This window comes from Phenylobacterium sp. (assembly GCF_041691455.1).
Taxonomy (GTDB): Bacteria; Pseudomonadota; Alphaproteobacteria; order Caulobacterales; family Caulobacteraceae; genus Phenylobacterium.
On sequence record NZ_JBEPUO010000001.1, the window covers coordinates 435,586 to 490,354 of the forward strand.

57 protein-coding genes (2 of these 57 running past the window's edge) are annotated in these 54,769 nt (G+C 69.6%); 38 read left to right on the forward strand and 19 right to left on the reverse strand.

The features are described 5' to 3' along the window. From aroA to ACESMY_RS02365, 12 genes are all read left to right on the forward strand, one after another. Positions 1-173 carry the end of a 3-phosphoshikimate 1-carboxyvinyltransferase gene (aroA, locus tag ACESMY_RS02310; RefSeq protein WP_372782290.1) on the forward strand. Its footprint begins 1,150 nt before the window's first position, so 173 of the gene's 1,323 nt are visible here — the last part of the coding sequence; its start codon lies off the left edge, out of view; its stop codon occupies positions 171-173. Positions 174-243: 70 nt separating this feature from the next. Further along, the gene (gene cmk, locus ACESMY_RS02315; RefSeq protein ID WP_372781750.1) at positions 244-918 is read left to right on the forward strand and encodes a (d)CMP kinase; all 675 of its coding nucleotides are present in this window, start codon (positions 244-246) and stop codon (positions 916-918) included. 159 nt (positions 919-1,077) lie between these two features. After that, positions 1,078-2,784, forward strand: a complete 1,707-nt coding sequence (gene rpsA, locus ACESMY_RS02320; RefSeq protein ID WP_372781752.1) for a 30S ribosomal protein S1 — start codon at positions 1,078-1,080, stop codon at positions 2,782-2,784. 128 nt (positions 2,785-2,912) lie between these two features. Further along, positions 2,913-4,862, forward strand: a complete 1,950-nt coding sequence (locus ACESMY_RS02325) for a DUF3857 domain-containing protein (RefSeq protein WP_372781754.1) — start codon at positions 2,913-2,915, stop codon at positions 4,860-4,862. A 152-nt stretch (positions 4,863-5,014) separates the two neighbouring features. Continuing rightward, positions 5,015-5,302: an integration host factor subunit beta gene (locus ACESMY_RS02330; RefSeq protein WP_372781756.1), complete on the forward strand. Its 288-nt coding sequence runs from the start codon at positions 5,015-5,017 to the stop codon at positions 5,300-5,302. 24 nt (positions 5,303-5,326) lie between these two features. Then, entirely contained in the window at positions 5,327-5,746 is a 420-nt protein-coding gene (gene mscL / locus ACESMY_RS02335) for a large-conductance mechanosensitive channel protein MscL (protein ID WP_372781758.1), read from the forward strand. A gap of 42 nt (positions 5,747-5,788) precedes the next feature. Continuing rightward, positions 5,789-6,430, forward strand: coding sequence for a phosphoribosylanthranilate isomerase (locus ACESMY_RS02340; protein ID WP_372781760.1), 642 nt, complete (start codon positions 5,789-5,791; stop codon positions 6,428-6,430). Between the two features lie 21 nt (positions 6,431-6,451). Beyond that, positions 6,452-7,687, forward strand: coding sequence for a tryptophan synthase subunit beta (gene trpB, locus ACESMY_RS02345; protein WP_372781762.1), 1,236 nt, complete (start codon positions 6,452-6,454; stop codon positions 7,685-7,687). Further along, on the forward strand, positions 7,684-7,821 hold the full coding sequence (locus ACESMY_RS02350) for a hypothetical protein (RefSeq protein ID WP_372781764.1): 138 nt from the start codon (positions 7,684-7,686) through the stop codon (positions 7,819-7,821). The genes trpB and ACESMY_RS02350 overlap by 4 nt, the downstream gene beginning before the upstream one ends. Next, positions 7,818-8,648: a tryptophan synthase subunit alpha gene (gene trpA, locus ACESMY_RS02355; protein ID WP_372781766.1), complete on the forward strand. Its 831-nt coding sequence runs from the start codon at positions 7,818-7,820 to the stop codon at positions 8,646-8,648. The genes ACESMY_RS02350 and trpA overlap by 4 nt, the downstream gene beginning before the upstream one ends. Positions 8,649-8,652: 4 nt before the next feature. Further along, positions 8,653-9,579, forward strand: a complete 927-nt coding sequence (gene accD / locus ACESMY_RS02360; RefSeq protein ID WP_372781768.1) for an acetyl-CoA carboxylase, carboxyltransferase subunit beta — start codon at positions 8,653-8,655, stop codon at positions 9,577-9,579. 1 nt (position 9,580) lies between these two features. Continuing rightward, positions 9,581-10,912, forward strand: coding sequence for a folylpolyglutamate synthase/dihydrofolate synthase family protein (locus tag ACESMY_RS02365; RefSeq protein ID WP_372781770.1), 1,332 nt, complete (start codon positions 9,581-9,583; stop codon positions 10,910-10,912). A gap of 9 nt (positions 10,913-10,921) precedes the next feature. Here ACESMY_RS02365 and ACESMY_RS02370 read toward each other — a convergent pair whose 3' ends face one another. Next, complete coding sequence (locus ACESMY_RS02370; protein WP_372781772.1) at positions 10,922-11,284, reverse strand: UrcA family protein; 363 nt, start codon at positions 11,282-11,284, stop codon at positions 10,922-10,924. A 225-nt stretch (positions 11,285-11,509) separates the two neighbouring features. Between ACESMY_RS02370 and ACESMY_RS02375 the strand changes: the two genes are divergently transcribed. Beyond that, on the forward strand, positions 11,510-13,363 hold the full coding sequence (locus tag ACESMY_RS02375; protein ID WP_372781774.1) for a winged helix-turn-helix domain-containing protein: 1,854 nt from the start codon (positions 11,510-11,512) through the stop codon (positions 13,361-13,363). Here the strand turns inward: ACESMY_RS02375 and trxA are convergent. The 8 genes from trxA to ACESMY_RS02415 all read right to left on the reverse strand — a co-directional run bounded on the left by trxA (position 13,360) and on the right by ACESMY_RS02415 (position 23,559). Next, a complete protein-coding gene (gene trxA / locus ACESMY_RS02380; protein ID WP_372781776.1) occupies positions 13,360-13,695 on the reverse strand; it encodes a thioredoxin in 336 nt (111 codons plus the stop codon). The two genes, ACESMY_RS02375 and trxA, sit on opposite strands and share 4 nt — an antisense overlap. 84 nt (positions 13,696-13,779) lie before the next feature. Beyond that, positions 13,780-17,223: a double-strand break repair helicase AddA gene (addA, locus tag ACESMY_RS02385; RefSeq protein WP_372781778.1), complete on the reverse strand. Its 3,444-nt coding sequence runs from the start codon at positions 17,221-17,223 to the stop codon at positions 13,780-13,782. Then, positions 17,220-20,213: a double-strand break repair protein AddB gene (addB, locus tag ACESMY_RS02390; protein WP_372781780.1), complete on the reverse strand. Its 2,994-nt coding sequence runs from the start codon at positions 20,211-20,213 to the stop codon at positions 17,220-17,222. The genes addA and addB overlap by 4 nt, the downstream gene beginning before the upstream one ends. Next, complete coding sequence (locus ACESMY_RS02395) at positions 20,210-20,932, reverse strand: nucleotidyltransferase family protein (RefSeq protein WP_372781782.1); 723 nt, start codon at positions 20,930-20,932, stop codon at positions 20,210-20,212. The genes addB and ACESMY_RS02395 overlap by 4 nt, the downstream gene beginning before the upstream one ends. Further along, positions 20,929-22,020 carry an N-acetylmuramate/N-acetylglucosamine kinase AmgK gene (gene amgK, locus ACESMY_RS02400; protein ID WP_372781784.1) on the reverse strand — a complete coding sequence of 364 codons (1,092 nt, stop codon included), beginning with the start codon at positions 22,018-22,020 and terminating at the stop codon, positions 20,929-20,931. The genes ACESMY_RS02395 and amgK overlap by 4 nt, the downstream gene beginning before the upstream one ends. Next, positions 22,010-22,462 carry a tRNA (adenosine(37)-N6)-threonylcarbamoyltransferase complex ATPase subunit type 1 TsaE gene (gene tsaE / locus ACESMY_RS02405; protein WP_372781786.1) on the reverse strand — a complete coding sequence of 151 codons (453 nt, stop codon included), beginning with the start codon at positions 22,460-22,462 and terminating at the stop codon, positions 22,010-22,012. The genes amgK and tsaE overlap by 11 nt, the downstream gene beginning before the upstream one ends. Continuing rightward, the gene (locus ACESMY_RS02410; protein ID WP_372781788.1) at positions 22,459-23,331 is read right to left on the reverse strand and encodes a GNAT family N-acetyltransferase; all 873 of its coding nucleotides are present in this window, start codon (positions 23,329-23,331) and stop codon (positions 22,459-22,461) included. Before ACESMY_RS02410 ends, tsaE begins: the two co-directional genes overlap by 4 nt. Before the next feature lie 48 nt (positions 23,332-23,379). Next, positions 23,380-23,559, reverse strand: a complete 180-nt coding sequence (locus tag ACESMY_RS02415; protein WP_372781790.1) for a hypothetical protein — start codon at positions 23,557-23,559, stop codon at positions 23,380-23,382. A gap of 103 nt (positions 23,560-23,662) precedes the next feature. On the opposite strand from ACESMY_RS02415, the gene ACESMY_RS02420 reads away from it, so the two are divergent. Continuing rightward, positions 23,663-25,159: a CoA-acylating methylmalonate-semialdehyde dehydrogenase gene (locus ACESMY_RS02420; RefSeq protein ID WP_372781793.1), complete on the forward strand. Its 1,497-nt coding sequence runs from the start codon at positions 23,663-23,665 to the stop codon at positions 25,157-25,159. Here ACESMY_RS02420 and ACESMY_RS02425 read toward each other — a convergent pair whose 3' ends face one another. Continuing rightward, positions 25,160-25,450 carry a hypothetical protein gene (locus ACESMY_RS02425; RefSeq protein WP_372781797.1) on the reverse strand — a complete coding sequence of 97 codons (291 nt, stop codon included), beginning with the start codon at positions 25,448-25,450 and terminating at the stop codon, positions 25,160-25,162. A gap of 87 nt (positions 25,451-25,537) precedes the next feature. On the opposite strand from ACESMY_RS02425, the gene zapE reads away from it, so the two are divergent. Beyond that, on the forward strand, positions 25,538-26,659 hold the full coding sequence (gene zapE / locus ACESMY_RS02430; protein ID WP_372781799.1) for a cell division protein ZapE: 1,122 nt from the start codon (positions 25,538-25,540) through the stop codon (positions 26,657-26,659). A 95-nt stretch (positions 26,660-26,754) separates the two neighbouring features. Then, a complete protein-coding gene (locus ACESMY_RS02435; protein WP_372781801.1) occupies positions 26,755-27,534 on the forward strand; it encodes a hypothetical protein in 780 nt (259 codons plus the stop codon). Here the strand turns inward: ACESMY_RS02435 and ACESMY_RS02440 are convergent. Beyond that, complete coding sequence (locus ACESMY_RS02440) at positions 27,531-28,412, reverse strand: LysR substrate-binding domain-containing protein (protein ID WP_372781803.1); 882 nt, start codon at positions 28,410-28,412, stop codon at positions 27,531-27,533. The two genes, ACESMY_RS02435 and ACESMY_RS02440, sit on opposite strands and share 4 nt — an antisense overlap. A gap of 90 nt (positions 28,413-28,502) precedes the next feature. Here ACESMY_RS02440 and ACESMY_RS02445 point away from each other — a divergent pair, with 90 nt between their 5' ends. The 11 genes from ACESMY_RS02445 (at position 28,503) to ACESMY_RS02495 (ending at position 37,969) form a co-directional block, all read left to right on the forward strand. After that, positions 28,503-28,820: a hypothetical protein gene (locus ACESMY_RS02445; protein ID WP_372781805.1), complete on the forward strand. Its 318-nt coding sequence runs from the start codon at positions 28,503-28,505 to the stop codon at positions 28,818-28,820. 63 nt (positions 28,821-28,883) lie between these two features. Continuing rightward, positions 28,884-29,291 carry a succinate dehydrogenase, cytochrome b556 subunit gene (gene sdhC / locus ACESMY_RS02450; RefSeq protein ID WP_372781807.1) on the forward strand — a complete coding sequence of 136 codons (408 nt, stop codon included), beginning with the start codon at positions 28,884-28,886 and terminating at the stop codon, positions 29,289-29,291. Further along, complete coding sequence (sdhD, locus tag ACESMY_RS02455) at positions 29,291-29,683, forward strand: succinate dehydrogenase, hydrophobic membrane anchor protein (RefSeq protein WP_372781809.1); 393 nt, start codon at positions 29,291-29,293, stop codon at positions 29,681-29,683. The genes sdhC and sdhD overlap by 1 nt, the downstream gene beginning before the upstream one ends. A gap of 3 nt (positions 29,684-29,686) precedes the next feature. Then, entirely contained in the window at positions 29,687-31,474 is a 1,788-nt protein-coding gene (gene sdhA, locus ACESMY_RS02460; RefSeq protein ID WP_372781811.1) for a succinate dehydrogenase flavoprotein subunit, read from the forward strand. Positions 31,475-31,481: 7 nt separating this feature from the next. Then, on the forward strand, positions 31,482-32,189 hold the full coding sequence (locus ACESMY_RS02465; protein ID WP_372781813.1) for a class I SAM-dependent methyltransferase: 708 nt from the start codon (positions 31,482-31,484) through the stop codon (positions 32,187-32,189). Then, positions 32,176-32,934 (forward strand): class I SAM-dependent methyltransferase, encoded by a 759-nt coding sequence (locus ACESMY_RS02470; protein ID WP_372781815.1) that lies wholly within the window; start codon positions 32,176-32,178, stop codon positions 32,932-32,934. The genes ACESMY_RS02465 and ACESMY_RS02470 overlap by 14 nt, the downstream gene beginning before the upstream one ends. Positions 32,935-32,945: 11 nt before the next feature. Next, positions 32,946-33,728: a succinate dehydrogenase iron-sulfur subunit gene (locus tag ACESMY_RS02475; RefSeq protein ID WP_372781817.1), complete on the forward strand. Its 783-nt coding sequence runs from the start codon at positions 32,946-32,948 to the stop codon at positions 33,726-33,728. Between the two features lie 91 nt (positions 33,729-33,819). Continuing rightward, positions 33,820-35,649 carry a DUF885 family protein gene (locus tag ACESMY_RS02480; protein WP_372781819.1) on the forward strand — a complete coding sequence of 610 codons (1,830 nt, stop codon included), beginning with the start codon at positions 33,820-33,822 and terminating at the stop codon, positions 35,647-35,649. A gap of 190 nt (positions 35,650-35,839) precedes the next feature. Beyond that, positions 35,840-36,175, forward strand: coding sequence for a cupin domain-containing protein (locus tag ACESMY_RS02485; protein ID WP_372781821.1), 336 nt, complete (start codon positions 35,840-35,842; stop codon positions 36,173-36,175). Positions 36,176-36,392: 217 nt separating this feature from the next. Then, positions 36,393-37,622 (forward strand): NAD(P)/FAD-dependent oxidoreductase, encoded by a 1,230-nt coding sequence (locus ACESMY_RS02490; RefSeq protein WP_372781823.1) that lies wholly within the window; start codon positions 36,393-36,395, stop codon positions 37,620-37,622. 26 nt (positions 37,623-37,648) lie between these two features. Continuing rightward, positions 37,649-37,969, forward strand: a complete 321-nt coding sequence (locus ACESMY_RS02495) for a 2Fe-2S iron-sulfur cluster-binding protein (RefSeq protein ID WP_372781825.1) — start codon at positions 37,649-37,651, stop codon at positions 37,967-37,969. Positions 37,970-37,985: 16 nt separating this feature from the next. Here ACESMY_RS02495 and ACESMY_RS02500 read toward each other — a convergent pair whose 3' ends face one another. Then, positions 37,986-38,195, reverse strand: a complete 210-nt coding sequence (locus tag ACESMY_RS02500) for a dodecin family protein (RefSeq protein ID WP_372781827.1) — start codon at positions 38,193-38,195, stop codon at positions 37,986-37,988. A 177-nt stretch (positions 38,196-38,372) separates the two neighbouring features. On the opposite strand from ACESMY_RS02500, the gene ACESMY_RS02505 reads away from it, so the two are divergent. Next, positions 38,373-38,726 carry a hypothetical protein gene (locus tag ACESMY_RS02505; RefSeq protein ID WP_372781829.1) on the forward strand — a complete coding sequence of 118 codons (354 nt, stop codon included), beginning with the start codon at positions 38,373-38,375 and terminating at the stop codon, positions 38,724-38,726. Positions 38,727-38,738: 12 nt separating this feature from the next. Here ACESMY_RS02505 and ACESMY_RS02510 read toward each other — a convergent pair whose 3' ends face one another. The 3 genes from ACESMY_RS02510 to ACESMY_RS02520 form a co-directional block, all read right to left on the reverse strand. Further along, complete coding sequence (locus ACESMY_RS02510) at positions 38,739-39,716, reverse strand: alpha/beta fold hydrolase (protein WP_372781831.1); 978 nt, start codon at positions 39,714-39,716, stop codon at positions 38,739-38,741. A gap of 116 nt (positions 39,717-39,832) precedes the next feature. After that, positions 39,833-41,989: a PQQ-dependent dehydrogenase, methanol/ethanol family gene (locus tag ACESMY_RS02515; protein ID WP_372781833.1), complete on the reverse strand. Its 2,157-nt coding sequence runs from the start codon at positions 41,987-41,989 to the stop codon at positions 39,833-39,835. Positions 41,990-42,016: 27 nt separating this feature from the next. Then, positions 42,017-44,341 (reverse strand): PAS-domain containing protein, encoded by a 2,325-nt coding sequence (locus tag ACESMY_RS02520; protein WP_372781835.1) that lies wholly within the window; start codon positions 44,339-44,341, stop codon positions 42,017-42,019. A 132-nt stretch (positions 44,342-44,473) separates the two neighbouring features. Between ACESMY_RS02520 and ACESMY_RS02525 the strand changes: the two genes are divergently transcribed. Both ACESMY_RS02525 and ACESMY_RS02530 read left to right on the forward strand, forming a co-directional pair. After that, on the forward strand, positions 44,474-45,007 hold the full coding sequence (locus ACESMY_RS02525) for a hypothetical protein (protein ID WP_372781837.1): 534 nt from the start codon (positions 44,474-44,476) through the stop codon (positions 45,005-45,007). Beyond that, on the forward strand, positions 45,000-45,410 hold the full coding sequence (locus tag ACESMY_RS02530) for a metallopeptidase family protein (protein WP_372781839.1): 411 nt from the start codon (positions 45,000-45,002) through the stop codon (positions 45,408-45,410). Before ACESMY_RS02525 ends, ACESMY_RS02530 begins: the two co-directional genes overlap by 8 nt. A gap of 1 nt (position 45,411) precedes the next feature. Here the strand turns inward: ACESMY_RS02530 and ACESMY_RS02535 are convergent, their stop codons facing one another. Further along, entirely contained in the window at positions 45,412-45,777 is a 366-nt protein-coding gene (locus ACESMY_RS02535; protein WP_372781841.1) for a YciI family protein, read from the reverse strand. Between the two features lie 211 nt (positions 45,778-45,988). On the opposite strand from ACESMY_RS02535, the gene ACESMY_RS02540 reads away from it, so the two are divergent. The 6 genes from ACESMY_RS02540 (at position 45,989) to mmcB (ending at position 51,539) form a co-directional block, all read left to right on the forward strand. Then, a complete protein-coding gene (locus ACESMY_RS02540; protein WP_372781842.1) occupies positions 45,989-47,116 on the forward strand; it encodes a ferritin-like domain-containing protein in 1,128 nt (375 codons plus the stop codon). Between the two features lie 293 nt (positions 47,117-47,409). Beyond that, positions 47,410-48,291 (forward strand): alpha/beta fold hydrolase, encoded by an 882-nt coding sequence (locus tag ACESMY_RS02545; protein ID WP_372781844.1) that lies wholly within the window; start codon positions 47,410-47,412, stop codon positions 48,289-48,291. Positions 48,292-48,343: 52 nt separating this feature from the next. Next, entirely contained in the window at positions 48,344-49,111 is a 768-nt protein-coding gene (locus ACESMY_RS02550) for an SDR family oxidoreductase (protein WP_372781845.1), read from the forward strand. A gap of 166 nt (positions 49,112-49,277) precedes the next feature. Then, positions 49,278-50,402 (forward strand): ferritin-like domain-containing protein, encoded by a 1,125-nt coding sequence (locus tag ACESMY_RS02555; RefSeq protein ID WP_372781847.1) that lies wholly within the window; start codon positions 49,278-49,280, stop codon positions 50,400-50,402. A 104-nt stretch (positions 50,403-50,506) separates the two neighbouring features. After that, positions 50,507-51,040: a lipocalin family protein gene (locus tag ACESMY_RS02560; RefSeq protein WP_372781849.1), complete on the forward strand. Its 534-nt coding sequence runs from the start codon at positions 50,507-50,509 to the stop codon at positions 51,038-51,040. A 58-nt stretch (positions 51,041-51,098) separates the two neighbouring features. Then, a complete protein-coding gene (gene mmcB / locus ACESMY_RS02565) occupies positions 51,099-51,539 on the forward strand; it encodes a DNA repair putative endonuclease MmcB (protein ID WP_372782292.1) in 441 nt (146 codons plus the stop codon). On the opposite strand, the gene ACESMY_RS02570 is transcribed toward mmcB, so the two are convergent. Together ACESMY_RS02570 and ACESMY_RS02575 are read right to left on the reverse strand one after the other, a co-directional pair. Beyond that, positions 51,518-52,336: a LytR/AlgR family response regulator transcription factor gene (locus ACESMY_RS02570; protein ID WP_372781851.1), complete on the reverse strand. Its 819-nt coding sequence runs from the start codon at positions 52,334-52,336 to the stop codon at positions 51,518-51,520. The genes mmcB and ACESMY_RS02570 overlap by 22 nt on opposite strands. Beyond that, positions 52,336-53,433, reverse strand: coding sequence for a sensor histidine kinase (locus ACESMY_RS02575; RefSeq protein ID WP_372782294.1), 1,098 nt, complete (start codon positions 53,431-53,433; stop codon positions 52,336-52,338). Before ACESMY_RS02575 ends, ACESMY_RS02570 begins: the two co-directional genes overlap by 1 nt. A 185-nt stretch (positions 53,434-53,618) precedes the next feature. Between ACESMY_RS02575 and ACESMY_RS02580 the strand changes: the two genes are divergently transcribed. Together ACESMY_RS02580 and ACESMY_RS02585 are read left to right on the forward strand one after the other, a co-directional pair. After that, a complete protein-coding gene (locus ACESMY_RS02580) occupies positions 53,619-53,930 on the forward strand; it encodes a hypothetical protein (protein ID WP_372781853.1) in 312 nt (103 codons plus the stop codon). Between the two features lie 5 nt (positions 53,931-53,935). Beyond that, positions 53,936-54,307, forward strand: a complete 372-nt coding sequence (locus ACESMY_RS02585) for a MarR family winged helix-turn-helix transcriptional regulator (RefSeq protein ID WP_372781855.1) — start codon at positions 53,936-53,938, stop codon at positions 54,305-54,307. Here ACESMY_RS02585 and ACESMY_RS02590 read toward each other — a convergent pair. Then, positions 54,304-54,769 carry the 3' portion of an ActR/PrrA/RegA family redox response regulator transcription factor gene (locus tag ACESMY_RS02590; protein WP_372781857.1) on the reverse strand. Its footprint extends 92 nt past the window's final position, so only the last 466 of its 558 coding nucleotides appear in the window; its start codon lies beyond the right edge, outside the window; it ends in the stop codon at positions 54,304-54,306. The genes ACESMY_RS02585 and ACESMY_RS02590 overlap by 4 nt on opposite strands.

The following is a 54,769-nucleotide window of genomic DNA, read 5'->3' on the forward strand; positions in this document are numbered from 1 at the left end:
CCGGCGGCGCCCGCGTCGCCACCCACGGCGACCACCGCATCGCCATGAGCCACCTGATCCTCGGCCTCGCGTCGGATCAGCCCGTCGCCGTCGACGAACCCGGCATGATCGCCACCAGCTTCCCCGGCTTCCTGACCCTCATGCGCGCCCTCGGCGCGGAGATCGAGGCGTGACTCCTCTCCCCCCGCCCAGCGGAGAGGGAGAGGGCAGGGAGAGGGCGGCGCGCAGCGCCGGGGGCCGCATATGAGCGAGTACGCCAGCGACCGGCCGCGATTCTTCGTGATCGCCGTCGACGGGCCGGCGGCCTCGGGCAAGGGGACCATCGCGACCGGGCTCGCCAAGGCCTACAAGCTGCCGGTGCTGGACACCGGCCTGCTCTACCGCTGCGTCGGCGTGCTGATGAAGAAGGCGCGCGGGAACCTCGACGACGAGGCCGCCGCCTGCGCGGCCGCGGCCCTCCTCACCGCCGACCAGCTCGACGATCCGGCGCTCAGGACCCGCGCCGCCGGCGAACTGGCCAGCCGGGTGGCGGTGCATCCCCGCGTGCGCAACGCCCTGATGGAGTTCCAGCGCACCTTCGCCCGGCAGGAGGGCGGCGCCGTGCTCGACGGGCGCGACATCGGCACCGTCATCGCGCCGGACGCCCCGGCCAAGCTCTATGTCACCGCCTCGCCGAAGGTCCGCGCCCACCGGCGCTGGACCCAGCTGAAGGCGCAGGGCGAGCGGGTCAGCCAGAAGGATGTGCTCGCCGACATCCGCCGCCGCGACGCCCGCGACGGGGGCCGCGACGCCGCGCCGATGAAGCCCGCGCCCGACGCCGTCTTGCTGGACACCTCCGAAATGACTATAGAGCAGGCCGCCGATGCGGCCCGCCGCATCGTCGAGGTCGCGCGAGCCCGCTGGAATACGACCAGCTAGCAATCCCAACGCGCTTTCACCTCGTACGGCTGCGGGCAGATTCACTAAAGCGCGGGGTATGCCCCACGCCTTCGGTTCAACCCTTAACCCGACGTGGGGATTGCGTCCGGCGCCTGTTGGCGTGCGGGCCCTCAAGTCATTCGAAAGACAAGAGATTCTATGGCTGACGATATGAGCATGAACCCGACGCGCGACGATTTCTCGGCGCTGTTGGACGAGTCCCTTGGCGGCCGCGACTTCATGGAAGGTCAGGTTGTCCAGGGCAAGGTCGTGGCGATCGAGAAGGACATCGCCATCATCGACGTGGGCCTCAAGACCGAGGGCCGCGTCTCGCTGAAGGAATTCGGCGACGAAGAAGGCAAGGACCCGATCAAGGTCGGCGACACCGTCGAGGTGTTCCTCGAACGCGTCGAGAACGCCATGGGCGAAGCCGTCCTCTCCCGCGACAAGGCCCGCCGCGAGGAAGCCTGGACCCGCCTCGAGGCCGTCTACGAGCGCAACGAGCCGGTCATGGGCTCCATCGTCGGCCGCGTGAAGGGCGGCTTCACCGTCGACCTCGGCGGCGCCTCAGCCTTCCTGCCCGGCTCGCAAGTCGACATCCGCCCCGTCCGCGACGTCGGCCCCCTGATGGGCCGCGAACAACCGTTTGCGATCCTTAAGATGGATCGTCCGCGCGGCAACATCGTCGTTTCCCGCCGCGCCATCCTCGAGGAAGCCCGCGCCGAACAGCGCACCGAGCTGGTCTCCCAGCTGCAAGAGGGCGAAGTCCGCGAAGGTGTGGTCAAGAACATCACCGACTACGGTGCGTTCGTGGACCTCGGCGGCATCGACGGCCTGCTGCACGTCACCGACATGAGCTGGAAGCGCGTCAACCATCCCAGCCAGGTGCTGGCGGTGGGCGACACGGTCAAGGTGCAGATCGTCAAGATCAACCCCGATACCCAGCGCATCTCGCTCGGCATGAAGCAGCTGCAGTCCGACCCCTGGGACGGCGTGGAAGCCAAGTACCCGGTGGGCGCGAAGTTCACCGGCCGCATCACCAACATCACCGACTACGGCGCCTTCGTGGAGCTGGAGCCCGGCGTCGAAGGCCTGGTGCACGTCTCCGAAATGTCCTGGACCAAGAAAAACGTCCATCCGGGCAAGATCGTCTCGACCTCGCAGGAAGTCGAAGTGGTCGTGCTCGACGTCGATCCGTCCAAGCGCCGCGTGTCGCTCGGCCTCAAGCAGGCCATGGCCAATCCGTGGGACGCCTTCGTGGCGGCTCACCCGGTCGGTTCGACCGTCGAGGGCGAGGTCAAGAACGCCACCGAGTTCGGCCTGTTCATCGGCCTCGACAACGACATCGACGGCATGGTGCACCTCTCCGACCTCGACTGGGCCGTGCCCGGCGAGGAAGCCATCGCCAAGTACAACAAGGGCGACATGGTCAAGGCCAAGGTGCTCGACGTCGACGTCGAGAAGGAACGCATCTCGCTGGGCATCAAGCAGCTGGCCGGCGACCCGATGACCGGCGACACCTACCGCAAGGGCCAGACCGTCACGGTCACCGTCACCGAGATCACCTCGGGCGGCATCGAGGTGAAGTTCGGCGAGGATGAAGCCCCGATGACGGCCTTCATCCGCAAGTCGGACCTCAGCCGCGACCGCGCGGACCAGCGGCCGGAACGGTTCGCCGTCGGCGACCGCCTGGACGCCCAGATCGCCAATGTCGACAAGGCCGCGCGCCGCGTGTCCCTGTCGGTGAAGGCCCTGGAGATGGCCGAGGAAAAGGAAGCCATCGAGAAGTTCGGCGCGTCGGATTCCGGCGCTTCGCTCGGCGACATCCTGGGCGCGGCCCTCCGCGAGAAGGCTCAGAAGGACTAGGTTTCGCGAAAGGCCCGCGGGCTTCGAACGAAACAGCGGCGGATCGAGCAATCGGTCCGCCGTTTTCTTTTTACGCTTCCGCCCTATCGTGTAGGCCAGCGCCGCTTCGGCGCCCCGGGAGCGTCCTCTTGTCGTTACGTCTGGTTCTCTGTTCCGCCCTGGCCGCCGCGGCCTGCGCGTTCCCCGCCTTCGCCGCCGACAAGCCCGCCTTCGGCGCGCCGCCGGCCTGGGTCGATGTCGCCGCCATTCCGCCGCCGCCGTCGGGCGACGGCGCGCCCGCGCTCCAGGTGCTGCTCGACGACCATCAGAGCCGCCTCGATCCCTCCGGCGACAGCTATTACAACCGCCGCGTCATCAAGATCCTGAAGCCCGAGGGCCTCTCAGGCGTGAAGTCGATCAATGTGGTCTGGAGCCCGGACACCGAGACGATCACCTTCCACACCCTGAAGATCATCCGCGACGGCAAGGCGATCGACCTGCTGGAAGATCCCAAAGCGATGCTGGTCCTGCGGCGCGAGGCCAATCTCGAACAGGCGAGCCTCGATGGCCGGATCACCGCCTCGCGGCAGATCGACGGCCTGCAGACCGGCGACATCCTCGACTTGGCCATCACCCGCACCCATGCCGACCCGGTGGTGCAGGGCCACTCCTTCGACGCCGAGCGCCTCGCCTTCTCGGGCGTCGTGGGCCGCTATCGTGCGATCGTCTCCTGGCCGAAGGGTGAGACCGTCCAGTGGAAGACCACGCCCGGCTTCGGCGATCCGAGCGTCAGCGCCAAGGACGGCCGCACGGTCCTGGCGATCGACCTGACCGGGGCCCTGGCGCCCAAGGCCCCGCTGGGCGCGCCGCTTCGGTTCCGCCGGGTCGGGCAGCTCGAGGCCACCAGCTTCCAGAGCTGGAACGACATCTCCAAGCTGATGGCCCCGCTCTACGACAAGGCCTCGCAGATCGGCCCGACCTCGCCGATCAAGGCCGAGGCGGACGCCATCGCCGCGCGCACCAGCGATCCCAAGGAACGCGCCTTCCAGGCCCTGCAGCTCGTCGAGGATAAAACCCGTTACTTCTTCATCGGCATGGGCGAGGGCGGCTATGTGCCGGCCAACGCCGACGACACCTGGACCCGGCGCTTCGGCGACTGCAAGGCCAAGACAGCGCTCCTGCTGGCGCTGCTGAAGAACCTCGGTGTCGAGGCCGAGCCGGTGTTGGTGAACCTCGGCGCTGGCGACGGGATCAATGAGCTGCCGCCTTCGCTCGCCGCCTTCAACCACGTGATCGTGCGCGTGAAGATCAAGGGCGAGTCCTTCTGGCTGGACGGCACACGTACCGGCGATCGCAACGCCCAGGCCATGCAGCCGCCGCCGCACCGCTGGGGCCTGCCAGTGCGTCCGCAGGGCGCGGCGCTGGAGGCCATTGTCGAGCACCAGATCAATGTGCCGACCATCGAGACAGTCGTGCGGCTCGATGCGTCCAAGGGTCTCGACGCCAAGGCTCCGGTGCACATCACGCTGACCGCCAGCGGCATCCTCGCCAACTCCATGCGCGCCAGCCTGGCGAAAGCCCCGAAGGCGGACTTCGAGCGCGCCTTCCGCCAGCAGTTCTCCAATGCGGCCAACGGCCTGGACATCCAGGACGTCACCTGGCGCGACGACCCGGCCAAGGGCCTGTTCGTCATCGAGCTGACCGGCACGGCGGACATGGACTGGCGCAAGAACCAGGACCTGAACCTGCGGGAATACAAGGTGTCGTCGACGGCCTCTCCCCGCCCGTTCCCCAAGCGTGAGCCGGGGCCCAACAGCGACGCCCCGTTCGCCGTGCCCTATCCCGTATTCACCCGCTCGCGCACCGAGATCGTCCTGCCGGGAGACGGCAAGGGCTATACGGTCCGCGGGCCGACCGGCACAGAGCATGTGGGCGGCTACGAGATCGTCAGCCTCTCGGCGGTCGTGGGCAATGTCGCCAGCTTCACGGTGGACCAACGCTCGGTGACGCCGGAGATCAGCGCCGCCGACGCCGAGACGGCCAACGCCGCCATCCGCAAGCTGCGCGATGTCGACAGCTTGGTGCGCGCCCCGGCCTAGGCCTGCCGGCGGATGTATTCGAACGGCCATGCCCGTACCGGTTGTGGCGTCGCGTCGATGAACAAGCTCCACCGCTCGTGCGCACAAAGCCTTTTTACGCCTTGAATACAAAGGCGGACTCGCCCATGGTCACGGCGGTTCGAGGGGGCCGCATGATCAAATCGGAACTGATCGCCAAACTCGCTGAAGAGAATCCGCACCTGACTCAACGTGACATAGAGCGCGTGGTCGGGGTGGTTCTGGAGCGGATGATCCAGGCGTTGGAGACTGGCGGTCGGGTGGAGCTGCGCGGGTTCGGGGCGCTCTCGGTCCGTTCGCGCGAGGCCCGCGCCGGACGCAACCCGCGCACCGGCGAGCCGGTTGACGTGAGAGCCAAGCACGTGCCGTTCTTCAAAAGCGGCAAGGAGCTGCGCGAGCGGCTGAACCTGACCGACGACTAGGCGTCAATCGGACGGGAGAACGCGATGAGCATCTTCTCGGAATTCCGCGAGTTCATCGCCCGCGGCAACGTTATCGACCTGGCCGTCGGCGTCATCGTCGGGGCCGCCTTCAACGACATCGTCAAGAGCCTGGTCGACAATGTGGTCATGCCGCCGATCGGGATGGTGCTCAGCGGAATCGACTTCGCCCACCTGCAATGGGTGCTGCGCGCCGACGATCCGCTGACCAAGGCCAACGAACTGGTGGCCATCCAGTACGGCCTGTTCTTCAACACCCTGATCAAGTTCCTGATCGTCGCCTGGGTGGTCTTCCTGCTGGTCAAGGGCGTCAACGCCATCCGGCGCAAGGACGCCGCGACGCCGCCCGATGAGAAGCCCGCGCCGCCGCCCCAGGAGCAACTTCTGATCGAGATCCGCGACCTCCTGAAAGGCCGCCAAGCCTAGCGTCCCTTGCGGCGACGCCGCCAAGCGCCTTAATCCCCGCCCATGGGCGTTCAAGCCAAGATTTGCGGGATCAGCACCGCCGAGGCCGTCACGGCCGCCCTGGACGGCGGCGCGGCGTTCCTGGGGTTCATGTTCTTCGACAAGAGCCCGCGCAACATCGCGCCCGACGCGGCCTGGCGACTGGCGCAGCCGGTGCGCGGCAAGGCCAAGGTCGTGGCCGTGCTGGTCGACCCCAGCGATGCCGAGGTCGACCGCATCGCGCAGGTCCTGCAGCCCGACTTCATCCAGTTGCATGGCGCCGAGACCCCCGCCCGCGCCCGGGCGGTCGGCGAGCGCGCCGGCGCGGGGATCATCAAGGTCCTGCCCGTGTCGGAGGCCTCTGACCTCGCCGCGGCCGCGGACTTCGAGACCGTCGCCGACCACCTGATGTTCGACACCAAGCCCGCCAAGGACGCCGATCGTCCCGGCGGCAGCGGGCAGGCCTTCGACTGGACCCTGCTCGCCGGACGCCGATTTCCGCGACCGTGGCTCCTGGCCGGCGGTCTCAACCCCTGGAATCTCGCCGAAGCGGTGCAGCAGTCTGGCGCACCCCTGCTGGACGTTTCCTCTGGCGTGGAGCGCGGACCCGGACTAAAGGACCCCGCCTTGATCCGGGCGTTCCTCGACGCCGCCAAACGCGTCTGAAGAAACCCCCGAGGCAGTCTCGTGAACGCGCCGACCAAAACCTCGCCCAGCCGGCCCAACGACTACGCGGCCTATCCGGACGCCGATGGCCGGTTCGGCGACTATGGCGGCCGCTATGTGCCCGAGACCCTGATGCCGCTGGTCCACGAGCTGGATGCGGCCTATGCGGCAGCCAAGGCCGATCCGGCCTTCAAGGCCGAGCTCGATGGCTTCCTGAAGCACTATGTGGGCCGGCCCTCGCCGCTCTATTTCGCCGAACGGCTGACCGCCCACTATGGTGGTGCGAAGATCTATCTGAAGCGCGAGGAGCTGAACCACACCGGCTCGCACAAGATCAACAACTGCATGGGCCAGATCCTGCTGGCCATGCGCATGGGCAAGACGCGGATCATCGCCGAGACCGGCGCCGGCCAGCACGGGGTCGCCACCGCCACCGTCTGCGCCCGCTTTGGCCTGCCCTGCGTGGTCTACATGGGCGCCGTCGACGTCGAGCGGCAAAAGCCCAACGTCTTCCGCATGAATCTCCTGGGCGCGGAGGTGCGGCCGGTGACTTCGGGCTCGGCGACCCTGAAGGACGCCATGAACGAGGCTCTGCGCGACTGGGTCACCAACGTCGAGGACACCTACTACCTGATCGGCACAGCGGCCGGCATGCATCCCTATCCGGCGATGGTCCGCGACTTCCAGTCGGTGATCGGCCGTGAGGTGCGCGAGCAGGTGATCGAAGCCGAGGGACGCCTGCCCGACGCCGTCGTGGCTTGCGTCGGCGGCGGGTCGAACGCCATCGGCATCTTCCATCCGTTCCTGAACGACGACGCCGTGCGCCTCTATGGCGTCGAGGCGGCCGGCGAGGGCATGGACACCGGCCGCCACGCCGCGGCGATCAACGGCGGACGCCCAGGCGTCCTGCACGGCAACATGACCTACCTGCTCCAGAACCGCGAAGGCCAGATCACCGAGGCCCATTCGATTTCCGCGGGTCTCGACTATCCGGGCATCGGGCCGGAGCACTCGTGGCTGCACGACGTGGGCCGGGCCACCTACCTCACCGCCACCGACCAGGAGTCGCTCGACGCCTTCAAGCTCTGCGCCGAGCTGGAGGGCATCCTGCCGGCCATCGAGTCGGCCCATGCGCTTGCCCGCCTGGGCGATGTGGTCAGGGACGTCGGCAAGGATGGGGTCGTGGTGCTCAACCTCTCGGGCCGGGGCGACAAGGACGTCGCCACCGTCGCGGCCCACCTGGGGCGCACGATTTGAGCGACCATCAGATCGGCATGCTGAGCGTCACCGCATTCATCGTGATCGCGGTGCTGGGCACGTTCGTGGCGCTTCGGACCGGATATGTGAAGGTCAGGCTCGAGCTCCCGCCGGTCGCGGAGACCCATCGATGAAGGCCCGTATCGAGGCGCGTTTCGCCGACCTGAAGCGCCAGGGCCGCGCGGCCTTCGTGCCCTATGTCATGGCCGGCGACCCGGACGCGGCCACGGCGCTTGCGATCCTGAAGGGCCTGCCGGGGGCAGGCGCCGACCTGATCGAGCTCGGCTTCCCGTTCTCCGATCCCATGGCCGAGGGGCCGCCGATCCAGCGGTCCGCCCTGCGCGCGCTCGACAAGGGCATGACGCTGGCCGGCACGCTGGAGCTGGTGCGCGGCTTCCGCGCCGGCGACCAGACCACGCCGATCGTGCTGATGGGCTACACCAATCCGCTGCTGACCTGGGGCTATCAGGCCTTCGCGGTCGACGCGGCGGAGGCGGGCATCGACGGCCTGATCGTCGTCGACCTGCCGCCGGAAGAGGCCACGCCCCTGGCCGACGCCCTGGACGCCGCCGGCGTCTCGCTGATCCGGCTCGCCACTCCAACTACCGATGACGCTCGGCTGAAGGTCGTGGTCCGGCGCACTTCCGGTTTCGTCTACTATGTATCGGTGGCCGGCGTGACCGGGGTGAAGGACGCCGACGCCGCCGCGGTCGCGCCGCACGTCGAACGGGTCCGCAAGGCCTCGGGCCTGCCGGTGGCCGTGGGCTTCGGCATCAAGACTCCGGAAACAGCCTCGGCTATAGCTCGGGTCGCCGACGCCGTTGTGGTAGGTTCGGCCCTGGTGGACGAAGTCGCCGAAGCGATCCGGATGAACGAAGACGTGACCGCGCGGGTTCTTTCCAAAGTGAATTCGTTGGCTAAGGCTGTGCGCTCCGCGCGAGTCGGCCAAACGACGGTCTAGAACCATGGCGATGGCTGAACAGAGAAACGATAAACCCGGGCGACCTCCCGCCGCCCCCCGAGAACGCACCGGCTGGCTGTCGCGGATCGCGCCGGGCGTGCGCAACGCGTTTTCCAAGCGCGAGACGCCTGAAAACCTGTGGGTGAAGTGCCCCGACACCGGGGAGATGATCTATCGCCCGGACCTCGAGGCCGCGCTCTGGGTCACGCCGTCTGGCCATCACATGCGCATCGGCGCCCAGGCCCGCCTGCGCTACACCTTCGACGACGGCAAGTTCGAGCGCATCGCCTCGCCGGGCGTGGCCGACGATCCGCTGAAGTTCCCGGACGTAAAACCCTATCCCGATCGCCTGAAGGCCGCCCGCAAGGCGAGCGGCGAGCAGGACGCGCTGGCCATCGCCTACGGCCACATCATGGGCCAGCCGGCAGTGGTGGCGGTGCAGGACTTCGCCTTCATGGGCGGGTCGCTCAGCATGGCGGTGGGCGAAGCCTTCATCACGGCCGCGAAGGAGGCCGTGAAGCGCGAGGTGCCCTTCGTGATCTTCACCGCCAGCGGCGGCGCGCGAATGCAGGAGGGCACGCTCAGCCTGATGCAGCTTGCCCGCACCACGCTCGCCGTCAACGAGGTGAAAGCCGCCGGCCTGCCCTACGTCGTCGTGCTCACCGACCCCACGACCGGGGGCGTGATGGCCTCCTACGCCATGCTGGGCGACGTGCACCTGGCCGAACCCAATGCACTGATCGGCTTCGCCGGCCGCCGGGTGATCGAGCAGACCATCCGCGAGACGCTGCCGCCGGGCTTCCAGCGCGCCGAGTTCCAGGTGGAGCGCGGCATGGTCGACCGTGTGGTCAGCCGCGGCGAACTGCGCGCCGTGCTGAGCTCGATCCTGAAGACCTTGATGATGGGACGGAACCGCCTTTCCGCCGCCTGACTTGACCCCCGTTCAAGACCACGACCCGATCCGCGCCTCGGACGCGGTGATCCAGCGCCTGCGCGCCAACCATCCGAGCCTGATCGACCTCACCACGGGCCGCGTCGAACGCCTGCTGGCCGTGCTCGGCCATCCCGAGGGGCGCCTGCCGCCGGTGATCCATGTGGCGGGCACCAACGGCAAGGGCTCGACCGTCGCCTACCTGCGCGCCATCGCCGAGGCGCAAGGGTTGAAGGTCCACGCCATCACCTCGCCGCACCTGGTGCGCTTCGCCGAACGGATCCGGGTCGCCGGCCAGCTGATCAGCGACGAGCGGCTGAACGAACTCACCGACCGGCTGGAGGCCGTCAACGCCGGCGAGCCGATCAGCTTCTTCGAGATCACCACGGTCCTGGCCATCCAGGCCTTCGCCGAGACGCCCGCCGACCTCTGCATCGTCGAGGTGGGTCTGGGCGGCCGGTTCGACGCCACCAATATCTTCGATGCCCCCGCCGTCAGCGTGATCACACCCATCGACTACGACCATCTGGAGATGCTGGGACCGGAGCTGTCGAAGATCGCCTGGGAGAAGGCCGGGATCATCAAGCGCGGCCGGCCAGTGGTTTCGGCCCGCCAGCCGGAGGAGGCGCTCGAGGCCGTAGAGCGCGAGGCGGACGACCGCATGGCGCCCCTGTTCCTGATGGGCCGCGACTTCGACGCCTGGGAAGAGCGAGGCCGGCTGATGGTGCAGATGCCCGACCGCCTGCTCGACCTGCCGCCGCCCAGCCTCTTCGGGGGCTATCAGTTCGAAAACGCCGGTCTGGCGGTGGCCGCGGCCCTGACCCTCAACCACGACCTGGGCGAGGACGAGCTGGGCCGCGGCGTCGCCTCCACAATCTGGCCGGCGCGCTTCCAGCGCCTGACCCGGGGCCCGCTGGCCGCCCTGGCCAAGGCCCGGGGCTCCGATCTCTGGCTCGACGGAGGCCACAATCCGCACGCCGGCCGGGCGCTGGCCGAGGCGGCCTCGCGCCTGGTCGACCGCGACCCGCGGCCCCTGGTGCTGGTCACCGGCATGTTCGCCCGCAAGGACGCCGAGGGCTATTTCCGCCCCTTCGCCGAGATGCACCCGAAGGTCTTCACCACCACCTTCGACTCGCCCAACGCCGCGACGCCGGGCGACCTCGCCGAGGCCGCGCGCCTGGCGGGCCTGGCCGCCGAGCCGGTGACCGACGTGACGGAGGGCCTGCGCAAGGCGCTGGGTGGGTCGGGCCCCGCGCCCCACGTGCTGATCTGCGGCGGCCTGCACTTCGCCGGGGAAGTCCTGGCCATGAGCCCGGAGACCTGGCCGAGCTAGCGAGCGGTCTCATCGTTCGGCGAGCAGCACGATCCGCGCCTCCGGCCTGGCGGCGAACCGGCGGGGGACCAGCGGCCACCGCGAACGGGCCGCCGCGCCGGCCAGCGCAACGGCCCGACAGTGGCGAAGGTCTCGACGCGCGTCCTTCATCAGCGGGGAGAAGTCCGGCGCGCCACAGGCCAGGATCGCCGCCTTCGACAGGCGATCGAGGAAGTGGTCGGCCCCGGCCGCGGTTGTCAGGTCGAGTCCCTCGGAGCTGACCCGGATGCTCACGGTCTCGGAGCGGGGATCCGCACGGGCGGCGCTCGCCGGACAGCTCAGGGCGGCCATGACGGCGGCGGCGGCGGCGAAAAGGGCGAGGTGTCGAGTCATCAGGGCGCTCCGACGGCGTTGCAGCGCGAGTGACGGATCATTGCGACTACGGGAGAAGGCCTGCCGCGACTCTTGCGAGTGCGGGGACCGTCTTCGAATGCCATCTGATCGAACGCCATCATCGCGCCTGGGTTCTGCGGGCAGGATTGCCCCGCGACGCCAGGGAACCGCATCGTGGCCGGCGACGCCCGGCCGCGGACCTTGCGGATTGCCGGTCGTTTGCCGATGAACGCCGATATCCCGCCCGCGGCCGTCGATCTCTCCCGGGAGCCAGACTTCCGCCTGGGGGACGTCGAGGCCCGCCCGTCGCGCCGCGAGCTCGTCACGACGAGCGAGCGGACGTTCCTTGAGCCCCGGGTCATGCAGGTGCTCGTGGCGCTGGTCCGCCAAGGTGGCGAGGTGCTCTCGCGCGACGCGCTGATCTCCAGCTGCTGGGACGGGCGCGTCGTCGGTGACGACGCCATCAACGCCTGCGTGGCCAAGGTCCGCCGCGTCGGCGAAGCGACGGGCGCCTATGCGATCGAGACGATCCCGCGGGTCGGCTACCGGCTCATGGCCTCCGGCAGGGCGGCCGCCGCCCCGGCCTGCGACGAGGTGCTGCTCGCGGTGCTGCCGTTCGAGAACCTCTCCGACGACCTGCAACTCAGCTATTTCTCGGATGGCGTCTCCGAGGAGATCCTTCAGACCCTGGCGCAGCGGGCCGGACTGAAAGTCATCGGGCGGTCGTCCAGCTTCCAGTTCCGCGGCGCCGACAAGGCGATCCCCAACGTGGCCGCACGCCTCAAGGCCACCCATGTCCTGGACGGCGCCGTGCGGCGCAGCGGGCAGGTCACCCGCATCTCGGCCCAGCTGATCGAGTGCGCGACCCAGACGACGGTCTGGGCGGACCGGTTCGAGCGGGAGCTCTCCGACATCTTCGCCCTGCAGGACGAGGTCGCCGCCGCGGTCGCCCACGCCATGCGCTGCGCGCTCTCGCCGGCGGTCCGCAGCGGCGCTGTCGACCCGATCGCCTACGATCTCTACCTTCGGGGCAACACGCCGCCCCGGGACATGGACACTGCCTTTCGCGTCCAGGTCGCCCAGCTCGATGAGGCGGTGCAGCGCGCGCCGGAGTTCGCCGACGCCTGGGCCAGCCTTGGCTATGCCCGGGCGAGCCGCGCCTACTACCTGGCAGGATCCGAGGCCGGACCGCTGCGCGAGCAGGCGCGGTCGGCGGCTCTGCACGCGCTGGGTCTGGATCCCCGATGCGGCCTGGCCGCCGCGGCCATGGCCCATTCGATCCCGGCCTATGACGCGGTGACCGAGCACGGGGTCTGGATCACCAGGGCGATCCGCTGGGCGCCGGACAACGCCATCGTCAGCCGGCTCTATTCGCGGACACTCTCGGCGGTGGGTCGAGGCCGGGAGGCGCTGGCGCTCGTCCGCCGTGCAAACCGCCTCGATCCGCTTGACCTCCATGCCTTGGCGATGCTCGGGCGCGCGCTCTTCGAGAGCGGCGAACTGGCTGAAGCTGTGGCGGTTCTGGAAGGCGCGCGGGAGTCCTGGGACAGGCTACAGCTCTTGCCGCTGTGGGCGGCCCTCGCCCTGGGCCTGAAGGGCGACCTGGACCGCATGCGCCAGGTGCAGGCGCAGCATGACCTCGGCCCCTACGCGGGCATCCTGGCCGAGATGATCGACATCCATTTCGATCCCACGCCAGAGTCGGGCGAGCGGATCATCGCCAGGCTGCGCGATCAGGCGCGGGACGGGCGGGTGACCATCGACATTCTGGCGTCGGCGGCCCAGCGCGGCCATGTCGATGAGGTGTTCGAAATCGCCGCGCGTTCGGAGCTCGGGCCGTCATCGGACGAGGCGGCCAGCGCCGACCAGAGCACCTCGAACCTGTCGCTGCTTTTCATGCGGCCCCTGGACGCGATCCGCAGCGATCGGCGGTTCGCCGACCTTTGCGCCAGGCTGGGGCTGGTCGACTACTGGCTGGCGACGGACGTCTGGCCCGACTGCGTCGAGCAGACGGCGCCGCGCTACGATTTCAAGGCGGAATGCCGTCGGGCCGCCGAAGCGGCCCGAAAAGCGTCCTAGGCCGCGGCCGCGACGCCGGCTTCGGAGAGCCAGTCCAGGATCTTCTGCTTGGGCATGGCGCCGACCTTCATCGAGGCCATCTGGCCGTCCTTGAACAGCATCATGGTGGGGATGCCGCGCACGCCGTAGCGCGAGGGCGTGGTCGGGCTTTCTTCGATGTTCAGCTTGGCCACGGTGACGCTGTTGCCCAACTGGGTGGCGATCTCTTCGAGGGCCGGGGCGATCTGCTTGCAGGGGCCGCACCACTCGGCCCAGAAGTCGACCAGAACCGGTCCGGAGGCCTGCAGGACGTCCTTTTCGAAGGATTCGTCGGTGACCTTCACAGTGCTCATGGAAATCTCCTTATGCGTCAGCGGGTTCCAAAACGATGGGCCGACGCAACTCACCTGCCGATGTAGGCGGGCGCGGGCTCGGTATCAACTCCCGCGTCCCAGGTCGGCCAGGCTGGCGGCCAGCAGGTTTTCTGGGATCGGCATCAGCTTGGGGCCATCCGTCCAGACCAGCGCCGCCTCGATGGCGCGACCCTCGAAGACGTCGGCCAGCACAGCGGCGTAGATCGCCATCTGCCGCAGGTAGGCCGGATCGGCGTCCTCGATGCGCGCCGGCGAGGGCCGGTTGGTCTTGAAATCGGCCACCAGGACGCGGTCGGGCAGCACCACCAGCCGGTCGATGCGCCCGGAAATCCTCAGGCCCGGCGGCAGGGCGGCGGCCGATCCGGCGATGGCCACCTCCGCGCGGCTGCCGGGCCCGAACACCTCGGCGAACCGCGGATCCTCGAGCACCGACAGGGCCGCGGCGGTCATCTCGGCGCGCTGGGCCTCGGTCAGGTCGCGTTCCCGGGCGAGCAGCGATCGCGCGCCCGCGTCCCAGGCGGCCGGCGCCAGGTCGGGCAGGATCTGCAGCAGCCGGTGGATCAGATCGCCGCGCCGGAACCGTCCGAGCCCGCCCATCGCCGACAATGGCGAGGGCGCCGCCACCTTGGCCCCTTCGCCGAGGTCCGACGGGGAGGCGTAGCGCGCGAACGCCTCCGCCCTGGCTTCCTGGCCAGCCCAGGCCGGGACCGCCTCGACGCCGGGCGCGGTGGCGCCGTCACGCGGCCGTCGTTCCGGATCGGGGCCGTAGCGGCTGGCCTGGACCTCGCCGCAGGCGACCGGCCGGACGTGCGGCGCGATCCCGGCGTGGTCGAAGCCGGCGCGGATCTGCGCCCACCAGCCCTTCAGCGTCTCCTCCTTGCGGTTCGAGGCGATGCGGCCGCAGAGCACCAGCCGTTCACGGGCCCGAGTCAGGGCCACATAGAGCAATCGCAGCGACTCCTCGTTCTCCTTCCGCGCCCGCAGCTCGCGGGCCAGGCGCGAGGCCTCGCAGTCGGCCTTCTGCGACGGGCTCCACAGGAAGCCGCCCTCTTCGGTCTCCATCAGCGGCGAGCCGCGCGCGCCTACGGTCGTAGTGGTTTCGGGCAGGAAGACGATCGGCGCCTCGAGGCCCTTGGCGCCGTGGGCGGTCATCACCCGGACCTCGTTCCGGCCGGCCTCCAGCTCGCGCTTCACGGTGATGTCGAGGCTGGCGAAGGCCGCGGCCAGGCTTTCCAGGTCGTGGACGCCACGCTGTTCGGCCGCCAGCACCTGGGAGAGGAACTCGTCGAGCGCGTCCTCGGCCTCTCGCCCCAGTCGGCGCAGCAGCCGCGCGCGCATCGAGCGGCCGCCGGCGTCGCGCATGCCGAGAACCCGGCTGTAGAACTCGAACGGCCGCCTCTGCCGCGCCTCGGCGATCAGGTCGGACAGGAAGTCCGCCGCCCCGCGCCAGTCCGGCCGTTCGCCGGCGCGATCGACCAGGGTCTGCCAGAGGCTCCCCGTCCGATCCTTGGCCAGGCGGTAGAGGCTTTCGTCCTCCACATCGCAGAATGGGCTGCGCAGCAGGGCGGCCAGCGTCAGGTCGTCGGCGGGGAAGAGGGCGAAGCGCGCCAGCGCCAGCAGGTCGTCGAAGACGATGTGCTCGGAGAGCGCCAGCCGGTCGGCGCCGGCCACCGGCACCTTGCCATGCTTCAGGGCCCGCAGGATCTCCTCGAAGAGCCCGCCCCGCTTGCGGACCAGGATCAGCACGTCGCCGTATCGCGCCGGGCGCCAGCCCTCGCGGTCGCTGACCGCGTCGCCGCGCTCCACCAGGGCCTGGATCTCGCAGGCGATGTTCTGGGCCAGCCGTTTGGTGGCGCTGCCCTCGGCCTCGAGGTCGAGCGGGGCGGTCCAGGCGTCGCGCTCCTCGCCCTTCGCCTCGCGCTCCAGGGGCCAGAGATCGACGCAGCCCCGCGCCCCCTCGCGCCTCGGGATATGGGCCAGCGCCTCGATCCCCGGCGGCACGCCTTCGGTGAAGACCGCGTCGACGAAGCCCAGCACCTCGGCCGTCGAGCGCCAGGAATCGATCAGCGGGACCGAGCGGCCGCTAAGCTCCGCGTCCTCGATCTGCGCCAGATAGCGCCGGGTCTCATCGTTCAGCCGGGCAGGGTCCGCGCCCTGGAAGGAATAGATCGACTGCTTGTCGTCGCCGACCACGAAGAGCGTGCGCTTCAGCGGCCGTTCGCGCCCGTCGACCCCCGCGCCCACGAAGAACTCGCCGGTAAGCGCGCGGACGATGTCCCACTGGTCGGGCGCGGTGTCCTGCGCCTCGTCGACCAGGATGTGGTCGATGCCGCCGTCGAGCTTGTAGAGCACCCAGGCCGCCGCCGGGCGGCTGGCCAGGAGCGCCTTGGTCTTCTCGATCAGGTCGGCGAAGTCGAGCGCGCCTGCCGAGGCCTTCTCGATCCGATAGGCCGCCAGATAGGCCTCTGCGAGCACCAGGGCGTCGAGGGTGTCGGCGGCGACGCGCGCGCCGCGGATCCGCTCGCGGGCGATGGCCAGGCGGTCCTGCTCGTCCAGCAGCGCCTGGCGCAGATCCTCGCGGGCCTTCAGGCCGGCGGTCTTGAACACCCAGGCGGCGGGCGTGCCCTCGCCCTTGTCGGTGAACAGCGCCGTCAGAGCCTGGGCGAGCCCGGCGGCGGGATCGCTCGCCACGGCGGCGAGTTGCGCGGCGCATTTCTGGTCGGTGGCCGTGCCCGCGGTCAGCACCCCGGCGGCCTCCCGCCACAGGCTCCGATCGAGCTCCGCCATGGCCTCGGCTTCGAGGACGTCCGGCCCCTGGCCCGGCTCCACGCCGCAGGCCTCCCAGACCCAGTCGATGGCGCCCGCGAGGCCGCCGCGCTCGGCGAAGAACGCCGCCAGCGCCGAGCGCCGCGCCTCGAAGCCCAGGAACATCGACTGGAAGGACGCGAAATCGAGCTGCACCGAGAACCGCGCATAGGCCTCGGCGATCGCGCCCTCGCCGGTCAGCGCGCGGCGCGCGACGGCCTTGCGGGCGGCGTCGGCGATGGCCGCGGCGGCTGCGTCGTCCATCACCCTGAAGCCGGGGGAGACGCCGGCCTCCAGCGGGAAGCGCCGCAGCAGCTTCTCGCAGAAGGCGTGGATGGTCTGGATCTTCAGGCCGCCGGGCGTTTCAAGGGCGCGGGCGAAGAGCGCGCGGGCTTCGGAGAGCCGCTTGCCGTCGAATTCGCCCGGACCCTCCAGCTCCACGAGGCGGGCGGTCAGCGCCTCGTCGGCCATCACCGACCAGTCGCCCAACCGGCCGAACAGCCGCCGCTGCATCTCGGCGGCCGCGGCCTTGGTGTAGGTGACGCAGAGCACCTTCTCCGGATCGACCCGGGCCAAGAGCAGGCGGGCCACGCGGTCGATCAGGGTCTTGGTCTTGCCGGAGCCGGCGTTGGCGGTGACGAAGGCGGAGATCGCCGGATCGGCCGCCGTCCGCTGTGGATCCTCGTGCAGGGCGGGTGTCATTCCTCGCCCTCCTCGCCGCTGGTCGACCATTCGAAGACCCGCGCCAGGTGGTCGTAGTCGCTGGCGTACTGGTGGACGAACTGCGGGGCGGTGCGCGAGACGAAGGGCTGGTCCGGGTCCCAGTAGCGCGCGATGAGCGCCTTGAGGCCGGCCAGGGCGCGCTCGGCCGCCTCATGGCTCTCGTCGCCGGCGGTGGCCCGCACCTCCTCGCGGCCCGCGGGCTTGCGGCCGGTGATCTCCAGATAGGTCAGCTCGCCGGGAGCCAGCCGGCCAAGCTCGGCGAACCCGCCGTGGGCCAGGATCGCGGCGGTCAGGGTGAGCTGCGGCGAGAAGCCGGCGTCGACGACCTTCTGGGACGGGGCGCGGCCGGTCTTGTAGTCGAGGATGTGGCCGAAGCCCTGCGGGGCGGCCTCGATGCGGTCGGCCTTGGCGCTGAGGGTGAAGGTGCGCCCGGCGATCTCGATCGGCAGCACGCCGGTCAGCTCGACGTGTATGCCCCGCCCGTCCGCGCGGCGCCGCGCTTCGAGATCGGCCACCCAGGCGGCGGCCTGGCGGGCCAGCGCCGCCTCGCGCGCGAGGGCCTCGTGGGGCATGCCGGCCTTTTCGAGCTCCTCGAGATAGAGCCCCTCGAAGATGGCGGCGGCGGTCGGCGGGACCGGGCCGGGGTGAGCGGTGGCGAACCGCTCGAACGCCGCGTGGATCGCCGTGCCGCGGGCGCGCGCATCCACCGGCTCGTCCGGCCGGTCCAGGGACCGCAGCTTCAGGATGTCGCGCGCCCAGACGGAGTAGGGATCGCGCGTCAGGCTCTCGACCCGGGTGACGAAGAGCGCCGTCGGGCGGTCTGCGGCGGGCGGAACAGGAGCCGGGCGCCTGGCCGGCGTATAGTCGGCAGGCGCGTCCAGCCCCCGGGCCCAGTCGAGCACATCGGGCCGGCCGGGGATGACCGCGCCGGCCCCCTTGGCCAGGGTCTCCAGCCGCCAGAGCCAGCGGGACTTCACCGAGGGCGCGCCCTCGCGGCGCTCGGAATGCAGCAGGATCACCTCGGGCGCGCAGGCGGCCTGGGCGAAGTCGTGGGCGGCCAGGCCCACCCGGCGCTCGGGCGGCGGCAGGCCCAGTGTGGTCCGCATGGGCCGCGACAGGAACGGATCGAGCGGGGCGCCGCGCGGCCAGACGCCTTCCTCCAGGCCCGCCACGATCAGCCGGTCGGCGCGCACCAGCCGGGCCTCGATGGCGCCGAGAATCCGCAGGCGCGGATGGGTCGCCCCACCGGTCCGCACCGTCTCGCCTTCCATCAGCCGTTCGAGCAGGTCGGCGAAGCCGCGCGGCGTGGCGGGCGGCAGGCCGCCGGAGTCTCGCATCAGCCCGGCCAGCAGCCGGCTCATCGCCTCGCCGCCGTGGCCGCTCCAGAGATCGCCGGCGTCGCCGTGCTCGTCAGCGGCCAGGGCTTCCATCGCCCCGGCCAGCGCCCGCGCCGACTCGGCCGGCGTCGCGGCTTCCCGCACGAGGCCCGCGAGCACCGCCTCGACCTGGCCGGCCAGCGCCAGGGCGTCGGGATGCGTGTCGAGCCGCGCCTTCAGCGTCGCCCAGGTCCAGGGCCGCGACCCGCGCAGGGCGCGACGCTCCAGCGCCTCGCGACACGCAGCGAACGCGGCCGGATCGAGGCCCAGCCGCACATAGGGATGCTTGAGGATCGCCAGCAGGGTGACCGGATGTAGGGGGTCGATCGCCGCGCGGCTGACGAGGCCCGCCAAAGCGCCGCAGGGACATCCGGCCAGCGCCTCGCCGGCCGACGAGTCCGGGATTACCCCCCAGCGCGCGAGCTTGGCGGCCACGCGCCGGGCCAGCGCCTGGTCGGGCGCCACCAGGGCCGCCGTGCGCTCCGGCGTCTCCAGCACCTCGCGGAGCAAGAGCGCCGCGACGGTCGCGGCCTCCTCCTCCGAGCGCGCATTGACCAGCGACAGGCCCTCCAGCCCGAACGCGACGCCGTTGAGCGTTTCGCCGTCGGCCTGGGTGTTGAGGTCGGCGATCACCCGCAGCCAGTCGGCGGTCCGCTCCGGCGGCCGGAGCGCCTCGTTGATCACCCGCTGACGCCAGCGGCCGCGCGCCGAGAAGACCAGCGACGCCGGCCAGGTCTCGACGTCCTGGCGCGCGAAGCGGGCGGCGTCGAGCAGGCGCTTCATCGCCCCCTGCGGATGCTGTTCGCCGACCTCCGACCAGGCCTCGTCCGACAGACCCTCGTCCAGGCCCGGCAGCACGACGCAGCCCTGCGGCGCCTCGGCGATCGCCTTGAGCAGGGCCGCGGTCGCCGGCGCCGTACCCGTCGAACCCGCCGCCGCCAGCACCCCTCGCGGCGGATGGTCGGTCCAGGCCTCAGCCAGGCGCCGTAGCAGTTTCACGCGCCGCTCGCTGACGTCGACCACGCCCAGCGCCTTCAGGCGCTTCGGCCATTCGGTGAGCGCCATCTCCAGAAACCGCCGCGAGACCCGCCAGTGGTCGGCGAGATCGGCCTCGACAAGGCCGGCCAGCTTCTCGAACGGCTCCAGCTCCTCGATCTGCAAGCTGTCGAGGAACGCGCCCAGGGCGTCGGCCATCTCGAGCGCGGATGAGGCGGTCAGCTCGCGGCCTTCCAGCAGGTCCCAGTGGTCGGTGACCAGCCGCGTCAGTTCGAAGCGCCGTGTCAGGGGTTCGATGGCGGCTTCCAGGTCGAGCGCCAGGTCGCCGGGCTCGAACGGCGGCTCGCCCTCGTCGAGATCACCCAGCGGGCGCATCTGCGGCGGCAGCACCGCGCGCCCATCGGCGGCGCTCACGAAGGCGTCGGCGAGCGCGCGGGCGCCGCGGCGGGTCGGGGTCAGAACTATGGCCTGGGACAGGGCCTCGGGACCGAGGGGACCGAGCGCTTCGTGCAGCCCGCGCGCCAGGTCCTGCGCGAACGGCCGGTGCGCCGGGATCGTGTACCAGCGCGGTCCCGCCCGTTCGAAGAAGGCGGTCACACCAGCCTCGACCCGAGCTGGGCTTCCGCGGCGTCCCGCGCCGCCGGGTCGCCGACCTGCATCCACAGGCCGTCAAGCTGCAGCCCGAACAGGCGGCCCTTGTCGGCGGCGGCGAACCAGATGTCCCGCAGGCTGAACTTGCGTCGGGCCTCGGCATAGACCGCGGTCGGGTCGAGGATCTCGATCCCGAAGGTGTGCAGCGGCGCCTCGGCGTGGTCCCCGCGGTGGGTCAGGCGGCCGGCCCCGTCCTGGAAGAAGTCGCCCGGCGTCCCGAAGCCCAGCGTGCGGGCCTTGGGAATGACCACCACCAGCACGTCCATCCGCGCCGGATCCCAGGCCCGCGCGAGCTCTTCCAGCGCCGGCAGGCCCGGCTTGATCCAGATGTAATCGCTGTTGCAGACGAAGACCGGCGCCTCGCCCAGCAGCGCTTGCGCGTGCTTAATCCCGCCACCGGTCTCCAGCAGCTCTGCGCGCTCGTCGGAGATCAGGAACTCGGCGTCCTTTCGGCGCCGCAGGTGGGCTTCGACTTCCTCGGCGAAGGCGTGGACATTGACGACGATCCGCTCGACGCCCGCCGCGATCAGGGGATCGATCGCGTAGTCGATCAGCGCCTTTCCGCGGACTTCGATCAGCACCTTGGCCTGATGGTCGGTCAGGGGCCGCATGCGGGTGCCGAGGCCCGCGGCCATCACCATGGCGGTCTTGGGGCGAGTGCTCACGCGCGGGCTCCGGCGGGGACGTTGCGGTCGAACCAGGCCTTCAGCCCGGCCAGCGCGGGATCGGTCAGGTCGCGTTCCAGATAGCGCCAGGTGCGCGGCATGAAGGCCTTGTACTGGGTGCGTCCCAAGAGGGTCTGGCGGGCGAAGACCCGGCCCAGGATGCGCGCGGCGTTGGAGGCGGCGAGCGCGCGGTAGTCGGCGAGAAAGCCCTCGCGGTCGAGGGCCGGCCGGGCGTCCAGGTAGCGCCCCAGCATCGACGCTTCGATGTCCGGCGAAACGTCGCGGCGCGCGTCCTGCAGCAGGTGCGCCAGGTCCCAGGTCGGGTGGGCCCTTAGCGCATCCTGGAAATCCAGCAGGCCGACGCGCGCCGGCCCCGTGCGCTCGGGAAGCCACAGCAGGTTCTGGGCGTGATAGTCGCGGTGGCAGAAGACGCTCGCGCCCGCCTCGCCGCGCACCCACACCGGGGCCCAGAGCGCGTCCCATTCCGCCACGGCGTCGGCCGGGAAGGCCGCGATCCCGGCGAACTTCGGCCACCATTCCAGGAAGGTGTCGGTGGCGATCTTGAACGCCAGAGTGTCGTAGGTGAGCAGCGGCCAGGCGAGGCCCTCGGCCTGCAGGATGTCGGGCGGCCGCTCTTCGTGCAGCCGGACCTGTACGTCGACCGCCGCTTCATAGAGCGGCGCCTCGGCTTGGCCGTCGGCGATCAGGGTGGCGAAGAGGCCATCGCCCAGGTCTTCCAGAACCGCCAGCCCCGCATCGACGTCGAAAGCCACGATCCGGGGCGCGGAGAGGCCGTGGTCGCGCAGATAGGCCGCGGTGGTCACGAACGCTGCGATGGACCCGGCCGCCAACCTGGCCGCGGCGTTGTAGCCCAGCGCGATGCGCTCGGCGTTGCTGGCGCCCGGCGGGCAGATCGGGGTCTCCAGCACCGGCGGCTGGTCCATCAGGATCAGCGCCGCGCCGCCCGGCGGGTGCAGCCGCACGTAGCTGCGCGTCGAGGCGTCGCCGGTCAGCGGTTCGCGCCGCGCCGTCGCCAGGCCGTGCTCCCTGAGGAACCGGACTTTCTGCGCCTCCCGCTCAGGGTTCAATCCGCCGTCCTTCCCACGCGCCATGGGGCGTCAGCCGCGCACGGCGGCCCGCCCCGTCTTCAAGACCACCTACGAGCCCGATCTCTATATCGAGTCGATCCGCGGGCAGCCGCCCTTCCAGCCGTTCCGGCCACTCGATCACCGCCGCGCCGTCGTCCAGCGCCTCGTCGAGCCCGATCTCATAGGCCTCGTCGGGGTTGGAGAGCCGGTAGAGGTCGAAATGGGCGATCTTGAGTCGCGGGCCTTCATAGAATTGGACGAGGGTGAAGGTCGGCGAAGGGACCTCCTCGCCGGGCGTCGTCAGGGCCCGGATCAGGGCGCGAGCCAGGGTCGACTTGCCGGCCCCCAGCGGACCCGACAGGCACACCGTCTCGCCGGTCTGCAGCAGGCGCGCGACGGCGGCGCCCAGCCGCGCGGTGGCCGCCTCGTCCCTGAGGATCATTCGAACGCCCGCTCGGGATCGGCCGGCAGGTCATTCTCGACGAAGGCCTTCAGCCGCGCGATGGCCTCGGTCGGCTCGCCCTCCATCGCCTCCGGCGCGATGGGCCGCCCGACCGTCAGGGCGAACTCGCGGCCCTGCTTGTTCAGGAACTCGTGGAAGAGGGTGATGTCGCGCAGTTCCGAGGAGAAGTTGTTGAAGAAATGGAACAGGCCCGACCAGGGGCCCGCCAGATGGATTGGGACCACCGGGGTCTCGTATTTCCGGGCCAACGAGACGGCCGAGGGGGCCCAGGGCGGATCGCTGAGACGCCCGTCGGTCTGGCGCCGCGCCAGGCGTCCGGACGGGAAGATCACCAGGCAGCGCTCGGCCTCCAGCGCCTCGCGGGTCAGGAGCAGGGTTTCCCGGGTGCGCTCGCGTGTCCGCTTGGCCTCGACCCACTCGACGGGGATCAGCACCTCGCCGAACCGCGCGGAGACCCGGTGGGCGTCGGAATTGGCGTAGAAGCAGATGTCCGGCCGGATGGCCTTCAGGGCGTCATAGACGGCGATGCCATCGGCGATGCCGGTCGGGTGGTTGCAGACAACGATCAATCGGCCCTTGGGGGGAACGTGCGCCAGGCCCGTCGCGGCGACCTTCACGCTCAGCAGCGTCGAGACGTAGTCGAGCGCCGCGCGGCCGGCCAGCGGCTGGATCGCGTCGGCCAACCGTCGCGCCTTGCCGTAGTCGAGGAAGCTGTAGAGCAGCGGCCGCAGCACCGGCCAGACGAGTGTCGCGGCCAGCTTCGGCGCCCGCTCTGCGATCAGCACATCGATGATGTGGTCCCGCGTCCGCGCAGGGCTCAGCGTCCGGGCAGGGGAAGCGACCGTCATGGGGCGGAGGATGCGCCGGGCCGGCGCAGCTCGGCAAGTCGCTGCGGCCTAGGCCTCGATATCGAGCTGGGCGCCCAGTCCGGGCGGGGGCGCGGCGCGGAGCTTCTGGCCGCCGTCGTCGCCATCGCCGTCGACCTCGCCGGCCCGGCCCGGCACGCGCGCCACCGGCGGCACGGGCGTGACCGGCTGGTAGTAGACGGGGCCGATGGGGAGGGCGGACAGCTGCAACGGGGTCTCCGGGCGTCGAAGGTCCGACGGAACCTAAGCTTCACCTCTTAAGGGTTCATGAGGCGGGTTTCCGTGACGCGCCGGACGGTCTAAATCCCCGCCCATGCGTGACATCACCCACTTCATCGACGGCGCGGCCGTCAAAGGAACCTCCGGCCTTCACGGCGACGTCTTCAACCCCAACACCGGCGAGGTGCAGGCCCGCGTGGCGCTGGCCACCGTCGGCGAGGTCGACAAGGCGGTGGCCTCGGCGGTCCGGGCCCAGCAGACCTGGGCGCTGGTCAATCCCCAGCGGCGCGCCCGCGTCATGTTCGACTTCAAGCGGCTCGTCGAAGCCAACATGAACGAGCTGGCCGAGATGCTGTCGTCGGAGCACGGCAAGGTCGTCGCCGACTCCAAGGGCGACGTGCAGCGCGGCCTGGAGGTCATCGAGTTCGCCTGCGGCATCCCGCACGCGCTCAAGGGCGAATACACCGAGGGCGCGGGCCCCGGGATCGACGTCTATTCCATGCGCCAGCCGCTGGGCGTCTGCGCGGGCATCACCCCGTTCAACTTCCCGGCGATGATCCCGATGTGGATGTTCGGTATCTCGATCGCGGTCGGCAACAGCTTCATCCTGAAGCCCTCGGAGAAGGATCCCTCGGTCCCCGTCCGCCTGGCGGAGCTGATGATGGAGGCCGGCGCGCCCAAGGGCGTGCTGAACGTGATCCACGGCGACAAGGTCTCGGTCGACGCGATCCTCGATCACCCGGACATCAAGGCGGTCAGCTTCGTCGGCTCCTCCGACATCGCCCACTATGTCTATTCGCGCGGTACGGCGGCCGGCAAACGCGTCCAGGCCATGGGCGGCGCGAAGAACCACGGCATCGTCATGCCCGACGCCGACCTCGACCAGGCGGTGAAGGACATTTCCGGCGCCGCCTTCGGATCGGCCGGCGAGCGCTGCATGGCCCTGCCGGTGGTGGTGCCGGTCGGTCAGAAGACCGCCGAGGCCTTCCGCGAGAAGATGCTGGCCGAGATCGAGACCCTGAAGGTAGGCGTCTCGACCGACGCTGCGGCCCAGTATGGCCCGGTGGTCACCGCCGCCCACCGCCGGCGGGTCAGCGACTACATCCAGCTGGGTGTCGACGAAGGCGCCGAGCTGGTCGTCGACGGCCGCGGCTTCTCGCTGCAAGGCTACGACAAGGGCTTCTTCATCGGCCCGTCGCTGTTCGACAAGGTGAAGCCCGACATGCGGACCTACCAGGAGGAGATCTTCGGGCCGGTCCTGCAGATCGTCCGCGCCGAAAGCTTCGAGGAAGCCGTCGCCCTGCCGTCGCAGCATCAGTACGGCAACGGCGTCGCCATCTTCACCCGCAACGGCCGCGCGGCCCGCGAGTTCGCCGCCCAGGTCAACGTCGGCATGGTCGGCATCAATGTGCCGATCCCGGTGCCGGTCGCCTATCACACCTTCGGCGGCTGGAAGCGCTCGGCCTTCGGCGACACCAACCAGCACGGCATGGAAGGGGTGCGGTTCTACACCAAGGTGAAGACCATCACTGCCCGCTGGCCGGAAGGGGCCGTCGAGGACTCCGCGTTCGTCATCCCGACGATGGGCTGACTATTTCCGCCGGCTGATCGCATCCTTGGCGGCTTGCCGGGTCTTGGCGCCCTGGCTGCGGCCGGCGCCGGTCCTCTCGCCGCGCATGGCGTGGTTGGCGTGCAGCGCGGCGGCCTCGTCGCCGGGCTCGCTGCGCAGGCTGTCGTCGTCGTCGAGTTCCAGCGGGGTCTGCGGAACCTGATCGGGGTCGCGCTGCCGACTGAGTTCCCTCTGGCCGACGCCCAGGCCCTGCTCCCGGCCGCGGTTCACCTCGGTCTGCGAGGGGTCGAAGCTGCGATCGTCGTCGGCCATGGGAGCGTCTCCTTCTGTCGGGTAGACAACACCTGACGCTCGGCGGCGTTCCTTGCCTATCCCGGCGGCGCCCGCTAGGCGGGGCGCATGGCCTCCGCGCTGCAAGCCGCCTACGACGCCCGTCTCGCCGCGGGCGAGATCCGGCCCGATCCGGCGCAGGAGCCCGGTCTGCGCGCGCTCGTCCGCGTCGAGACCGATCTCGAGGCCGCGTCCTCGAACGGCGGACTGAAGAGCCTCTTCCGCAAGCCTGAAGCCGAACGCGGCGTCTACCTCTGGGGTCCGGTCGGCCGCGGCAAGTCGATGCTGATGGACCTCTTCTTCGAGACCATCCGCGTGGAGAAGAAGCGCCGCACCCACTTCCACGTCTTCATGGGCGAGATCCACCGGCTGATCGGCGAATGGCGCGCGGGCGACGCCCAGGCACGCAAGGCCCGCTTCGGCCAGCACAAGGGCGACGACCCGATCGTGCCGGTGGCCGAGGTGGTGGCGGCCGACGCGCGCCTGCTCTGCTTCGACGAGTTCCAGGTCACCGACATCGCCGACGCCATGATCCTGGGCCGGCTGTTCGAGGCGCTGTTCGCCCGCGGCGTGACCCTGGTCGCCACCTCCAACCGAGAGCCCGGCGCGCTCTACAAGGACGGCATCAACCGACAGCTCTTCCTGCCGTTCATCGACCTGCTGAAAGAGCGGCTGGAGGTGGTGGCGGTGGCCGGCGGCCACGACTATCGCCTCGACCGGCTGCGCGCGGCGGGCACCTGGTTCTCCCCGGCCGATCCCGACAATCACCGGTCCTTCGAGGCGCTCTGGCGCGACATGCTGGGGCCCGAGGATGAGAGCGGGGCGACGATCGAAGTGCTGGGCCGAAAGATCACCCTGCCGCACGCCTCCGGCGGTCTGGTGCGCGCGACATTCGCCAGCCTCTGCTCGGTGGCGCTGGGGCCGAACGACTACGTGGCCCTCGCCGAACGCTTCCACACAGTCTTCCTCGAGGACGTGCCGAGGCTCGCCGCCAATCGCCGCGAGGAGGCCCGCCGGTTCGTGATCCTGATCGACGCGCTCTATGAGGCGCACGCCCGGTTGATCGTGCTCGCCGAAGCGCAACCCGCCGAACTCTACCCGGCCGGCGACGGCGCCTTCGAATTCGAGCGCACGGCCTCGCGCCTCGAGGAGATGCGCTCGGCCGACTGGCTATCGGAACCGACCGCCTGACCCCGCGCCTTGGCCGTCGTCAAAAATGTTCAATGTCAGCCCTTGATTCGCATCGCTAGCATCGCGGCCTCAACGGGGCGGCAGGGGCGGGGGACATGACGGCATCGACGGCGAGCCCGAATGTCCACCGCCTACGCCCCGGCACGGCCCAGCCGTTCGCTCCGAACCATGCCTGGGACCGGAATTTCTTCCTGCTCTACGCCGGACTGATCTGGTTCGGCATCCTGGCGGGCTTCGGGCCGGAGATCCTCAAGCACGCACAGGGGCACGCGAAGCCGTTCCCGCTGATCGTCCACTTCCATGCCGCCGCCTTCATGGGCTGGCTGGCGCTGTTCACCGGCCAGATCCTGCTGATCCGCACCAGGCGCTGGACCGCGCACCGAACGCTCGGCTTTGCGATGATCGGACTGGCGGCGATCATGGCCGTCCTTGGACCCGCCACCGCCCTGATCGCCAACCACGCCAAGATCGGCACGCCACAATACGATCCCGGATTCCTGAGCATCCAGTTCACCGACATCGTGGCCTTCCTGGGCCTGGCCGGCGCTGCGATCACGTTTCGCAACACGGCGGCGATCCACAAGCGGCTGATCCTGCTCTCGACCATCTACATCAGCGACGCCGGGTTCGGGCGCTGGATCTATTCGCTCGGCATGACCGGGTCCGACCTGCCTTCGTTCTGGGGCTCGCTTTACCTCGGCCCAACCCTGCTGGTGGCCGGGGTGGGAGCCTATGATCTGATCACACGGCGCCGGCTGCACCCGGCCTACCTCGTGGGCCTGGTCTGGATCGCGGCGATGCAGGTTACCGCCCTTTCGCTCTATTTCAGCCCCGCCTGGAAGGCCGCGGCCGGCAGGCTGGTCGCGCTCGTCTAGGCCCGCAGGCTCTCGACCAGCGCCTTGGCGTAAGGCCGCAGTTCGCCCACCGCGCGGACCACGATGGTCAGCTCGCGCAGCGCCCAGTCGTCGGCGAGGTCGGTGATCGCGAGCTGCATGGTCTTGGCCGCGCGCGCCGCCGTGGTTTGCGGCACGACGCCGACGCCGACCCCGCATTCCACCAACCGGCAGACCGCGTCGAAGCTCCGAAGCTGTACGCGCAGGCGCAGCGGCCGACCCTCTCGGGCGGCCTTGCCGGCCAGGAACCGTTGCAGGGAACTCACCCGGTCCAACCCAACGAAGTCGTAGTCCAGCACCTGGGCGAAGCCGACGCTCGCGTGCCGCGCCACCGGATGGTTCTTGGCCGTCACCACCACGAACCGGTCGGAGCGGAACGGATAGGTGGTCAACGCGCCCATATCGACGGTCCCGGCGACGATGCCGATGTCGGCGACCCCTTCCGCCACCAGCCCCACGATCTCGTCGGAAAGCCGCTCCTCCAGATCGACGCTGATATGCGGATGGTCGGCCAGGAACGACGACAGCGCCTCGGGCAGGAATTCGGTCAGCGCATTGGTGTTGGCGAGCAGCCTCACCTCGCCGGACGCCCCGCCGGCGTAGGCGCCCAGGTCCTCGCGCAGCCGCGCGCCCTGGTCGAGCATGGTGCGGGCGTGCTTCAGCAAGGTCAGGCCCGCCGGCGTCGGGACCACGCCCTGCCGCGAGCGGGTCAGCAACGGCGCCCCCAGGCTCTGCTCCATCCCGCGGATCCGGGTCGAAGCAGCCGCCAGCGCCAGCGCGCAGCGTTCCGCCCCGGCGGTGATGGAGCCGGCGTCCACCACCTCGCAGAAGAGCCGCAGGTCGATCAGATCGAAACGCATCCTTCGCCTTTCGCGAAGGAATACTACAGGAATCACGCATTGCAACCAAGAGGCGGCGCGTAGAGACTTCGCTCTTCCCGAAGGAAGGCTATGCTCATGCGCACCTTCATGATGGAGCGCCCGATCCCGCCGCGCTTCGATGTCACCGAGTCGGAGCAGGTTGCGCTGCATGCCCGTTGGGCTGTCGACGCCTACCGGGAGGTCGGCGCCGTCTGGCTGGGCGGGGTGGTCACGGAGGACCGGATGTTCAGCCTGGTGGTGGCGGAAGAAGAGGCCGACCTGCAGCGCTACTGCCGTTCGCTCGGCATCGACCGGCAGGATGTCACCCTGCATCGGGTGGTGCGTCCGCTTGGCCCCTTCTTCGCCATGTCGCGCACCGACGAGCGGTTCCGCGCGCCGCTTCGTTGACACCCCCCGCGCGGCGCTTAAAAGCGGACCCACCTCCGGACAGGAACCAGGCGCAAAGACCAGATGACGGACGCCTCCCGCACACCCCGTGAAAAGCCGCTCTCGCCGCACCTCCAGGTCTGGCGATGGCACATCACCATGGCGACCTCGATCCTGCACCGGGCGACCGGCTGCGCGCTCTATGTCGGCGCCCTGATCGCCGCCGCCTGGGCGATCGCGCTCGCCCAGGGACCGGACCGCTATGCCCAGTTCAAGAGCCTTCTGGGATCGATCCCGGGCAAGGTGGTGATGCTCGGCTTGACCGTCAGCCTCTTCTACCACCTGGCCAACGGCGTCCGGCACCTGGTCTGGGACACCGGTCACGGCCTCGACGTGAAATCGGCCAACGCCTCGGCTGTCCTGGTCCTGGCCTTCGCCGCGGCCGCGACGCTGGCGGTCTGGGGCATCGCCGGCATGACGGGAGCGCTCTGATGGCCAACTATCGCACGCCACTCTCCCGCGCCCGCGGCCTGGGCTCGGCCAAGCACGGCGCCGGCCACTGGATATCCGAGCGGGTCAGCTCCATCGCGCTTGTCCCGCTGGTCATCTGGGCGGTCTACGGCGTTCTCCGGCTGGCGGCCGGCGACTATGGCTTCGCGGTCCACTGGGTGCAGAATCCGCTGAACGCCACGCTCACCGTGCTGACACTGGCGATCAGCTTCTGGCACATGCAGGCGGGCCTGCGCGTCGTCGTCGAGGACTACATCCACAAGGCGCTGACCAAGTCGGGCCTGCTGATCCTCAACCTCTTCGTCTGCGGCTTCTCGGGCGCGCTGGCGATCTTCTCGATCCTCAAGGTCGCGCTGAGCGGCGGAGCCTTCTGATCCATGGCCGCCTACGAATTCATCGAGCACAAGTATGACGTCGTCGTGGTGGGGGCCGGGGGGTCCGGCCTGCGCGCGGCCCTGGGCTGCGCCGCCGCCGGCCTGAAGACCGCCTGTATCTCCAAGGTCTTCCCGACCCGCTCGCACACCGTCGCCGCCCAGGGCGGCATCTCGGCCTCGCTCGGCAACATGGGCGAGGATGACTGGCGCTGGCACATGTACGACACCGTCAAGGGGTCGGACTGGCTGGGCGACCAGGACGCCATCGAATACCTGGTCAGGAACGCGCCCGCCGCGGTCTACGAGCTGGAGCACTGGGGCGTGCCGTTCTCGCGGACGCCGGAGGGCAAGATCTACCAGCGGGCCTTCGGCGGCATGACCCGCAATTTCGGCGAGGCGCCGATCCAGCGCACCTGTGCTGCGGCCGACCGCACCGGCCACGCCATGCTGCACACCATGTACGGCCAGGCGTTGGCCAAGAAGACCGAGTTCTTCATCGAGTTCTTCGCGCTCGACCTGATCATGGACGAAGGCGTCTGCCGGGGCGTGACGGCCTGGAAGCTGGACGACGGGACCCTGCACCGTTTCCAGGCCCAGCAGGTGATCCTGGCCACCGGCGGCTACGGCCGGGCCTACTTCTCCTGCACCAGCGCCCACACCTGCACCGGCGACGGCGGCGGCATGGTGCTGCGCGCCGGCCTGCCGCTGCAGGACATGGAGTTCGTGCAGTTCCACCCGACCGGCATCTATGGGGCCGGCTGCCTGATCACCGAGGGCGCGCGCGGCGAGGGCGGCTACCTCACCAATTCCGAGGGCGAGCGGTTCATGGAACGCTATGCGCCCTCCGTGAAGGACCTCGCGCCACGCGACATGGTCTCCCGCGCCATGACCATCGAAATCCGCGAAGGCCGCGGCGTCGGTCCGAAGAAGGACCACATCAATCTGCACCTCGACCACCTGGACCCGAAGGTGCTGCACGAGCGGCTGCCGGGGATCTCGGAAAGCGCCCGGATCTTCGCCGGCGTCGATGTGACCAAGGAGCCGATCCCGGTGCTCCCGACGGTGCATTACAACATGGGCGGCATCCCCACGAACTTCTATTCCGAGGTCGTGACCCGGGTCGGGCGGAACCCCGACAAGGTGGTGCCCGGCCTGATGTCGGTGGGTGAGGCGGCCTGTGTGTCGGTGCATGGCGCGAACCGTCTCGGCTCCAATTCGCTGATCGACCTGGTGGTGTTCGGCCGCTCGGCGGCGCTGCGCTGCGCCGAGACCATCAAGCCGGGCGCGACGCAGGTGGAGCTGAAGCCGGCGATGACCGACGGGCATCTGGCCCGGTTCGACCGCTTCCGGACCGCCGGCGGCAAGACCTCGACGGCGGCGCTCCGGCTCGAGATGCAGCAGGCCATGCAGGAGGACGCCGCGGTGTTCCGGACCGGCAAGAGCCTGGTCTCCGGCGTCAAGCGGCTGGAGGCGGTGCAGAAGCGGCGCAAAGACCTGGCCGTCTCCGACCGCGGGATGATCTGGAACACCGACCTGATGGAGACCCTGGAGCTCGACAACCTGATCGGCCAGGCGGTCGTCACGGTGGTCGGCGCCAACAACCGGCAGGAGAGCCGCGGCGCCCACGCCCGCGAGGACTTCCCCGACCGCAACGACAAGACCTGGATGAAGCACACCCTCACCTGGTTCGACGACGCCACCGGCAAGGTGAGGATCGACTACCGGCCGGTCCACGACTTCACGCTAAGCAACGATATCGCGCCGATCCCGCCCAAGGCGCGGGTCTACTGAGGCGGCGATGGACGGAGCCCAAATCGACGCGGCGACCACTCCGGCGATCGGCTGGTTCCATTCGCTGAGCCTGCCGGACGGCGAGACGACGCAAGGCGTGAAATCGGCGGAGGTGCTGGGCGTGGAGGCCGACGTGGTCTTCAAGCATGGCGTGGCCGGCAAGCGGGTGCTCGACATCGGCGCCTGGGACGGCTTCTTCAGCTTCGAGGCCGAGCGGCGCGGGGCGGCTGAGGTGCTGGCCTGCGACCACTTCTGCTGGTCGGGCGAGGGCTGGGGCACCAAGGCCGGGTTCGACTACGCCCATGGCCGCCTGGGCTCGAAGGTCGAGACCCGCGACTGCAACGTACAGGACCTGTCGCCCGAGGTGGTCGGGACCTGGGACGTGGTGCTGTTCCTGGGCGTGCTCTACCACGTGAAGGACCCGATGGAGTGCCTGGCGCACGCCGCCTCCGTGGCCGGCGAGATGCTGGTCGTCGAGACCTGCACGGCGCTCGACGTCCTGCCCTGGCCGGTGATGCGCTACTACCAGGGCGGCGACCTCGGCGGCGATCCGACCAACTTCTGGGCGCCCAACCGCCGGTGCCTGGAGGGCATGGCCCGCGACCTGGGCTTCACCCGCATCGAGATGACCGGCCATCCGGTGACCAGGCCGCACTGGCGCGCCCCCGAACTCTACTGGAAACACAACAGGGTCTTCATGCATGCCTGGCGCTGACGTCGAAGAAGCCCTGGTCGTCCGCGACACCGACGCCGACTGGCGCGAGCTCGGCAAGAGCAATCCCTATTGGGGGGTGATCAGCCATCCCGACTTCCAGGCCGAGAACATCACGCCCGAGCGGATCGAGCAGTTCTACGCCTCCGGACCCTTCCATATCGACCCGATCGCCAAGGAGCTCGAGACCCTGACCGGCCAGCGCCCGTCCGGCCGGGCGCTCGACTTCGGCTGCGGGGTCGGCCGCCTCGCCGAGGCCATGCTGGCCTACGCCGACCAGGTGACCGGCGTAGACATCTCGCCCGGCATGCTGGAGCTCGCCCGCAAGCGCGCCAGCAAGGTCACCTATGTGGGCGAGATCCCCGAGGGGCCGTTCGACTGGATCAACAGCTTCATCGTCTTCCAGCACATCCCGCCGGCCCGCGGCGAGGCGATCATGGAGACCCTGCTGGGCAAGCTCGCGCCCGGCGGCATGGTCAGTATCCAGGTCACGGTCTGGCGCGAGACCGGCCATGTCTGGCCCGAGGAGACCGGCCTGAAACGGCTCTTCCAGGCGGAGCGCCAGCGCCGCTGGGCGCGCAAGCTGCCGCTCGGCCAGATCCTCATGTACGACTACGACCTCTCTCGCGTCGTGCGCCTGATGAACCGGGCCGGGATCGAGGACATGCGCCTGGTCTCCACTGACCACGGCGGCCACCACGGCGTCATCATCCTCGGGCGCAAGACCGCCCAGCCAAGCCCCGCGTAAGGACCGTATCCATGGTCGAACTCGTTCTGCCGAAGAACTCCCGCGTCCAGAAGGGCCGCCATCATCCGGCGCCCGAGGGCGCCAAGACGATCAAAACGTTCCGGGTCTACCGCTACGATCCGGAGGGCGCCGAGAACCCGCGCTGGGACACCTATGACGTCGACGTGGACGCCTGTGGGCCGATGGTCCTGGACGTGCTGATCCACATCAAGAACGCCATGGACCCGACGCTGGCCTTCCGGCGGTCCTGCCGCGAAGGCGTCTGCGGATCCTGCGCCATGAACATCGGCGGGCGCAATACGCTGGCCTGCACCCACGGCTGGGACGAGGTCCCGGGCAAGGACGTGCAGATCAGCCCCCTGCCGCATATGCCGGTGATGAAGGACCTGGTCCCCGACCTGACCATGTTCTACGCCCAGTACGCCTCGATCGAGCCCTGGCTGCACACCGAGACGCCGGAGCCGCAGAAGGAATGGATCCAGTCGCCGGAGGACCGCGAGAAGCTCGACGGCCTCTACGAATGCATCCTCTGCGCCTGCTGCACGACGTCGTGCCCGAGCTACTGGTGGAACCAGGACAAGTACCTGGGGCCGGCGACCCTGCTGCAGTCCTACCGCTGGCTGATCGACAGCCGCGACGAGGCGACCGGCGAGCGGCTGGATGCGCTGGAGGACCCCTTCAAGCTCTATCGCTGCCACACGATCATGAACTGCGCCCAGGTCTGCCCCAAGGGTCTCAACCCCGCCAAGGCGATCGCCGAGGTGAAGAAGATGCTGGTCGACCGGTTGGTGTGAAATCGTCTCGCCCTGACTGCAGGGCGGAGACCTGATGCTGTGGCTTAGACTGTTTTCTGGGGGACTGAGGATGCGTAGCGGGACAAGGGGCTTGGGTTCGGCCCTGGCGGTGGTGTTGGCGACGGCGTGCTTCGCGGGCCTGGCGTCCGCCGCTGTGGCTCAGGTTCAGGCCCAGGCGTCCGCCCAGGACGAGGCGACGCGGTTCACGGCCTTCCTCGACAAGGAGTTTGACCAGGAGCTGGCGCAACGGCCGCAGCTCGCCACCAGGCTCGGCCGCAAGGACGGCATGGACCGGCTGGACGACATCAGCGACGCCGGCCAGCTGAAGCTGCTGCAGTGGCGGCGCGGCAGCGTCGCGCGCCTGAAGGCCGGTTTCGATCGTGCCAAGCTGCCGCCGGCCTCGCAGGCCAGCTACGACATGTGGGCGCTGGAGCTGGACCGGGCCGAGACCCGCTACAAGTTCCGCAGCTACCAGCCGCCGTTCTATTCCTTCCTCTACTCGGTGCATTCCGAGCTGCCGAACTTCCTGATCAACACCCATGTGGTCGGCGAGGCGTCCGACATGCGGGCCTATATCGCGCGCCTGCATGCGATCGGGCCGGTGCTCGACGTGGCGATCGCCGAGAGCCGCAAGTCCACGGCCGCGGGCGTCCGCGCCCCGAAGTTCGAGATCGAGCGGGTGATCGCCGGCAGCCATACCATGACCACCGGCCAGCCGTTCGACGCGCAAGGGGCGGACTCGCCGCTCTGGGCCGACGCCAAGGCCAAGGTCGGCAAGCTGAAGGCGGCCGGAAAGGTGACCGACGCCGAGGCCGAGGCCCTGCTGGCCGACGCCAGGGCCGGCATCCTCGGCCTCAAGGCGCCCTATGAGCGGGTGATCGCCTGGGCGCAGGACGAGCTTGCGAAGGCGCCGTCCGGGCGCGTCGGCGCGGTGTCCTTGCCCAACGGTCTTGAGTGGTACGCAGCGGCGCTGAAGCTGAACACCACGACCGATCTCACGCCCGAGCAGGTCTACCAACTCGGCCTCAAGGAAGTGACGCGGATCGAGGCGGCGCAGGACGCGCTCGCCCAGAAGGCGGGGTTCAAGGACCGCCAGGCCTTCTATGACGATCGCGCGAAGAAATTCCCGCCGACGCCCTGGACCGACGAGATCCGGGCCGACTACCTGCGCCGCTACAACGCCGCGGTCGCCAACAACCGCAGCCTCCTGCCGGGCTATTTCAACAACCTGCCGGTCTATCGCGCCGAGGTGGTCCGCGAGCCCTCGTTCAGCGAGGTGGCCGGCGGCGCCGCCCACGCGTCGGGGCCCAGCCCCGACGGCGCGCGGCCGGGCCGGGTCTATATCCACATGCTGGGCGTCACCGACGATCCGGCGAACATCACCGACCTGATGTGCCACGAGGGCATTCCCGGCCACGTGATGCAGGGCGATATCGCCGTCCGCCAGAAGGGCGTGCCGAAGTTCCGCAGCGGCTATGGCTATGTGGCCTACGGCGAGGGCTGGGCGCTCTACACCGAGGCGCTGTGCAAGGAGATGGGGGCCTATCCGGACGTCGCCTCCGACTTCTTCCGGCTGGACGCCGAGCTGTTCCGCGCCGCGCGCCTGGTCACCGACACCGGCATCCACGCCAAGGGTTGGACCGAGGACCAGGCGGTCGACTACATGATCAAGACCGGCCGGCGGCCCCCGAACCAGGCCCGCTCGGAAGTGCGCCGCTACATCACCCTTCCCGGCCAGGCCACCGGCTACAAGATCGGCATGCTCAAGATCATGGAGCTGCGCCACAAGGCCGAGCGGGAGCTGGGGCCGAAGTTCGACCTCAAGGCCTATGACGACCTGGTGGTCGGCGCGGGCTCGGTGCCGCTGACCGTCCTGGAACGCGGCGTCGACGATTGGATCGCGAGGCGCAAGGCGGGGTGAGACTCCTCTCCCCCGAGCGTCGCGAGAGAGGGAGAGGGTCGGGAGAGGGCGGCTCGTGAGAGCGCGATCCCATCGAAGGTGGATCGAGGGCCCTCGCCTTGCCGACGGGAGAGATGGATGGGTCCCAGCCGCCCTCTCCCTACCCTCTCCCTATCGGCTTCGTCGGGGGAGAGGAGATCTGGAGACGACGATGATCGAACCGTTCAAGTTCTCGCCGGCCGACGGGACCGCAGCCTTTCCGGCCGATCCGGCGGCCATGCGGTTCGCCTATGTGCTGAAGCACGGGACCATGAAGCTCGGGCTCTATGGCGTCTCGGGCGAGGACAGGCAGCAGCCCCATGCGCAGGACGAACTCTACGTGGTCGTCTCCGGCGCGGCCGATTTCGTGAAGGACGGCGAGCGGGTCCGTTGCGGGCCGTCGGACGTGCTGTTCGTCGAGGCGGGCAAGGCCCACAGGTTCGAGGCCATGACGCCGGACTTCTCCACCTGGGTTATGTTCTGGGGGCCGGACGGCGGCGAAGGCTGAACGCCTCTCCCCAAGCAAACTTGGGGAGAGGGTAGGGGTGAGGGGCGGCTCGTAAGGCCGTCTTCCGCCGATCGTGGACCAAGGATCCTCGCCCGACCCGCGGGAGAGACTGATGGCGCCCAGCCGCCCCTCACCCTACCCTCTCCCCTCTCGGCTGCGCCGGGGGGAGAGGACACAAGTTGACGCCAGCGTCACTTTTGGGCATCGGGGGAAGACGATGAGCGATCCGGCCGGACATGTGGTGATCCTGGGCGCGGGCCATGCCGGCGGCACGGCCGCGGCCTTGCTGCGCCAATACGGCCATGCCGGGCCGATCACCCTGGTCGGCGAGGAGCCGATCCCGCCCTATCAGCGCCCACCGCTCTCCAAGGCCTGGCTGAAGGGCGAGGCCGACGCCGACTCCCTGGCGCTCAAGCCGCTGGAATTCTATGCCGAGCACCACATCGACTTCCGGCCCTCGACGCGGGCCACGTCCATCAACCGCGGCGCCCGCAGCGTCGCCCTCTCGGACGGCTCGACGGTCTCTTACGACGCGCTGATCCTGGCCACGGGCGCACGCGCCATCGCCCTGCCGATCCCCGGCGCGAAGCTGGACGGCGTCATGTTCCTGCGCACCGCCGCCGACGCCGAGGTGCTGAAGGCCACGGTCGGGCCCGGCAAGACCCTGGCGGTGGTAGGCGGCGGCTATATCGGGCTGGAGGTGGCCGCCTCCGGCCGGGCGCTCGGCGCCGACGTGGTGGTGCTGGAGCGGGAAGACCGGCTGCTGGCCCGCGTCGCCTGCGAGGCGCTCTCGACCTTCTTCAAGGCCTATCACGAGCAGCACGGCGTGGTGTTCGAACTGGGCGCCGAAGTGGAGGCGTTCGAGGGCGAGGCCGGCCATGTCACCGGCGTGAAGCTCGCGGGCGGCCGGATCATCCCCTGCGACGCTGCGGTGGTGGGGGTGGGGGCCCATCCCAACGACGAGCTCGCCCGGGACTGCGGCCTCGATGTCGCCCGCGGCGTCGTCGTCGACCTGGAGGCGCGCACCTCCGACCCCTCGATCTTCGCCATCGGCGACGTCGCCCACCGGCCGATGCCGATCTATGGGCGGATGTTCCGCATGGAGAGCGTGCCCAATGCGCTGGAGGGCGCCAAGCAGGCGGCCAGCGCCATCGCCGGCAAGTCCGCGCCGGCCGGCGAGGTCCCCTGGCAGTGGTCCGACCAGTACGATCTGAAGCTGCAGATCGCCGGCTACGCCTTCGACGTGGACGAGATCCTGGTGCGCGGCGACCCGGCCACGGCCAAGTTCGCGGTCTTCCACCTGAAGGGCGATCTGGTGCAGGCGGTCGAGGCGATCAACTCGCCGCCCGAATTCATGATGGGCAAGCAGCTCATCCTCTCCCGCCGTCCCGTCTCCAAGGCGAGGCTTGCGGACCCGACCGTTTCCATGAAAGAGGTCGCCGCCTAAGGTCGGTGGCGCGTTCCGAGGGGTATATGGCGAAGATTAGATACATCGAGCACGACGGGACCGAGCACGTCATCGACGTGAAGACGGGTCTCAGCGTCATGGAAGGCGCGGTGAAGAACAACGTCCCGGGCATCGACGCGGACTGCGGCGGGGCCTGCGCCTGCGCCACCTGCCACGTCTATGTGGACGAAGCCTGGCGCGACAAGACCGGCACGTCGTCGGCCATGGAGGAATCCATGCTCGACTTCGCCGAGAACGTGGAGCCGAACAGCCGGCTCTCCTGCCAGATCAAGGTGACCGACGCGCTGGACGGCCTGGTCGTCCGGATGCCGGAAAGCCAGCACTAGGGCGCAGCGAGAGGGCTCAGGCCTTCTCGTATTTGAAGCTGACGCTGAGCTTGACCCGGAAGGCCTCGATCTTCCCTTCGGGGGTCAGGGTGATGTCCAGCTTGGACACCTCCGCGACCCGAAGGTCCCGCAGCGAACCGGCCGTGGCGGCCAGGGCCTCCTTGGCGGCCTCTTCCCAGCTCGTCGGGCTCGTTCCAATGACGTCGGTGACCCGGTAGACGCTCATCCGGCTTCTCCCTGTTCAGCCCCCGACCAAGCTGGCGCCCCAAACCCGCGCGAGGTCAACAGGCCGGCGTCCTTAACGGTCGCAATGAAATCTTAGCCGTCGAAGTTGCATGCTGTCGGCCTGGAAGCTTATCGAGGCGCGGCGATGTCGAGCAGGATGACGAATTCGAGGCGGACGGTGGCCGATCACTTCGAGCCGGACGACGCCATCGATCCGAAAGCTCAGCGGCAACTGCGCGGGCAACTTGAGCAGATCGACTATACGGCCTACGCGGCCAACAAGGAGGTGCTGAGCGCCGTCCTCGGCCGCGCAGACGCGGCGAAATTCCAGCGCCTCGGCCTCAGCGCGGCGCAGGCCCGGGCCGCCTGGGCGAAGACCGCGCTGGCTGCCGCCGAGAGCGGCCAAATCCCCAACCCGGCGCAGATCGAGCAGATCGCCCAGCTGCGGATGGCCTTCGAAGAGCTCACCGAGGTCTATGACGCCATGCGCCGCATGGTCGAGCGCGGTTACCTGGCCTACGGCGGGGCCTAGGCGCTCAGCGCGTCATCCTCCGGTTTCCACCAAGCTCTTCACCACCTGCGCCACCAGCGCCGGCTGTTCCTGGGCGATGGCGTGGCCGGCCTGGGAGACCGTCAGGCGCCGCGCGGGCGCGGTGGACAGGGCCGCAAGCCGATCCTGCCCCTCAGGCCAGACCTTCTCGAAGGCCGCGCTGACCATGCTCGAGGCCTGTCCGTGGCTGATCACCGCGATCGGCATGGCGCCCAGGACGCCGGGTTCGCTAGAGGGCCAGGCCGCCGCCGGGGTGCGCTCGAAGGCGGTCATCGCCTCGCCGAAACCGGGGCTGGCGCGGGCGTAGACCGCGCGGATCTCACCCTGCACCTGAGGCGGGAGGGTCGCGACGAAGGGCGGCATCATGCCGGGAACGGCAAGCCGCGCGGCCCCCGTCGCCCAGGCGGCGCGCATCATCGCCTCGCGCCCGGCGCCCTCCGACCGGCTGACCCCGCGCATGGCCCCGGCCCAGGTCTTGGGCTCGGCGCCGTCCACGAAGACGATGCCCGCGACGCGGCCGGGATGACGCTCGGCGTAGGCGATGGAGACGATGGCGCCGAAGGATTCCGGAACCAGGACGATGGGGCCAGGAACGCCGCCGGCGGTGAGCGGGCGGTCGAGGTCGGCCACATGGTCGTCCAGGGTCATGGGCCCGGCCGCCGGATCGCTCCAACCCAGGCCGGGACGGTCATAGCTGCAGACCCGGGCGAAGGCCGCGATCCGGTCCTGCAGGCCGTAGGAGACGACCGAGGGCGTGCCGCCGCCGGCCACCATCACCACGGTCGGGCCGCGCCCAGAGCCTTCACACCGCAGGTGCAGGCGCCGCCCGCGCACGTCGACCATGCGGCCGGGCGGCGGATAGCGCCGGGCGTCGCGGGCTTCGGAGACCTTCTGCCAGACCGCGCCCACAGCCAGCGCCGCCAGGCAGAGCGTGAGCAGGCCCAGCAGGATCCGTCCGAGCAGCTTCAGCATAGCCGCCTCCCGTTCGCGCCGCGGTGTCCGCCCGCGCCATCGGCCCGCATGATTTCACGCCCGGGTGGAGAGTACAGTGAAGCTTGCGTAATCGGCGGGCGCCGGCCCGGCCGCCGCTACTTCTGGGCCGCCAGGGTCGCCTTGGCCTTGTTCGCCTGGCTGACGATGTAGTGGTAGATCGCCTCGGACTGGCCCTCGGCCAGCACCTTCTTGAACGAGACCATGCCCTTGTCGGCGCGCGCGCCGTCGAGGACGATCTGGTTCCAGCTGGTGAGGTTCCGGAGCGCCTGCGAATAGCGCAGGTCGGGGATCGACTTGTCGGCGGTCCCGCCGGCGCCGTGGCAGCCGGCGCAGAACCTGCCATAGGCGCCCTCGCCGTCGATCACCTGCTCATTGGTGCCGGTGAGCAGCGGCGGGTCGAGGACCTTGCCGGCGACGGAGCCCACCACGGGCGTCGAGGGCAGGGTCGCGTTGGCGTTCAGCTTGTAGACCAAGAGGCGCGAGTTGTTGGCGCTGAGCGGATTGGTCCGCGCCTGGCCGGGCGGCAGGCCGCGGGCGCCCACCAGGATGGCGACGTATTGCTCGCCGGCGATCGTGTAGGTCGAGGGCGCGGCGACCACGTCGGCCTGGGTCGGGGCCGACCACAGCTTCTTGCCGGTGCGGGCGTCGAAGGCGTTGAACGATCCGCTCCAGTCGCCGGAGAACACCAGGTCGCCGGCGGTGACCATGGCGCCGTGGGCGCCGTAGTCCTTGTCGGCCGCGCGCCAGACTTCCTTCTGGGCCACCGGGTCCCAGGCCTGCAGATAGGAGCGGATGTTGCCGCGCAGGGGCGCGCCGGGCTTGCCGTAAAGCTCGGTGATCTTGTCGGAGAACGAGACCGTGCCGGTGTTGTAGACCCGGTCCTTGACCTGGAAGCTCGCCGGGCTCGCCGACTGGAAGCCGGTCGTGCTCTCGGTGACCGGGATATAGACTAGGCCGGTCTTCGGGCTGTAGGCCATCGGGTGCCAGTTGTGGGCGCCCAGCGGCGCCGGCTGGACGATGGCGGCCCTCTCGTCGGTGTAGCGGACCTCGGGGTTCTCGACCGGCCGGCCGGTCTTCATGTCGATCTTCGAGGCCCAGTTGGCCGGCGCGAACTTCTCGGCGGAGATCAGTTTCCCGGTCCGGGCGTCCCAGACGTAGAAGAAGCCGGTCTTCGGGGCCTGCATCAGGACGTGGCGCACCTGGCCCTTGATCTTCAGGTCGGCGGTCATCAGCGGGTTGGTGACGTCGTAGTCCCACTCGTCGCCCGGCACCTCCTGGAAGTGCCAGGCGTATTGGCCGGTGGAGGCCTTCACCGCGATGATCGAGGAGACGAAGAGGTTGTCGCCGCCCTTGGGGCTGCGGATCTGCTGGCTCCAGGAGAGGCCGTTGCCGGTGCCGAAGTAGATCAGGTCGGTCTTCGGATCGTAGAGGATGGTGTCCCAGGCCGTGGCGCCGCCGCCGTATTTCCAGAAGCCGCCGTCCCAGGTGCCGAGCGCGGACTTGAGCAGCGGCGTGTTGGTCGGATCGCCCGGCGCGGCGGGCACGGTGTAGAAGCGCCACTTCAGCTTGCCGGTGACCGCGTCATAGGCCGAGACATAGCCGCGGCAGGTGTATTCCGCGCCGCCGTTGCCGATGATCACCAGGCCGTTCACGATCCGCGGGACCTGGGTGATCGTGTAGGGCTGCTTGGGATCGGTGGTCTGCACTTCCCAGGCCTTCTTGCCGGTCTTGGCGTCGATCGCGATCAGCCGGCCGTCGAGGGCGCCCAGGTAGAGCTTGCCCTTCCAGGCAGCGACGCCGCGGTTGACCACGTCGCAACAGGCGATGGCGCCGTTGGAGGGGTCGACCTTGGGGTCGAAGTCCCAGAGCTTCCTGCCGGTCGCCGCGTCGTAGGCCTTCACCTTCGACCAGGCGGTGGTGATGTAGAGCGCGCCGTCCACCACGACGGGCGTCGATTCCTGGCCGCGCTCGGTGTCGACGTCGCCGTACCAGGCGAGGCCGAGCTTCGACACGTTGGATTTGTTGACGCCGGTGAGCGGGCTGAAGCGCTGTTCGGAATAGGTGCGGCCGGCGGACATCCAGGTCCCCGGCTCCTGGTCGGCGGCGAGCTGGCGGGCGCTATCGACAGCGGCGGCGCCCATCGGGTGCGGGCTGGGGGGATGGGCCGGCGTCTTGGGGGCGGCGACGGCGGTCGCGCCGAACGCCAGCAACAGGGCGGCGCCCACCGCCGCGCGGCTCTTGAACTTGTGCATCGGTCGCATCCCCCGTGTCGTTTCTTGTCAGGCCCGCAGGCCCAGTTCCGGCTGTGCGGCCGCAGCCTGGGCTTCTTCCGGCAGGTGGCAGGTGAAGGTCGCCCCGGCGCCCGGTTCGCTCTCCAGGGCCACCCAGCCACCATGCAGTTCGGTGAGCGCCTTGACCAGCGCCAGGCCCAGCCCCGGCCCGCCGCGCTCGCGGCCGATGAAGCGGTCGAAGATGTGCGCCTGGACATGGAAGGGGATGCCGCGGCCGGTGTCGGAGACCTGCAGCTGGATCTCGCCCAGCGCCTTCTTGGCGGCCATGGTCACCGTGCCGCCGGCCGGGGTCTGGCCAATGGCGTTCTCCATCAGGTGCTCGATGATCTGGCCCAGGCGCCGCGCGTCGCCGCGGATCAGGCCGAGGTCCTCCGGATAGTCGACCGAGATCTTGATCTCGCCGGCCTCGGCCTCCGGGGTCCAGCGGTCGGCCTGGGCGTTCAGCAGGTCCCCGACCCGCACGTCCTCCAGGTCGAGCGACATCTCGTCGGCGTCGATCTGGGCCATGTCGAGCACGTCGTCGATCGACCGCGCGAGTTGGGTGGCCGCCGCCTTGACCGCCGCGGCGTAGCCCCGCCCGCGCTCCGACAGGCCCTCGCCAGAGCGTTCCAGCAGCTCGGAATAGCCGATGATGGTGGTGAGCGGGGTGCGCAGTTCGTAGGAGACGTTGCCGACGAAATCGCGCTTCAGCCGCTCGGCGTCCGCCAGCGCCTGTTCCTTGGCGGCGAGCGCGCCCTCGAGCTTGCGGGCGTCGGTTACGTCGGTGAAGGCGATGAGCGTCGCGCCGTCCGGCAGCGGGCGCGACTGATAGACCACGATGCGGCTGTCGGAGGTCTTCACCTCGCCGGTGGTGGGCGCGCGGGCCTGGGGGTCAGGGTCGGCGACGCGGCCCTTCAGTTCGCGCCAGAAGCCCATGTCGTGGAGCTTGGGGATGCAGAGGTCGACCACGCCCTCGAAGTCGCCGGCCGCCTCGATCTGCGCCGGGGTAACGTTCCAGAACCGGGCGAAGGCCTCGTTGTGCAGCCGCAGCCGGCCATCAGAGCCGAAGACGGTGACCGCGTCGGAGAGCTTGTCGAGGGTCGCCTGCTGCACCTGGATGAGGGCGTTGTACTGGGTCTTGAGCTTCAGCTCGTCGGTGATGTCGCTGAACAGCAGCAGCAGCCCGCCCATCGGGTGCGGCTGGCGCACGACCTTCAGCGTGCGGCCGTCGGGCACGCTCCACATGTCGTCGGGGCCGGCGGCGAGCTGTTCGTAGCGGTCGAGCTCGCCGGCCTTCCACTTGCCGTAGTCGGCGGTCTCCGGCAGCCGGCGGCGCTGGCGCAGGCGGTCCAGGAGCTCGGAGTGGCTGGGCTGCTCGGCGAGCCAGGCGGGCTCCAGCCCCCATAGTTCGGCGAAGGCCGTATTGTGGAAGATCAGCTTCTTCGTCTGGCTGAACACCGCCACCGCGTCGGCGATGTGGTTCAGCGTCTCGTCGTGCGCCTCCACATTGCGTTTCAGGAGGTCGCGCAGCTCTTCCTGCTCGCTGACGTCCTCGGTCCACACACCCACGCCGCCGCCTTCCAGCGGCTGGGCGGTGATGTGGAAGGCGCGGCGCTTGCCGGCCACGGTCGCCCAACGCACGGAGTCGCGCCGCTGGCCGAGGTTGGCGGCCTCGCTGGCGAGCGCATCGGCGGAGCGGTCGAAGGCGACGCCACGGTGGGCGGCCTCGTCCAGGCTGACAGCGTCGGCGGCCTTCAGCCAGGCGGCGTTGACCCAGACCGGCGAACCGTCGGCCGCGGCGATCCAGGCCGGCGTGGCCCGCGCGTTCAGGAAGGCCGCGAAGCGCGGCGCGGTGGGCAGGCCGGCGTCCTCGCCGATCGCCGCGGAGAGCCTGAGCCAAGCGAGCGCGCCGGCCGCGCGGCCCTCGACGGCCACCAGGCCCGCGTCGCCCTGCACCTCGAAGGCGCAGGCCTCGCCGCGTTCGAAGAGCGCCCTGAGGCGCCGCGCATGGTCGGGGTCGGCGCGCATCAGGGCGTTGACGATGCCCTGCGGGTCGGCGTCGACGAGGCCCAGCGCGGTGGCGCAGGCGGCCAGGGATTCCTCGCCGGAGGCCAGCAGGGCGTGGCCGTCCTCAACCGCCAGCAGGGCGGAGTCGAAGGCCTCGGCCGAGGCCTGGGCGGCCTCGGCGCGCTCCTCGACGCCGGCCAGGCGCGCGACGATCGCCGCGACGTGCTCCTGCGCCTGACGCCGCTGGGCCAGAGCCCACAGCACAGCGCAGATCGCCAGGGAAACCGCGCCCGCCGCCGCCGCCAGGATCAGTTGGTGGGCGCTCATCCCCGCTCCGAATCACCTGTCCGGCAGACTAGGCCGGGCAGGACGTCGCCGCATCCGCGCCGCGTTTCCGATAGTAGGCTAAGTTAGAGCATGATCGGAGCCGATGTCTCAGGAAGCGGGGCGGCAGGAAGCATGACCGCGATCCTCTACCCGGTGGCCGCCAATGCGGAGCAGGCCCTGGCTAGCCCCCTGGGCCGGGCGGCGCGTGAGCGCGAGGCCCTGGCCGCGGCCGGCGAGGCCGTGGTCTTCGCCACCGACCCGACGGGCCCGGCCTTCGCCACCCGCGAGGCGGCGGTGGAGGCCTATGGCGGGCTGCTGGACGAGCCCTGGCGCCGGCTCGCCGAACAGATCCTGCCTGGCCAGAAGCTGGCTCACGCCGAGCCGACGTTCGCCGACGGACGGCGCTGGCCCACGGCGCCGGCCACGCCGCCGCGCACCGCCTGGCGGCTGATGGTCTCCTATTGGCGGATCGGGACCGCGGCGCGGCCGATCGAGACGCCGCAGGCGCGCAAGGTCCGCCGCGCCGGCTCCGCGCTGGACGCCGAGACCCTGCGCGCCATCGCCCGCCAGCCGCTGCGCCCCGTCGAGCCGCAGCAGCCGCTGGACATCGGGCTCTTCGAGGTCCGTCCACCGGACGCGCCGCACATCGTCATGCCCGATGAGTGACACCCCCGTCGTCGGTAAGGCGCCATCGCTCGATGACCTCGCCGCCCTGGCCGAGGCCGCCTTCCAGGCCCTGCCGGCGAGCTTCCGCAAGCTCACCGGCGACGTGATCTTCCGCGTCGACGACTTCCCCGCCGACGACGTGCTGGACGAACTCGGCATCGAGGACCCGTTCGGCCTGACCGGGCTCTATCAGGGCGTCGACATCGGCCACCGCGAGGGCTTCGGGCCGGCGCCGCAGCCTTCGATGATCTTCCTCTACCGCCGCCCGATCCTCGACGAATGGGCCGAGCGCGGCGAGGTGACGCTGGAGGAGCTGGTCAGCCACGTCCTGGTCCACGAGATCGGCCACCACTTCGGCCTGTCCGACGCCGACATCGACGCCATCGAGGCCAGCGCCGGCTAGGTCAGAGCTGCGGGCGCGGCTTGCTGAAGTCGACGACCGGTCGCACCTCGATCGAGCCGAGCCGGGCGAAGGGATTGGTGGCGGCGATCGCGGCGGCCTCGTCACGGTCGGCTGCCTCGATCAGCACAAAGCCGCCAAGCACCTCCTTGGTCTCGGCGAACGGCCCGTCGGTCTGGGATATCCGGCCGCCGCGCACCCGCACCGTGACCGCCTCGTTCGGCAGGGTCAGGGCCTGGGACATCAGGACATGGCCGGCCGCCTTGTGCCGGTCGCCGTGGGGCCCGACCTCGGCGAGGACCGCCTTGGCCTCCTCGCCGCCGCCGAAGACGATCTCGGGCTCGAAATAGATCAGACAGACAAACTGCATGCGGAGTTCCTAGCTCTGGGGCCTCGACTGCGACTTGTCGTTCGGCGTCGCGCGGATTCGACATCCCGATAATTCTTTCCGGCGGCGAACGGAACGGCGGAAAAGATACCCCCACGGTGAAGTTGACGCCTCCGTCACCTTCGTTGACTGAGCAGCGTTCAGATGCCATGGTCGGCGCCTATCGAGCCCAAGCCCTCAGGAGCTGAGACCCATGGCCGCCGACGGCAACATCACCAAGGACCTGATCTACGACGCCGTCGCGCCGGACGACTTCGAGTCCATGCTGGAGCTCGACCGTTATGGCGCGCGCTCGACCGCCTTCGACAAGATCATCTCGGCGACCCACGACCACTTCTGGGATCCGCTCGACCCGAAATACATCGACTTCTCCGAGCCGCTGGACATGGAAAAGGTCATGATCTTGCCGGAGAAATTCCACGGGGCGCTGCAGCTCGACTATGTGCGCGACCACCTGGGGACCGAGGCGAACATCATCGCCTTCGCCAACGCCTCGACGCTGCGCACCTTCTCCTCGATCCTGCACGGCGAGCAGGGTGCGCTGAACCTCTCGGCCTCGCTCTGCCACGTGCTGAAGGACCAGGGCGCGCAGGAATATGCCGCCAACCAGACCCGCGAAGAGGCGCGCCACGTCACCGCCTTCGCCCGCTACATCAAGGCCCGCTGGGGCCGGCCGCGGCCCTGCGGCGTCGTGCTGCAGCAGCTCCTCGTCGACATCATCTCCGCGCCCGAGGTCTACAAGAAGATCATCGGCATGCAGATGCTGGTCGAGGGCCTGGCCATGGGCGCCTTCGCCACCAGCTTCCAGTACAACCGCGATCCCCTGGCCCGGAAGCTCTTCCAGCTGGTGATGACCGACGAGGCCTTCCACCACAAGTTCGGGAAGATCTGGGCCGACCGGACGATCCCGCACCTGACCGAGGCCGAGCACGAGATCATCGAGATGTGGGCGGCCCACTGCTTCCAGACGCTGCTCTTCAACCTCGTCGCCCCGACCCAGAACGTCGGCCTCTATGAGGAATTCGGCCTCGACCCGAACCGGGTGATCGAGGAGATGGGCAAGCTGATCAATGACGAGACCCGCCGCGAGGACATGAAGGAAGCCACCAACATCTTCCGGGTGCTGGTGAAGACCCTGCTCAACGCCGGCATCATCACCGAGCGGACCAAGGCCTTCTACGCCGTCTACGTCGACATCGACGAGCTGAAGGACGAGGGCGACAAGATGGTCGGCGACGACATCGCCGAGGAGGGGATCAAGTACCTCCAGGAGATCAACTTCAAGGACCGCGCCCGCCAGGTGCTGATCGCCGCGGAATAGGGCTCCGGTCCATCGATCGACGACAACGCCCGCCGAGGGAGACCCGGCGGGCGTCTTCATATCCGGCCCCATCCGCACGCCGCGAAGCAGCCCCCCGAATGCTCGGGCCGGCGAGCTGCACAAGGATAACGCGAACTTGCTCTGACCCGCGCCGGGCAAGCTGCTAAAGCCCGCCAGTCGTCGCGACCGAGGCAGACCTATCCGACGGACGCCTACTTGCCCGCCATCGGCCCAATCGCGAGACAGCAGCGCCGGTCCTGCTGGCCGGCAATCTGGCGAAGGATGACATCGCCATGGCTTTTATCACCACCCAAGACGGCGCCCGGATCTTCTACAAGGATTGGGGCGCAAGAGACGCGCAGCCGATCGTGTTCCACCACGGCTGGCCGCTGAGCGCCGACGACTGGGACAACCAGATGATGTTCTTCCTGGCGGAGGGCTATCGCGTCATCGCCCATGACCGCCGCGGCCACGGGCGGTCGGACCAGACCGACGGCGGCAACGAGATGGACACCTATGCGGCCGACGTCACCGAGCTGGTCAAGGCGCTCGACATCAGGAACGCGATCCATGTCGGCCATTCGACGGGGGGTGGCGAGGTCGCGCGCTATGTGGCGCGGGCCGAGCCCGGACGCGTGGCCAAGGCCGTACTGGTCGACGCCGTGCCGCCCGTGATGATCAAGAAGGATTCGAATCCAGGCGGGACGCCGATCGAGGTCTTCGACGGGTTCCGCACCGCGCTGGCCGCCAACCGCGCCCAGCTTTACCTCGATATCCCGAGCGGCCCCTTCTACGGCTTCAACCGCCCCGGCGCGAAAGTGTCGGAAGGCCTCATCCGCAACTGGTGGCGGCAAAGCATGATGGGCAGCGTCAAGGCCGGCTACGAGTGCATCAAGGCCTTCTCGGAGACCGACTTCACCGAGGACTTGAAGGCGATCGACCTGCCGGTGCTGGTGATCCACAGCGAGGACGACCAGATCGTGCCCTATGCGGATTCGGCGCCGCTGACGGTCAAGCTGCTGAAGAACGGCAGGCTGAAGACCTACAAGGACCTGCCGCACGGCTGCCTCCAGACCCATCCGGAGATCCTGAACCCCGAGATACTTGCGTTCATTCGCGAAGCCGAAGGGAAGGCAGATCAGCCGGCGGCTGCCGCCGAGCCCGCCATGGCCTGAACCTAGCGTGTGGGCCCGGCCGCCTGGCCGGGTCCACACAAGGACTAAGCACATGAAGATCGTTGTCATCGGCGCCACCGGCCGCACCGGCGAAAAGCTCGTCCATGCGCTGCGGCGCGACGACGTCACGGTCGTGGAGGCCTCACCCTCCCGGGGCGTGAACACGATCACCGGCGAGGGGCTCGATCAGGCCCTCCGCGACGCAACGGCCGTGGTGGACGTGTCGAACTCGCCCTCGCCGGATGGGGCGGCGGCGCTGCGGTTCTTCGAGGCCTCGGGCCGCAGGCTGTTGGCGGCCGGAAAGGCCGCCGGCGTGCAGCACCACATCGCCCTGTCGATCGTCGGCGCCGACCGCCTGCAGGCGAGCGGCTACTTCCGCGCCAAGAAGATCCAGGAAGACCTGATCAAGGCTTCGGGACTTCCCTACAGCATCCTGCGCTCCACCCAGTTCTTCGAGTTCATCGCCGGCGTCGTGCAGAACGGCGAGGCGGACGATGTGCCGATCGCGCCCGCGCTGTCGCAGCCGATCTCGCGCATCGATGTCGCCGCGTTGCTCGCCGACCTTGCCACCGGCGGGCCGTTGAACGGGACGGTCGAGGTGGCCGGACCCGAGCGGTTCCGCCTTTGCGACCTCGCGATGGAGGTGTTGACCGCCTACGAAGACCCCCGGCGGATCATCTCAGATCCGCGCGCCCTCTATTTCGGCGCGGAACTGACCGACCAGTCGCTGCTTCCCGGCGGCGACGCTCGCATCGGCGCGTTGCGGTTCGAGGACTGGCTGCGCCAGACCCTGCAACCGACTGACCGCGCGATGGCTTGATGTCGGCCGCCGGCCTCGGATCAGCCGACGTCCTGCACGCCGGCGCGCCAGTCCCGGAAGAAGATGCCGCCGGCGCTTTCCTTTGACGGCGGGCCCGCCCGGGGCGATCCTGGCTCCTGAACGCTGATCAGGTCCGCCTCGGACGGGCCGGTTTCGGGAGCAGACGATGGCCGACGGCAACATCACCAAGGACGCCATGTACGGCGCCGTGGCGCCCGACGACTTCGAGTCCATGCTGACGCTCGACCGCTATGGCGAGCGCTCCACGGCCTTCGACAAGATCATCAGCGCCACCCACGAGCACTTCTGGGATCCGCTGGACAAGAAATACATCGACTTCGACGAGCCCTTCGACCTCGAGAACGAGGCCATGGTTCCGGAGGAGCAACAGCCGCTGCTGCGCCTGCCCTATGTGGCCGAGACCCTGAAGGATCCCAAGCAGCGCATCGCCTTCATCAACTACATGCAGCTGCGCGGCTTCTCCTCGATCCTGCACGGCGAGCAAGGCGCGCTGAACCTGTCGGCCAGCCTGTGCCACGTGCTCTACGACCAGGGCGCCCAGGAATATGCCGCCAACCAGACCCGCGAGGAGGCCCGCCACGTCACCGCCTTCGCCAAATACATCAAGTCGCGCTGGGGCCGGCCGACCGAGTGTGGCGCGGCGCTGAAGTCGCTTCTGGTGGAGATCATCGAGGCGCCGGAGGTCTACAAGAAGATCGTCGGCATGCAGATGCTGGTCGAGGGCCTCGCCATGGGCGCCTTCGCCAACGGCTACCGCAACAATCGCGACCCGGTGGCCAAGAGGCTGTTCCAACTGGTGATGACCGACGAGGCCTTTCACCACAAGTTCGGGAAAATCTGGGCCGACCGGACGATCCCGCACCTCACCGAATCCGAGCGCAATCTGGTGGAGGACTGGACCGCCCACTGCGCCCAGAACCTGCTGTTCGACCGCGGCGACCCCAGGCAGATGGCCGAGATCTACGGCATGTTCGATCTCGACCCCGAGCGGGTGATCGCCGACATCGTGCAGCGGCGGAAGGAGCGCGATCCGACGCGCAAGTTCAAGGGCGAGACCAACGTCTTCCGCGTGCTCATCAAGACGCTGCTGCAGGCCCGCCTGATCACCGAGCGGACGCGCGGCTTCTACGCTATGTACGTCGACATGGACGAGCTGGCGGCGGAGGGCGACCGCACGGTCGGCGATGACATCGCCGAGGACGGCATCCGTTACCTGCAGGCGATCAACTTCAAGGACCGGGCGCGGCCTGTAACAATCGCGGCGGAGTGACGGCCCGCCTCGAAAAGGGCATGGTTGTATTGCGTCTTTATGCGGCGCCCGCGGACCCTCCGCGGGCGTTTCGATTGTCACAGCCTGAAGATATCCACCGGCCGATGCTGAAACGCCTGACCGTGATCCTGGCGGCCGCCGCCGCCTTCGTCGCCGCGCAAGCCGTGGGCGCCCAGGCGATGCCGCAGCCGGTGCCGCACGTCGAACTGACCAAGATGATGGGCCGCTGGTACGAGGTCGCGCGCCTGCCGAACATGACCCAGCGCGGGTGCCAGGCGGGCACCTCGGACTGGACGCGCAACGGCGACGGCTTCTCGGTGGTCCAGGCCTGTCACCGGGGCACGCCCGACGGGCCGCTCGCGGAATGGAAGGCCAGGGCCCGCGCCATCGACCCGGTCTCCAACGCCAAGTTCAAGATGAGCTTCTTCGGCGGGCTGGTGTCCCAGGAGTACTGGGTGCTGGACCAGCGCAGCGACGAGGGCTGGCTGATCCTCTCGACCCACGACGGCCGCTACCTGTGGCTGATGTCGCAGAAGCCGACCCTGCCGGCCGCCATCAAGACCGAGGCGGTGGCGCGCATCAAGCAGCTGGGCTTCGACACCGCCCGCCTGGAATTCCCGCTGCCGCCGCGCAGTTGAGGCCTTGCGTCCGGAACGAAGCCGGAACAATCTGGGCTCCGTGGACGCCACCGTCACCATCGTCACCGTCTCGCGGCCGGAAACCACGGCCGCCGTCACCCGTGGGGCAGGGCGGCTCTTGACCGCGCTCGGCTATGCGCCTCTGGCCGAGGTGACCCTGCCGAATGGACGTCGTGCCGACCTGATGGCGCTTGGGCCGCGCGGCGAGATCTTCATCGTCGAGGTGAAGTCCAGCCTCGAGGACTTCCGCACCGACCTGAAGTGGCATGAGTACCAGCCCTATTGCGACGCCTTCGCCTTCGCCGTGGGGCCGGAATTCCCGCGCGAGATCCTGCCCGAAGAGCCGGGGCTGATCGTCGCCGACGGCTTCGGCGGGGCGGTGCTGCGCGAGGCGCCGGTGGCCCGGCTGGCCGGCGCGCGGCGCAAGGCGCTGACCCTCGCCTTCGGCCGCCTGGCCGCGCTCAGGGCGGCGGGCGTTCAGGCGGTGGCGTTGGAGTAGGCCGGGGCGTTCTTTGTCATCGCCTTCAGCGCGCCCATGTGGCGGCGGGAGACGGGGATTTCGGCGCCGGTGGAGAGCACCACGGAGCCGCGGCCGGCGGCGTGGCGCACGCGCACGATGCGGTCGCAGCGCACCAGGCTCGAACGGTGCACGCGAACGAACAGCGCCGGGTCGAGCCGCGCGGCCAGCGCCCCGATCGACTGGCGGACCAGGAAGCTGCGGGCCCCGGTGTGGATGCGGACATAGTCGCGCTCCGCCGCCACCCAGTCGATCGCCGCCACCGGCAGGTTGATACGGCCGCCGCGCTCCTGAATCCAGATGTCGCGGTCGTACGCTCCATTTGGAGCGCCGGCCTGGGGCGCCGTCGCGGGACCGCTGCGCAGGTTGCGCAGGATCTCCTCCAGCTCCTGCACCCGCTCGGCCGCGGCGCGTTCCGCCAGGGCCTCGCGGGCGCGGGCCAGGGAGGCGGTGAGCCGGGCCGGCTCCACCGGCTTCAGCAGATAGTCGAAGGCCGCGCGCTCGAAGGCGTCCAGCGCGAAGCGGTCGAAGGCGGTGACGAAGATCACGATGGGCGCGGCCTCGCCGAGCGCGTCGAGCAGTTCGAGGCCGGTCAGGCCCGGCATCTTGATGTCCAGCAACACGACGTCGGGGGAGAGCTCGGCGATCATCCGCCGGGCCGCCACGCCGTCGGGCGCGGCGCCCACCAGCTCGACCTCGGCCTGATCCCGGAGCAGGATCTCCAGCCGCCGACGGGCGAGCGGCTCGTCGTCGACGATCAGCACCCGCAGCAGGGCCATCAGCGGCGCTCCAGCGGCAGCTCGACGGTGGCCGCGAAGCCGCCCCCGGCCCGCGGGCCGCAGGTCAGCACGCCGGCCTCGCCATAGAGCACCGCCAGGCGGCGGCGCACGTTGCTGAGGCCGACGCCCAGGGTGACGGGGGCGTCGGCGATATCGGCGACCGCGTCATCCTGCACGGTCAGCCGGAGCCGGCCGTCCCGCGCCTCGGCGATGATCTCGACGACCACCGGCCGCGTCGTGCGCGCAACGCCGTACTTCACCGCGTTCTCGATCAGGGGCTGCAGGATCAGGCCGGGCACGAGCGCGTCCCTGACCTCCGCCGGCGCGGTCTCGGTGAGCCGCAGCCGGTCGCCGAAGCGCTCCTGCTCGATGGCCAGGTACTGTCGCTGGGCGGTCAGCTCGTCGGCGAGGGTGATCTTGTCGCCGGGCGCCTTTTCCAGCGAGGCGCGCAGGAAGTTGGAGAGCGACAGCACCATGCGCTCGGCGCGGTCGAAGTCCTTCTGCAGGATCAGGGAGGACAGCGCGTTCAAGGTGTTGAACAGGAAATGCGGGTTGATCTGGTAGCGGAGCATCTGGTTCTGGCTCTCCGCCGCCAGGGCGTGAGCCTCGATGAGCCGCAGGTTCTGCTCGCGGACCTCCTCGTCGTAGCTGAGCGCGAAGACGATGGCGGACCAGACGATGAACGACCAGACCAGCACCGAGAAGTTCAGCATCAGGCCGTAGACGATGTCCCATTGCGAGGTCTTCTCGGTCCAGACCGGAAACAGGACGTAGAACACCAGCTGGTTGAAGCCGGTGTAGAAGGCCCCGCCCGCCGCCGACAGGCCGGCCGCCAGCGCCAGGCGCCGGCGCCAGGGCCAGCCGCGGGTGCGCAGCAGGAGGCGCTGGAACAGCATGCAGACCCCGAAGGCCACCGCGCAGACCAAGGCCCGGCGCGCGCCCAGGCCGATCAGCGTGGGCAGCGGCGTACCCATGCCGAGCGAGCGCATGGAGATCAGGAGGTAGGTGAAGACCCACAGGATCAGATTGGCGACCAGATATCGGTCGATCAGCGGCCGTTTCGCCGCCCCGGCGGGGGCGTCGGGCTGGCCGAACACAGTGTCCAAAGGGCCGCTCCCCCTCGCGCCGATACTTGCTAGCGTCCTTGTCGACTTCGAAGGTCGCCAGCGTTTGCCGCGAGCGCCTGCGACCTTCGGCGTCGGGACGCTAGACTAGGTCAAGATGCGGTGGGGGGCGATGCTGCTCGTCGTGGAAATCGCGCCGCTTGCAGCACTGACTGCATTTGGCCTCGAAAACTGCAGCCTTCATCGAATACGGCGTGATCGACGGCGTCGCCGCTCCGATGCTCGTGAAAAGCACCAGCCAGGGGGCGATCATGAAGCTTTGCGGACAGATCTCCATCGAGCTCACGGTCGATGACTTCGTCGAGGCGGCGGACCATCAGAAGCGCCTCGAGGCCCTGCTGAAGCTGATCAAGGACAGCTATCCCGACGCGACGCTGGCCATGCGGGAACGGCGGCAGCGCAAGGCGCTGGCGCTCACCCGAGCGGCGCCCAGGGCGCCGGCCACGTTCGACCGCTACGGCGAGGCCTGAGGTCGATGCGCGCCCGCAACGCCGTCCTGCAGGCCCTGCATCTCTTCAAGGCGCTGGATCCCAGGGTCAGCGTCAACGAGGTGATCGCCTTCCTCTACGCCGCCGAGAACGAGGGCCTGACCGTGCAGGAGGTGGCGACCGTCGCCCGCCTGACCCAGTCGACTGCCTCGCGCAGCCTGCGCGCGCTCGGGCCGCGGGGCTCCGAATGGTCCCAGCCGCCGGCGCTCGGCCTGCTCGAGGCCTACCTCAATCCCGACGACGGGCGCAGCCACGTCATCCAGCTCACCGAGAAGGGCCGGGATCTCCGCGATCGCCTCGATGCGATCATCCGCCAGTCGGTGACCATCGCCCCCGACCGGACCTCGCGCGCGGCCTAGCGCGGGGCGCGCTTGGCGAGGATCCGCTGCAGGGTGCGGCGGTGCATGTTGAGCCGGCGCGCGGTCTCCGAGACGTTGTGGTTGCAGAGCTCGTAGATGCGCTGGATGTGCTCCCAGCGGACCCGGTCGGCGCTCATCGGATTGTCGGGCGGGGCGGGGGACATGTCGCCGCGGGCCAAAAGCGCGCGGGCCACGTCGTCGGCGTCGGCGGGTTTCGAGAGATAGTCCACGGCGCCGGCCTTCACGGCCTGTACGGCGGTGGCGATGTTGCCGTAGCCGGTCAACATGATGATCCGGGCGTCGGGACGCGCGTCGCGGACCGCCTCCACCACCTTCAGGCCGGTGCCGTCCTCCAGGCGCATGTCGAGGACCGCGAACGCCGGCGCGTGGCTCTTCACCGCGGCCAGGGCCTCCGTGACGCTGCCCACCAGGGTCGGCTCGAAGCCGCGCTGCTCGAGGGCC

Bases quoted from the DNA above. Each gene is read 5' to 3' on its own strand.
- ACESMY_RS02545 (WP_372781844.1), top strand. From the start codon at position 47,410: ATGGCTTTTATCACCACCCAAGACGGCGCCCGGATCTTCTACAAGGAT.
- ACESMY_RS02410 (WP_372781788.1), bottom strand. From the start codon at position 23,331: ATGACGGTCGCTTCCCCTGCCCGGACGCTGAGCCCTGCGCGGACGCGG.
- trxA (WP_372781776.1), bottom strand. From the start codon at position 13,695: ATGAGCACTGTGAAGGTCACCGACGAATCCTTCGAAAAGGACGTCCTG.
- ACESMY_RS02465 (WP_372781813.1), top strand. From the start codon at position 31,482: ATGGACGGAGCCCAAATCGACGCGGCGACCACTCCGGCGATCGGCTGG.
- cmk (WP_372781750.1), top strand. From the start codon at position 244: ATGAGCGAGTACGCCAGCGACCGGCCGCGATTCTTCGTGATCGCCGTC.
- ACESMY_RS02520 (WP_372781835.1), bottom strand. From the start codon at position 44,341: ATGAGCGCCCACCAACTGATCCTGGCGGCGGCGGCGGGCGCGGTTTCC.
- ACESMY_RS02340 (WP_372781760.1), top strand. From the start codon at position 5,789: ATGGGCGTTCAAGCCAAGATTTGCGGGATCAGCACCGCCGAGGCCGTC.
- ACESMY_RS02585 (WP_372781855.1), top strand. From the start codon at position 53,936: ATGCGCGCCCGCAACGCCGTCCTGCAGGCCCTGCATCTCTTCAAGGCG.
- ACESMY_RS02500 (WP_372781827.1), bottom strand. From the start codon at position 38,195: ATGAGCGTCTACCGGGTCACCGACGTCATTGGAACGAGCCCGACGAGC.
- addA (WP_372781778.1), bottom strand. From the start codon at position 17,223: ATGACACCCGCCCTGCACGAGGATCCACAGCGGACGGCGGCCGATCCG.
- ACESMY_RS02570 (WP_372781851.1), bottom strand. From the start codon at position 52,336: ATGGCCCTGCTGCGGGTGCTGATCGTCGACGACGAGCCGCTCGCCCGT.
- ACESMY_RS02540 (WP_372781842.1), top strand. From the start codon at position 45,989: ATGGCCGCCGACGGCAACATCACCAAGGACCTGATCTACGACGCCGTC.
- ACESMY_RS02330 (WP_372781756.1), top strand. From the start codon at position 5,015: ATGATCAAATCGGAACTGATCGCCAAACTCGCTGAAGAGAATCCGCAC.
- sdhD (WP_372781809.1), top strand. From the start codon at position 29,291: ATGGCCAACTATCGCACGCCACTCTCCCGCGCCCGCGGCCTGGGCTCG.
- ACESMY_RS02440 (WP_372781803.1), bottom strand. From the start codon at position 28,412: ATGCGTTTCGATCTGATCGACCTGCGGCTCTTCTGCGAGGTGGTGGAC.
- rpsA (WP_372781752.1), top strand. From the start codon at position 1,078: ATGGCTGACGATATGAGCATGAACCCGACGCGCGACGATTTCTCGGCG.
- ACESMY_RS02550 (WP_372781845.1), top strand. From the start codon at position 48,344: ATGAAGATCGTTGTCATCGGCGCCACCGGCCGCACCGGCGAAAAGCTC.
- ACESMY_RS02535 (WP_372781841.1), bottom strand. From the start codon at position 45,777: ATGCAGTTTGTCTGTCTGATCTATTTCGAGCCCGAGATCGTCTTCGGC.
- ACESMY_RS02420 (WP_372781793.1), top strand. From the start codon at position 23,663: ATGCGTGACATCACCCACTTCATCGACGGCGCGGCCGTCAAAGGAACC.
- ACESMY_RS02530 (WP_372781839.1), top strand. From the start codon at position 45,000: ATGAGTGACACCCCCGTCGTCGGTAAGGCGCCATCGCTCGATGACCTC.
- accD (WP_372781768.1), top strand. From the start codon at position 8,653: ATGGCGATGGCTGAACAGAGAAACGATAAACCCGGGCGACCTCCCGCC.
- ACESMY_RS02555 (WP_372781847.1), top strand. From the start codon at position 49,278: ATGGCCGACGGCAACATCACCAAGGACGCCATGTACGGCGCCGTGGCG.
- ACESMY_RS02510 (WP_372781831.1), bottom strand. From the start codon at position 39,716: ATGCTGAAGCTGCTCGGACGGATCCTGCTGGGCCTGCTCACGCTCTGC.
- zapE (WP_372781799.1), top strand. From the start codon at position 25,538: ATGGCCTCCGCGCTGCAAGCCGCCTACGACGCCCGTCTCGCCGCGGGC.
- ACESMY_RS02525 (WP_372781837.1), top strand. From the start codon at position 44,474: ATGACCGCGATCCTCTACCCGGTGGCCGCCAATGCGGAGCAGGCCCTG.
- ACESMY_RS02490 (WP_372781823.1), top strand. From the start codon at position 36,393: ATGAGCGATCCGGCCGGACATGTGGTGATCCTGGGCGCGGGCCATGCC.
- ACESMY_RS02475 (WP_372781817.1), top strand. From the start codon at position 32,946: ATGGTCGAACTCGTTCTGCCGAAGAACTCCCGCGTCCAGAAGGGCCGC.
- ACESMY_RS02375 (WP_372781774.1), top strand. From the start codon at position 11,510: ATGAACGCCGATATCCCGCCCGCGGCCGTCGATCTCTCCCGGGAGCCA.
- sdhC (WP_372781807.1), top strand. From the start codon at position 28,884: ATGACGGACGCCTCCCGCACACCCCGTGAAAAGCCGCTCTCGCCGCAC.
- ACESMY_RS02495 (WP_372781825.1), top strand. From the start codon at position 37,649: ATGGCGAAGATTAGATACATCGAGCACGACGGGACCGAGCACGTCATC.
- ACESMY_RS02515 (WP_372781833.1), bottom strand. From the start codon at position 41,989: ATGCACAAGTTCAAGAGCCGCGCGGCGGTGGGCGCCGCCCTGTTGCTG.
- ACESMY_RS02370 (WP_372781772.1), bottom strand. From the start codon at position 11,284: ATGACTCGACACCTCGCCCTTTTCGCCGCCGCCGCCGCCGTCATGGCC.
- ACESMY_RS02435 (WP_372781801.1), top strand. From the start codon at position 26,755: ATGACGGCATCGACGGCGAGCCCGAATGTCCACCGCCTACGCCCCGGC.
- ACESMY_RS02425 (WP_372781797.1), bottom strand. From the start codon at position 25,450: ATGGCCGACGACGATCGCAGCTTCGACCCCTCGCAGACCGAGGTGAAC.
- ACESMY_RS02485 (WP_372781821.1), top strand. From the start codon at position 35,840: ATGATCGAACCGTTCAAGTTCTCGCCGGCCGACGGGACCGCAGCCTTT.
- trpA (WP_372781766.1), top strand. From the start codon at position 7,818: ATGAAGGCCCGTATCGAGGCGCGTTTCGCCGACCTGAAGCGCCAGGGC.
- ACESMY_RS02445 (WP_372781805.1), top strand. From the start codon at position 28,503: ATGCTCATGCGCACCTTCATGATGGAGCGCCCGATCCCGCCGCGCTTC.
- tsaE (WP_372781786.1), bottom strand. From the start codon at position 22,462: ATGATCCTCAGGGACGAGGCGGCCACCGCGCGGCTGGGCGCCGCCGTC.
- ACESMY_RS02560 (WP_372781849.1), top strand. From the start codon at position 50,507: ATGCTGAAACGCCTGACCGTGATCCTGGCGGCCGCCGCCGCCTTCGTC.
- ACESMY_RS02470 (WP_372781815.1), top strand. From the start codon at position 32,176: ATGCCTGGCGCTGACGTCGAAGAAGCCCTGGTCGTCCGCGACACCGAC.
- mscL (WP_372781758.1), top strand. From the start codon at position 5,327: ATGAGCATCTTCTCGGAATTCCGCGAGTTCATCGCCCGCGGCAACGTT.
- sdhA (WP_372781811.1), top strand. From the start codon at position 29,687: ATGGCCGCCTACGAATTCATCGAGCACAAGTATGACGTCGTCGTGGTG.